Genomic DNA, 55516 nt, shown 5'->3' on the forward strand with positions numbered 1-55516 from the left:
TGGGCGCCGCGCGGGGCGACCGGGGCCCTGCCGGGGGCCTCGAGCCGGCCCCGCACGCCCCGCCCGCCCCGCGAGGGCTACGCGGCCTGGACCTCGCGTTCCTGCTGCTTGGGCACGGACGTCATGTGGGTGTGCGTGCAGGTGCGCGCCGGCTTGGGCCGGCGACGGCTGGCGAAGAGCCGGGGCAGGGCCACCGTGACGAAGCCCTCTGCCTGCATCACCGCGAAGCCGATGCGGGGCAGGTCCCGGGTGGTGCGGTAGACCATGAAGCGCGGCTCCCAGCGGGGGCGGAACTTCTCGTTGAACTTGTAGAGCGACTCGATCTGGAACCAGCGGGAGAGGAAGACCAGCAGGCCGCGCCACATCCGCAGGACCGGGCCGGCGCCGATCTTCTCGCCGCGGGCCAGGGCCGCGCGGAACATCGCGAAGTTCAGCGAGACCTTCTCGATCTTCAGGTCGGGGGCGGCCTGGAGGGAGGCGACGATCAGCAGCTCGTTCATGCCGGGGTCGGCGGCGCGGTCGCGGCGCATCAGCTCCAGCGACATGCCGTCCTTGCCCCACGGGACGAAGTGCAGGACGGCCTTCAGGTCGCCGAAGGGGCTGGTGTCGCCCTCCTCCACGCGGTGCGCGGTGGCGATGAAGCAGTCGCCGTCGCCCTCCTCGCCGACCCGGCCCAGGGCCATCGAGAAGCCGCGCTCGGTGTCGGTGCCGCGCCAGGCCTCGGCCGCGCCGCGGACCCGCTCCAGTTCCTCCTCGGTCAGCTCGCTGACCCGGCGGACCTGGGTGGTGTAGCCGTTGCGTTCGATGCGCTTCACCATCTGGCGGACATTGCGCATGGGACGGCCCGCGAGGGAGAAGTCTTTGACATCGACAATCGCCTCGTCACCCAGCTCCAGGGCGTCCAGACCGGTCTCGCGGGTCCAGACCTCGCCACCGGTCTCGCTGCAGCCCACGACGGCCGGGGTCCAGGAGTGGGCCTTGGCCTCCTCCATGAAGCGCTCGATCGCGCCGGGCCAGGCCTCGACGTCGCCGATGGGGTCGCCGGAGGCGAGCATCACGCCGGAGACGACGCGGTAGGTGACGGCGGCCTTGCCGCTGGGGGAGAAGACGACGGCCTTGTCGCGGCGCAGCGCGAAGTGGCCGAGCGAGTCGCGGCCGCCGTGCTTGGCGAGCAGCTCGCGCAGCTTGCCCTCGTCGTCGGCGGTGAGCCGGGCGGCCGGGTGCTCGGGGCGGAAGGCCAGGTAGATGGTGGTGAGGGCGGTCAGCATGCCGAGGGCGCCGAGGGAGTACCCGACGGTCCAGGACACCTGGCCCGCGTAGTCGACGGGGCCCTCGAAGCCGAAGAGGCCGTAGACGACGTGCGTGATCTGCTCGTACAGGCCCGGGTTGCCGACGACCCTGTTCGGGTGGACGTTGACGATGAGCAGGCCGAGTCCGATGGAGCCGGCGCTCATCACCACGAAGTTGGCGAGGGCCTTCCAGCGGCTGCGGGGGTCGGGCAGCGCCTTGAACTCACCCTGGTGGCGCAGCAGCAGCGCGAAGAGCACGGCCGCGATGATCACGCCGGGGATCGAGTGCCGGTAGAGGAACTGCGCCACGGCACCGGCCGGCAGCAGTACCACCGCCGCCCGCCAGGCCCGGCGCTTGCGGCGCTTGAGGCCGTGCGCGAGCAGCAGGAGCAGTACGCCCGCGCTGATGGCGAGGGCCGCTGCGAAGGGGCCGAACACCGGCAGCACCTCGGCGACCGCGTGGATCCGGCTGTGCCGGAAACGCGGGAACACCCCTGCCGCGATGTCCAGAAGGCCGACGATCATGACGGCCGTACCTACCAGGCCGGGCACCGACTCCGGCTGTGGACCTCGGAGGATTCGGCGGACCCTGCTCGGAACCTGTCCCGACTTATCGCCATCTATCCTGCTAGACATCGCTTCCCGTTGCTCCGCGAGAGATCATGTGGCCGAAGGCCGCGACAGCCTCCGGTGTGTGGTGCGTCCCTTAGGACGACATCGACGAGGAGCGGGTTCACTCTTTCGTCGGAAAAAAACAGTCCTGCCACCAGAAAGTCGACTTACTGCTCATGGGTCTCACCAGTAATACGGTTCTGGCGCTGGCCATCATCGCCGGTGTGCTGCTCTTCGCGGCCACGGTCTGGTTCTGGCCGAAGCTCTCGAACCGCACCTGGCGCGCGTTCGCCGGCCGTATCGGGCTGCTGCTGGCGACCCAGCTGGCGCTGTTCTCGGCTGTGGGGCTCGCGGCTAACAAGTCGTTCCTCTTCTACGGTTCCTGGGCCGACCTGCTCGGTCAGGAGACGTCCATGGGCAAGGTCGTCGACCACTCGATGAGCAGCAAGGACATCAAGGTCGTCGACAAGCAGAAGCTGGACGTACCCGGTGGCGCCAAGCCCCAGGTCGGTGGTCAGATCCTGAAGGTTGCCATAACCGGGCAGAAGTCGAAGATAACGAGCCCCGGCTACGTCTGGCTCCCGCCGGAGTACTTCCAGCCCCAGCACAAGGACCGCAACTTCCCCGCGTCCATCGTCCTGACGGGCTACCCGGGCACCGCCGAGAACCTGATCAAAGGGCTCGACTACCCGATGAAGGCCTTCAGCCTGTCCAAGTCGGGCAAGATGAAGCCGATGATCCTGGTCATGCTGCGCCCGACCGTGGCGCCGCCGCGGGACACCGAGTGCGTCGATATACCCGGCGGCCCGCAGACCGAGACCTTCTTCGGCGAGGACCTCCCGCAGGCCATCACGGACACCTTCCGGGTCGGCAAGAAGCCCCAGAACATGGGCTTCATCGGCAATTCCACGGGCGGTTACTGCGCTCTGAAGATCGCCGCGCACTACCCGCAGACCTTCGGCGCCGCCGCTGGTCTGTCCGCGTACTACGAGGCCCCGGACGACCCGACGACCGGTGACCTGTTCCACGGGGACGAGAAGTTGAAGAAGCGTGCGGACGTGCTGCACAGCATCGAGCGCAAGAAGCCGACCGGTACGTCCTTCCTCGTGACCAGCAGCGAGAAGGGCGAGCCGAACCTCGCCGACACCAAGAAGTTCATCAAGAAGGTGCAGGGCCCGGACCGGGTCTCCTCCATCATCCTCGACAGCGGTGGCCACAACTTCAACACGTGGCGACGTGAGATCCCGCCGATGCTGATGTGGATGAGCGGCCGCATCGAGGCCTGACCGCCCACGCCTACATCCGGCGCCGACGTACCCGTGACCGGCCCTACGGGGCCGGTCACAGTCGTTCCAGGGCCAAGGGGTGTCCTGCCCGATGCCGTCGCTGCGGCGGAGCCTGTTCGAACGGTTGCTCAGGGTCAGCGAGGCGTGAGGAGGCAGAACTCGTTGCCTTCCGGGTCGGCCAGAACCGTCCAGTGGATCGCGGACCGATCGAGATCAGGGTCGGTGGCGCCGAGGGCGCGCAGTCGGGCCGCCTCCGCGGCCAGGTCGTCACCGGGGTAGGGGCAGACGTCGAGGTGGACACGGTTCCACACGCTCTTGGTGTCGGGAGTGCGGAGGAACTCCAGGTAGGGCCCGACGCCTTTGGCGGAGCGCATGGTCGCCCGGTCGTCGGTGACCTCGTGCAGCGTCCAGTCCATCGCCTCGTCCCAGAACCGGACCATCCCTCGTGGGTCGGCGCAGTCGACCACCACCGCCGCGATCGGCCCGGTGTCCTGGTAGATCGGACGGGGCTCCAGGACGCAGAACTCGTTGCCTTCCGGGTCGGCCATGACCGTCCAGGGGACGTCGCCCTGCCCCACGTCGGCGAGCGTCGCGCCGAGATCCTTCAAGCGCGCGACCAACTCCGCTTGATGGGCGGTCGAGGTGGTGGCCAGATCGAGGTGCACGCGGTTCTTGACCGTTTTGGGTTCCGGGCGGGCGATGATGTCGATGCAAACGGCCACGGGGTCGGGGTAGGCGAAGTCCACGGGTTCGAGGTTGGTCACGCCGGGTCCCTCGCTGTCGATACCCCAACCGAGTGCCTCCGCCCAGAACCGGCCGAGCGCGGTGTCGTCATGGGCCTTCATGTTGATCTGCACGAGTCGTGTTGCCATGCCGAAGATCCTAGAAGTGTCGGGGCTCGCCTTCGCTGGTGCGGGTTCGAACAGGCTCCGCCGAAGCAACGGCATGGGGTGTCTTGCCCCTCAGGCCTCCTGCAGTTGGGCCCGGCGCAGCGCCCGGTGGACCCCCTCCGGGGTCAGTACGCCGACCAGCGCGCCGGACCGCGGGTCCGTGACCCCGATCCGCCCCGAGTCCTCCTGCAGCAGGGCGGCGAGGGCCTCGCGCAGCGTCGCGCCCAGCGCCACCGAGGCCGTCGGGGCCTTCCCGTCCGCCTCCGCCAGGTCGGCCGCCTCGACCGGGGTGACCGCGAGCCGCTTGAGCCCCCGGTCGGCGCCGACGAAGGAGGCCACGTACTCGGTGGCGGGCGCCCCGAGGACCGCCGCCGGGTGGGCGAACTGCTCGATGGTGCCCGTGCCGTAGACGGCGATGCGGTCACCGAGCCGGATCGCCTCCTCCAGGTCGTGGGTGACCAGCAGGATCGTCTTGCGCACCGTCTTCTGCAGGGCCAGGAACTCGTTCTGCAGCCGCTCGCGCACCACCGGGTCCACCGCGCCGAAGGGCTCGTCCATCAGCAGCACCGGCGGATCGGCGGCGAGCGCGCGGGCCACGCCGACGCGCTGGCGCTGCCCGCCGGACAGCTGCTCCGGGTACCGGCCCCCGTACACGGCCGGGTCCAGCCCGACCAGTTCGAGCAGTTCGGCCGCCCGGGCGCGGGCCTTCGCCTTGGGGGTGCCGATCAGCTGCGGCACGGTCGCCGTGTTCTCCAGCACCGTCTTGTGCGGGAACAGCCCGACCTGCTGGATGACGTACCCGATCCGGCGGCGCAGCTCGACCGGATCGGCGGCCGCTATGTCCTCGCCGTTCAGCAGGATCCGGCCGGAGGTCGGGTCTATCAGCCGGTTGACCATCTTCATCGTGGTCGTCTTGCCGCAGCCGGACGGTCCCACGAGCGTGACCAGCTCCCCTTCCGCCACCTCGAAGGACAGGTCCTCGACGGCTGTGGTCCCGTCGGGGTAGCGCTTGGTCACATGCTCGAATCGGATCACAAGCCCATCTTTCCGCACGTCGGCCGCTGATTTGTGAAGGGCGTGTTGCCCCGGTGCGAAGGATTCCGGCCATTGAGGGTGGTGGGGGTTAGGGTCGCTGTAACGGGTGAGCGTGAAGACGTACGTTCGAATGACGGGGGGTGAGGGGCGTGGCGGCACCGAACTGCCTGGTGGCGAACGACTGGATCTGCTGGGACTACGTCACCTCCCGCTCCCAGGAACTGACCGACGCCACCCTCGAACACATCTGGCTCACGGGCGTGTCGGTCCTGATCGGCATCGCCGTGTCCGTGCCGCTCGCCCTGCTGGCCCGCCGCGGTCGCCGCTGGGCGGCGCCCGTCCTGGGCCTGACCACCCTCCTCTACACGATCCCCTCGCTCGCCATGTTCTCCCTGCTGCTGCCCGTCTTCGGACTCTCGGCGGCCCTGGTGGTGACCGGGCTGGTGCTGTACTCGCTGACGATCCTGGTCCGCAACGTCCTGGCCGGCCTGGAGGCCGTCCCCGAGGACGTACGGGAGGCCGCGCGCGGCATGGGGTACGGCCCGGGGCGACTGCTGTGGCAGGTCGAACTGCCGCTCGCGCTGCCCGCGCTCCTCGCCGGCGTACGGATCGCCACCGTCTCGACGGTGGCGCTGACCACGGTCGGCTCCATCGTCGGCAAGGGCGGCCTCGGCAACCTCATCGCCCCGGCCGTGAACAGCTCCTTCAAGGCCCAGGTGCTCACCGCCTCGGTGCTGTGCGTGCTGCTCGCGCTCGTGGCCGACCTGCTGCTGCTCGGCGTACAGCGGCTGCTCACCCCGTGGACCCGGGCCGGTGCCGGGGGCCGGTCCGTGGCCCGGGAGACGACTTCCTCCCCGGCTCCGGAGTCGGGGTCGGCCTCGGAGCCGACTTCGGCCCCGGCTCCGGCGAAGGGGGCCTGAGACCGTGGGAGGCGTCATCGGAGGGGCCTGGGACTGGCTGGCGAACGGCGCCAACTGGTCGGGGGAGAGCGGTGTCTGGCACCGGCTCGGCGAGCACGTCTACGTCAGCGCGGTCGCGCTCGCGATCGCCTGCGCGGTGGCACTGCCGATCGGCCTGTTCCTCGGCCACCTCGGCAAGGGCGGCACCCTCGCGATCAACATCTCCAACATCGGCCGGGCCGTCCCCGTCTTCGCGGTGCTGGCCCTGTTCATGGTCTCCCCGCTGCGCAACGCCGGCTACCTGCCCACCATCGCCGCGCTCGTGCTCTTCGCCGTCCCGCCGCTGCTGACCAACGCCTACGTCGGCATGCGCGAGGTGGACCGCTCGGTCGTGGAGGCCGCCCGCGGCATGGGCATGTCCGGGATCCAGCTCTTCCTGCGCGTCGAACTTCCGCTCGCGCGCGCCATGGTGATGACCGGGCTGCGCTCGGGCGCCGTCCAGGTCATCGCCACGGCCACGATCGCCGCCATGGTCGGCCAGGGCGGCCTCGGCCGGATCATCACCGCCGGCTTCAACACGTACAACACCCCGCAGGTCGTCGCGGGCGCCCTGCTGGTGGCCGCGCTCGCCCTGCTGGTGGAGGGCGCGCTGGTGGCGGCGGACCGGCTGCTGCTGCCGCGGGCGGCGGCGTCCCGCTGATTCCTGTCCATCGCCTCGAACGGAGTACCTCCATGACCAAGACCACGCGCGTCCTCGGCGCGTCCCTGGGCACCCTGGCCCTGACGGTGTCGCTGGCCGCGTGCGGCGGCGACAGCCTGGAGAAGAGCAAGGACGGCGGCTCGGCCTCCGCCGACTCCTCCTCGGGCGCGGGCGGCGCCAAGGGCAGCCTGGTGATCGGCGCGGCCGGTTTCACCGAGTCGAACGTGCTGGCCGAGCTGTACGCGCAGATCCTCAAGGACGCGGGCTACAGCACCTCGGTCAAGACGGTCAACAATCGCGAGCTGTACGAGCCCTCGCTGGAGAAGGGCGAGATCGACGTCGTCCCGGAGTACGCGGCCACGCTCGCGGAGTTCCTCAACGCCAAGGTCAACGGCCCGAAGGCGCCCGAGGAGAAGCCGGTCGCCTCCAGCGACGTGGCGGCGACGGTGGCGGGCCTGGAGAAGCTCGCGGCCCCGCTCGGCCTGAAGGCGCTCGTCGCCGGTGAGGCGGTCGACCAGAACGCATTCGCCGTGACCAAGGAATTCGCCCAGAAGAACAACCTGAAGACGCTTTCCGATCTTGGTAAGTCCGGACTCGAGGTGAAGATCGCGGCGGGCGACGAATGCAACGTCCGGCCCTTCTGCGCACCGGGGTTGACAAAGACGTACGGAATTCAAGTTTCCGGTATCGACCCGAAGGGCGTCGGCACCCCGCAGGCCAAGCAGGCGGTCAAGGACGGCGCCGACCAGCTCGTGCTCACCACGACCACGGACGCCACCCTCGACAGCTTCGGCCTGGTCCTGCTGGAGGACGACAAGAAGCTCCAGAACGCCGACAACGTGCTGCCGGTGGTCAACGCCAAGGACGCCGGAACCCCGGAGGCCGCGGCCGCGCTCGACAAGCTGACCAAGGCGCTCACGACGGCCGATCTGGTCGATCTGAACCGCAAGGTGGACGCCGAGCGCGCCAAGCCTGCCGACGTCGCGAAGGCCTACCTGGAGTCCAAGGGCCTGCTGAAGAAGTAGCGCGCACGGGGTTGATGGAGAAAAGTGGCATAACTGCCCGGGAAGAGTTTGCCGGGCGGGTATCCCACTCGACCCCCATGCACTGTAAATTTCGGGCCATGCCCCGTGGACGCCACCGCAATCCCGAACCCCTGCACCGGCTGCTCACGCCGACGACCGTGGCCGGTGTATCCGTCGTCGGCGCCGGCGCGGCCTGGCTCCTGGCGGAACCGATGGCGCTGCGGCTCCTCGTGGCCGTCACGGCGGCCGCCGGGGTCGCCGGCGCCGTCGTCATGCGCGCCTGGGACCGCTCGGCGGGCCGCCGCGTCGCCGAACTCGCGCGCGAGCGGGTCAAGGACGAGTGGAAGACCGACGAGCGGATAGCCGAGCTCGAATCCGACCTCGAAGAGGCCCGGATGCTGCGGGCCCGGCTCGACGCCAAGCTGCGCGCCAAGCGGGTCGAGCTGGCGGGCCTGCGCGGCGAGCACGCGGCGCTGCTGCGGCGGTACGCGACCGCCGAGACCGAGCGCGCCAGCGCCCTGGAGGGCCGCCGACTGCTGGCCATCGAGGCCTCCGCGGCGCCGACCTCCGCGCAGAAGCAACTTCCGGCCGTCACCGAGGAGCGCACCTCGGCGGGCGCGCCCACCGCGGTCGGCTACGCCCGGGCCCAGTCGGCCCTGGAGGCGCTGGCCCGCAGGCGGCAGGAGGCCCGGGCGCTGCCCGCGGGGTCGTCGACCCCGGAGCCCGATCCCGGTTCCGGCCCCGGTCGTGGCCACGCCGCCGCCTCGCTCCCCGCGCGCCGCCCGGCGGCCGCGGTGGCCCCGTACGCGGCCCAGCGGCGTACGGCCTCGCGCGTCGAGGGCGGCTTCGACTTCTTCGGCACCAAGAACGCGGCGCAGGCCCGCGCGGTGATCGAGGCGGTGCAGAACGAGGACCTGGCCGACGTGGTCGGCGCGGAGGCCCTCGCGGTGCACAAGGCCGAGTCGGCCCAGGCCGTGGTCGAGCCGGAGTTCAAGCCGGCGACCGACGAGACCCGCGCGGTGGGCCAGGTCATCGACCTGACGGCCCACGACGAGACCGAGCCGATCGACGTGGCCCGGCTCCGCACCGCGATCTCCTAGCGGCGGCTCGGCGGAGGTGTGCCGGGCGCTGCCCGGACCCGCGCCTCAATCGCCGGCGAGGCTGGATGTGCGGGCCTGTCGGCGGTGGTCGGTGCGTGGTGCCGAGCCGAGGAGACCCTCGTGCGGGGCACCGACCCCCCCGCCGCCCGCAGGGCACCCCGCGCGGAGCTGTAAACCGGCGAGCACCCCGCAGGGGCACCGTCAGAACAGCGGGAGCTGCCCGGGGTGTTCGGACAGTACGAACCCGTCCAGGGTCGGCGCGGAGGCGCCGAGCACCACCCGGGCCCGGGATCCGGGGCAGGACACCAGGTCGCCGCGCCCCCGCCCGGTGGGCGGATCGTGGCGGGCGATCCGTCCGGCGGTGACGGCGCAGTCGCGGCCGCAGGAGGGGCAGGCCCGGCGGGGAGAGTGGGACATGCCGCCCAGTGTGCCCTGCCGCACCGACATCAGCTCTGCTGAGAGGCGAGCCAGGCCTCGTGCGCCCGCTGCACCCGGTCCCACAGCGCGGCCCGGTCCGCGGGCGTCAGGTCGTCGAGCTCCCGCCCGAAGACCGTGGCCATGACCTCGAAGAGCTCTTCCGCGGAGGCCAGTTCCCGCTTGTCGCGCCCGCCCCGCGGGTCGAGGGTCAGCAGGATCCTGCCGTGCAGGCGGTTCATGACCCCGGCGTTGCGTCGCAGCATGAAGAAGGACTGCAGGAAGGGGGAGTCCTCGGCGGTGGACAGCCGCAGGTGCTCGTCCTCGAAGTCGGCCATGGTCGCGGGGGCCGAGCGGAAGTTCATCGCCGGGAAGGGCGAGTCCTCGTTGAGGAAGGTCCAACCCGTGTCGGGCCCGTCCGCGCTCCCGAGCGGCCGCAGGCCGTACGGGAAGCCGCGCTCGTAGCGGCCCTCGCGCAGGGGCAGCGGCTCGGGCGGGCCGTCGCCCAGGCCGACGTCCACGAAGTAGGCCTCCCCGTCGATCCGTACGGTCAGGGTGAGGTGGTCGCCGCTCACGTCCTGGGAGTCCGTGTCCGCGCTCATGCCCCCGACGTGGCGGGCCACGTCGTACCCGAGGTGCTCCAGCAGCGCCGCGAAGGCGCCGTTGAGGTGGAAGCAGTAGCCGCCGCGCCCGGCGCCGATGCGGCGCACGGACAGCTCGGGGTCGATGCCCGGCGGCCGGCCCAGCTGGATCTCGGTGTTCTCGAACGGGATCCGCTCCAGATGGGCCCGCGTGAGCGCGAACAGCCCTTCGACGGAGGGGGATCCGGGCTCGGTGATGCCGATCCGCCCCAGGTACGCGGCGTATATGCCAGAGATGATCATGAACCTACACTAGATCGGACATCTCCCGGTGAGGGGCTATTTGTCGATGTCGCCGACCACGAAGAAGAGCGAGCCCAGGATCGCCACCATGTCGGCGACCAACTGCCCCGGCAGCAGCACCGCCAGCGCCTGGATGTTGTTGTACGAGGCGCTGCGCAGCTTCAGCCGGTAGGGGGTCTTCTCGCCCTTGGAGACGAGGTAGTAGCCGTTGATGCCGAGCGGGTTCTCGGTCCAGGCGTACGTGTGCCCCTCGGGCGCCTTCAGGACCTTGGGCAGGCGCTGGTTGATCGGCCCCGGCGGGAGGTCGTCCATCCGGTCCAGGCAGGCCACGGCGAGGTCGAGCGCGTTGTGGGTCTGGTCCAGCAGGACCTCGAAGCGGGCCAGGCAGTCGCCCTCGGTGCGGGTGACCACCTTCAGGACGTCCTGGAGCTCGCCGTAGGCCAGGTACGGCTCGTCGCGCCGCAGGTCGAAGTCGACGCCGGAGGCGCGGGCGATCGGGCCGGAGACCCCGTACGCGTGCACCGCCTCGGCGGACAGGACGCCGACCCCGCGCGTACGGGCGCGGAAGATCTCGTTCCCGTGGACCAGCTTGTCGTAGACGTCCATCCGGGTCCGGACGTCGGCGATCGCCGCACGGGCCCGGCCGAGCCAGCCGGCCGGGAGGTCCTCCTTGAGGCCGCCGACCCGGTTGAACATGTAGTGCATCCGGCCGCCGGAGATCTCCTCCATCACGGCCTGGAGCTCCTCGCGCTCGCGGAACGCGTGGAAGATCGGGGTGATTCCACCCAGTTCGAGGGGGTACGAGCCGAGGAACATCAGGTGGTTCAGCACCCGGTTCAGCTCGGCCAGCAGGGTCCGCATCCACACGGCCCGCTCGGGGACCTCCATGCCGAGCATCCGCTCGACGGCCATGACCACGCCCAGCTCGTTCGAGAACGCGGACAGCCAGTCGTGGCGGTTCGCGAGCATCACGATCTGCCGGTAGTCGCGGGCCTCGAAGAGTTTTTCCGCACCGCGGTGCATGTAGCCGACCACCGGTTCGGCACTGACGATCCGCTCGCCGTCCAGGACGAGGCGCAGGCGCAGCACGCCGTGCGTGGAAGGGTGCTGGGGGCCGATGTTGAGCACCATGTCGGTGCTCTCCGCCGCTCCGCCGATACCGACCGTGGTCTCCGTCATGCGGGCATTGTCTCAGCCCTAGGGTGGGCGCATGGAAACGGGGACAATGGGTGAGACGGACGGCCCCGCGTGGGTCGGGCTGCCCGGCGGGCTGCTCACACTGCGGCGGACGCTGCTGCTGATATGGACGGTGCTGCTCGCCGTCGTGACCGCCGTCGTACCGGGGCTGACGCTCGGCCCGGCATGGGCGGCCCTCGGGGCGATCTGGCTCGTGGTCCTGGCCTGGGGCTGGGTGCTCCTCGGCCGGAACTGGCGGTCCTGGCGCTACGCCGAACGCGCGGACGACCTGCTGATCAGCCGGGGCGTGCTGTGGCGGGAGGAGACCGTGGTGCCGTACGGGCGGATGCAACTGGTCGAGGTCACCTCCGGCCCGCTGGAGCGCCGCTTCGGCCTGGCCTCCGTACAACTGCACACGGCCGCGGCGGCCAGCGACGCCAAGATCCCCGGGCTGGCGCCGGCCGAGGCGGAGCGGCTGCGCGACCGGCTCACCGCCCTCGGCGAGGCAAGGTCGGCGGGCCTGTGAGCCCCGCTCCGGCCGACGGCGCCGACGAACCCGTCGTCGAACCCGCCGCCGAACCCGCGGCGGGCGATCCCACCCCGGGCGATCCCACCGTGAGCCGGCCCGCCGTGGAGCGCCGGCTGCACCCCTTCACCCCGCTGCGCCGCGCCTGGGTGCCGATCGCCGCGACCGTCGGCGTGCTCGCCCAGCAGGGCGACCAGGCCACGAGATGGGTGGCCGACCTGCCCGCTCTCCTGCGGGTGGCCTCGGTGGCCGGCCTGATCATGGTCTTCGGCGCCTACGGATTCCTCAGCTGGTGGTTCACCCACTACGCCATCACCGACACCGAACTGCGCATCCGCAGCGGGCTCTTCTTCCGGCGCACCGCGCACATCCGCCTCGACCGGCTCCAGGCCGTGGACGTCACCCGCCCCCTCCTGGCCCGGCTGACCGGCGTCGCGAGCCTGCGGCTCGACGTCATCGGCACCGAGGACAAGGACCAGCTGGCCTTCCTCGGCGAGAAGGAGGCCGTCGCCCTGCGCGCCGAGCTCCTGGCCCGCGCGGCCGGCTTCGCCCCCGAGGAAGCGGTGAGCCTGGGCGAGGCTCCCGAACGCGAACTGCTGCGCGTGACCCCGCGCGAGATCGTCGTGTCGCTGCTGCTCAACCTCGGCGTCTGGGCCCTGCTGGTCCCCGGGCTGACCGTGCCGGCCGTCGTGTGGTGGCTCAGCTCCAGCCCCTGGGCCGCCCTCGTCGCCGTGCTCCCGATGCTCGGCGCCGTCTGGGCGGGCACCGCGGGCCGTTTCCTCACCGAGTACGACTGGCGGGTCGCCGAGTCCCCCGACGGGCTGCGCCTGGACCACGGACTGCTGGACCGGGCCCACGAGACCGTGCCGCCGGGCCGTGTGCAGTGCGTACGGATCGTGGAGCCGCTGCTGTGGCGCCGGCGCGGCCTGGTCCGGGTGGAGCTGAAGGTGGCGGGCTCGAACAACACGGTGCTGATCCCCGTGGCCGCGAAGGACGCCGCCTTCGCCATGATCGCCCGGGTGCTGCCCGGCGTGGACCTGGCGGCCCTGTCCTTCTCGGGCTCCCCGCGGACCGGATCCCGCTGGGTGGTCCCGGTGTGGTGGAAGGGCTACGCGCTGGCGCTCTCCCCGGAGGTGTTCGCCGCCCGGCACGGCCGCCTGTGCCTGCGTACGGACGTCGTCCCGCACGCCAAGGTGCAGAGCGTCCGCTTCACGCAGGGCCCGTGGGCCCGCGCCCGCGGGGTCGCCGACGTCCACGTGGACACCGGCGCGAACTGCACGGTCACGGCCCGGCTCCGTCCGGAGCCGGAGGCCGCGACCCTGCTGCACGCCCAGGCCGCCCGCTCCCGCACCTCCCGGGCCTCGGCCCGACCGGACCGCTGGATGACGGCACCGGACCCGGCGGCGGAGCCAGGGACGTAGCGGGTGGAGGGGGCGGGGCCGAGCGGCGGGCGGGGGCGGAGACGGCCTAGCCGGCTCCGCCGCCCGCGCGGACCAGGCCCGTCTCGTACGCCAGGACCACGACCTGGACCCGGTCGCGCAGCCCCAGCTTGGTCAGGATCCGGCCCACATGGGTCTTCACCGTCGCCTCCGACAGGACCAGCCGGGCCGCGATCTCACCGTTCGACAGACCCTGCGCGACCAGCAGCATGACCTCGCGCTCGCGCTCCGTGAGCCGCTCGATCTCCTTGTTCCGCGGCTCCTGCGTGGTCGTCGGCAGCATCGGCGCGAAGCGGTCCAGCAGGCGCCGCGTCGTGGACGGGGCCACCACCGCGTCCCCGCTGTGCACCGAGCGGATGGCCGCGAGCAGCTCGCCCGGCGGGACGTCCTTCAGCATGAACCCGCTCGCGCCCGCCTTCAGGCCCGAGAAGGCGTACTCGTCCAGGTCGAAGGTGGTCAGGATGATCACCTTCGGGTGCTCCTCCGGCTCGCAGATCCGCCGCGTCGCCTCCACCCCGTCCAGCCTGGGCATGCGGACGTCCATCAGCACCACGTCCACCTTCGTGGCCCGCAGCACCTCCAGCGCCTCCAGGCCGTCGCCCGCTTCGGCGACGACCTCCATGTCCGGCTGGGCGGCGAGCACCATACGGAAACCGGTGCGCAGCAGCACCTGGTCGTCGACCAGCATCACGCGGATGGACATCAGTTACCTCGTCCTCGTCATCTCTTCTTCAGGGGAAGCAGTGCGCTGATCCGGAATCCGCCACCGGGCCGAGGCCCCGCGTCCAGGGTTCCGCCGACCATACCGATCCGCTCGCGCATGCCGATCAGCCCGTGCCCGGCGCCGTCCGCGCCGCCGTCCTCGTACAGCTCGTGGGCCGCGCCCCGGCCGTCGTCCTCGACCAGCAGGCCGAGCCCGTCGTCGAAGTAGACCAGCCGGACGCCGGCTTTGGCGTCGGGGCCGCCGTGCTTGCGGGTGTTGGTCAGCGCTTCCTGCACGATCCGGTACGCCGTCAGCTCGACCCCGCTGGGCAGCGGGCGCGGCGTGCCCTCCACCTCGAATTCCACCGCGAGCCCTGCCGCCCGTACCTGCTCGACCAGGACCTCGATCTGCTCGACGTCCGGCTGCGGCACGTAGTCCTCGGACTCCTGGGGTTCGCCGGTGCGCAGGACGCCCAGCAGCCGCCGCATCTCGGCCAGCGCCTGGCGCCCGGTGCCGGAGATGGTCTGGAGGGCTTCCTTGGCCTGCTCGGGAGCCGCGTCCATGACGTACGCGGCGCCGTCCGCCTGGACCACCATCACCGAGACGTTGTGCGCGACGACGTCGTGCAGCTCGCGGGCGATCCGGGCGCGCTCGGCGGCCACGGCCACCTTGGCCTGGGCCTCGCGCTGGTTCTCCAGGCGCTGGTTCCGCTCGACGAGCTGGGCGTAGTAGGCCCGGCGGGTGCGCAGGGAGTCGCCCAGCACCCAGGCGAGGACGAACGGGACGATGGCGAAGAGCATGAAGAGGATGTCGTCGCGGAAGTCGCCCTTGTCCACCTGGAAGCGCAGGGCGTACAGGGGGGAGGCGAGGAATCCGATGGCGAGCGCGGTACGGGAGAGCCGGCGCGAGACCTCGGCCGAGGCGGCGACCGTGTACAGGATGATCAGCATCGCGAGGTCGGCGTTGTTCACCTCGGTATGGGTGATCAGTTTGTAGACGCCCGTGCCGACGGCGAGCCAGAACATCGCCTGCGTCCACTTGCGGCGCAGGGCCACCACGAGGCTCATCGCGACCACCGCGGGGACGGCGAGCATCCGTGCGGTGACGCTGCTGAAACTGTCGTCGGCGACCTGCAGCATCCCGATCCCGAAGAGGAAGACAGCCCAGAAGCTGTCGACGCCCGTCGGGTGTCTGCGGAGGAAGTCGTAGAGGCGCTGCACGTAACCCAGAGTAGGGAACGCAGATAGGTGCTGGAGTCAACCAGAGGTGCGAACCTGACGCCTGGCGCGTACTCCCCTAGGTGGACGGATGCATAACCTTTGTCCGGTGAGCTCTCAGGGTGAAGGCGTGACCGCGGTCCGGTGGCGCGATGCGATGGAGGCCGCGCTGTACGGGCCCGACGGCTTCTACGTGCGCCCCGGCGGGCCGGGACCCGCCGGACACTTCCGTACCTCCGTGCACGCCTCCGCGCTGTACGCCGCGGCCGTGGCCCGGCTGCTGCGGTGGGTGGACGCCGAGCTCGGGCACCCGGCGGCGCTGGACCTGGTCGACGTCGGGGCCGGGCGGGGGGAGCTGCTGGCCGGGGTGCTCGCCGCGCTGGAACCGGGGACGGCCGCGCGGGTGCGTCCGTACGCCGTGGAACGGGCGGAGCGGCCGGCCGGGCTCGACCGGCGGATCCACTGGGTCGCGGCTCCGCCCGAAGGGACGACCGGGCTGCTGTTCGCCAATGAATGGCTGGACAACGTGCCGCTGGAGATCGCCGAGGACGGGCACTACGTACTGGTCGCCCCGGACGGTACGGAGAGCCTGGGCGACCCCCTGGACGGCGCGGACCGGGCCTGGCTGGAGCGGTGGTGGCCGGGCGGTGGCCGCGCCGAGATCGGCCGGGCCCGCGACGAGGCCTGGGCGGCCGCCGCCGGGACCCTGGAACGGGGCCTGGCGGTGGCGGTGGACTACGCCCACACCCGGGGCGCGCGGCCCCCGTACGGCACCCTGACGGGGTTCCGCGGCGGCCGGGAGGTCCCGCCGGTCCCGGACGGCTCCTGCGATGTCACCGCCCACGTGGCCCTGGACTCCTGCGCGGGGCCGGGGTCGCTCCTGCTGACCCAGCGCGAGGCCCTGGCGGCGCTCGGCGTCTCGGGCGCCCGGCCCCCACTGGCCCTGGCCGGGTCGGACCCGGTGGCCTACGTACGGGCCCTGTCGGCGGCCGGTGAGGCGGCGGAGCTCACGGACCGCGCCGGGCTGGGCGCCTTCGGCTGGCTGGTCCAGCCGCTCGGCGTCCCGGCCCCGGCCTGGCCGGGCGTCGCGGCGGCGTGACGTCAACCCGGCAGGCTGAGGCCGAGTTCGAACATCCCGCCGGGTCTAGAACTCCTCCGGGTGCAGTGGCGGGGCGATCCTGAAGCAGGCGGACTGCATGTCGTCGATGGTCACCACCGGCTCGGCGAAGAGTTCGAAGTTCCTGTGCCGGATGAATCGGTCCGGGAACTTCACGGACCGGAACGACGCCTGGTTCGGGTCGATTTCGGCCGCTTCGATGATGTAGGTCGATTCCTCGATGACCTCCGCCTTGACCTGGGGGTCGATGATCCCGGTGAAGAACTTGCTGTGGATGCGGAAGTCGTCGAACGTCGCGATGCGCAGACAGAACCCGGGCGGAGCAACTGCGCGTACCAGCATTCCTGTTCCGCCGAAGGTCACCAGACTGGGCCCGGTCCACTGGAACGTGGCGTCACGGCGGTCCTGTTCGGTTTCGATCTTGGCGATGTCGGCAAGGCCGCTGTGATCGATGATGAAAAAATCGGGCAAGTTGTTCGAGAACAGTGAAAGTTTGAGAACGGCCATGATGTCCGTCCTTCCGTGATGCGTGCATCTGGGCGAGTGTCCGAGTGATGAACCACTCGATGCGACATCAACCACCCCATGTGTGGGGACGGGCGTGGGAGCCGAGAAGGCCGTCACGCTACTGCGTCCATGCGGGTGAGAGCACTATGTCCATCATGCGCCGACGAGGGCGTGGATGCCAGCATTCACCACGGTTACGCGTTCAACCACACGACGGTGTCGGGGCACCGCACTTGATGCAGGTGAGGGGCGCCCGGCAGACGCGCGGAGGGCCGGGATCCAGTGGCGGATCCCGGCCATCCGCCTCACCTGCTCACCCTCTACCGGGTGACCTCGTCGTGGCCCTGGTGGAGGCCGCCGCCGCTGCCCGAGCCGCCCGTGGGCTGCGAGACGACCGGCTTCGACAGCGGGGCCAGGTCGTGCGCGTAGTGGCCGACCGCGTCCGCGATGACGTCGACGTTGATGTCGAGCGCCTTCTGGTCGATGTTGGTGATGTCGTCACCCTTGCCGTGGTAGTTCACGTCGTAGGCGACGCCCGCCTGGCCGCCGAACTTCGCTGCCTGCTCCGGGGACTTGATGCCCTCGGCACCGGTGAAGGTGCCGCCGGAGGGGATGCCGACCTCGATGAAGGGGCCGTAGTCCGAGCGGCCCGAGAAGTCGGTGCCCTCGTGCGGGATCTTCTTGGAGTCGAGGAAGTCGTTGATCCCCTTCTCCAGCTGGGCGGAGCCCGCCGGGCCGGGGCCCGCGCCGGTCGCGTCCGAGTCGTCGCCGTCGTAGACGAAGTAGGCGGCGTTCGGCGAGGCGATCATGTCGAAGTTCAGATAGAGCTTGATCTGCTTCTTCTGGGCGTCCGTCAGTCCGGCGACGTACGCCTCGGAGCCGAGCAGGCCGAACTCCTCCGCCGACCACCAGGCGAACTTGACCTTGTTCTTGACCTTCTTCTGTTCGCTCGCGAGCCGCTGGGCGACCTGGAGGATGCCCGCCGAGCCGGAGCCGTTGTCGTTGATGCCCGGGCCGGCCGCGACCGAGTCGAGGTGCGAGCCGAGGAAGACGGTGTTGTTCTCGTCGCCGCCCTTGGTCTCGGCGATGACGTTGAAGGTCTTGCGGTTCTCGCGCAGCTCACGGATGTCGAGGGTGAGCTCGACCGGACCGGCGGCGGCCTCGGCGGTCAGCTTCTCGCCGTCCTCCTGGGTGATGCCACCCGTCGGGATCTTGCCGAGGGTCGGGTCGCCGAGGGTGCCGTTCAGGCCGCCCGTGGTGTTGTTGAAGATGACCGCGCCGAGCGCCCCGGCGGCCGCCGCGTTCTGCTGCTTCACCGCGAAGGTGCAGCCGCCGCGCTTGATCAGGGCGATCTTTCCGGTGAAGGTGCCGGAGGCGAAGTCGCCCGGCTCGCAGCCGTTCGTCCCGTCCGCGTCGACCGGGGCCACGGCGACCTGGGCCGTCACACCGCCCTCCGGGGAGTTCGCCGTGTAGGTCATCAGGTGGATCGGGACGTCGCGCTCGTTCGTGCCGCCCACGGTCAGCTTCTCCTCGACCGTCTCGACGTAGACGAAGTCGAACTCGTTGCGGGTGACCTGGTACCCGGCCGCCTTCATGACCGCCTCGATGTACTTGGCCGACTGTTCGTGGCCCTTGGATCCGGCCGCGCGGTTGCCGTTGTTGTAGTCGGCGAGCGACTGGAGCACCTTGAGGTGGTTGTAGGCGCCCTTGCCGGTCGCGTCCTTGACCAGCTTCCGGGCGAGCGCGTCACCCCGGGCGGCGTCGCTCTGCGGGCTCCCGGTGGCTCCGGCCGGTCCGGCCAGCAGCAGCGGCGAGACGAGGGCTACGGCTGCCAGGGCGGCGGTTGCTGCGGCTATACGTCGTGAGGGCATGAAGGTCCTTCCACGGCAAAGGCGAGCAGGGCAGGGCGGAGCAGGGCACAGCAAGGTGGAGCGTGGCGGTGCGCGTGAGCAGATGTGGTGCGCGTTACGTGGGGGATCGGTGGACGCACGTTAGACAGCAAGTGGCCACCATGGCCAGAGTTTTCGCTGATTCCGGTTTATGAATTCCGTATATCGGTGAATCTGGGCCGCCCAAATCAAGCCAAAGGTGCGGTGGTTCGTCCTAGCGGAGGACGCCCTCGATGAAGTCCGATCCGATGCGCGCGACGGCCGGCAGATCCAACTGGTGCTGGGCGTACCGACCCTGACGCCGCGTGTGCATCAGACCGGCCTTCTTCAGGACGGCCAGATGCCGCGACACCTCCGGCGCGGTGATCCCGTACACGGTCGCCAGCTCGCTCGTCGTGAACGGGGCCCGCGCCAGACTCCGGCACAGCATCATCCGCATCGGATGCGCCAGCGCCTCCATCCGCCGCTGGAGCAGCTCCACCGAGCCGGGCTCGGAGGTCAGTTCGGGGGAGCCGAGCGGATAGTGGACCACCGGCCGCCAGCCCGGCGCGTGCAGCACCAGCAGGTGCGGCCAGCCGAAGTTGGTCGGTACGAAGACCAGGCCGGCGCCTATTCGGGGATCGGTCGCGGTCGTCGATCCGTGGACCATCTTGTCGGCGGTGATGGTCGTGCCGCCCGCGTCGACGCTCAGCGCCGCCGAGACCTCCTTGAGCACGGTCGGCAACCCCTTGCGGCGCAGCACCTCCGTCTTGTGCCGGGCGTCGGCGCTCTGCCCGGGCTCGACGCGCTTCCACGTCTCGGCGAAGAAGGCCTCGTCGCAGTCCTCCAGGAGACGCCGCATCCACACCCGGACGGAGGCCGTGTCGTCGAGCAGCCGGATGGAGAAGTCCAACTGGCGCGGGCCACGGGCGGCGGCCGTCTCCAGCGCCTTGGCCCGCGCCGCCGGGTTCGCCAGCGGCGAGGAGGACGGGCCGCCCTCGTTGTAGAGCGCCAGCCAGCACTGTTCCAGAGCAGCCCGCACGAACCGCTCGTCGTCCAGCCGGTCCAGCACGTCCAGCGCCTCGGCCAGCGTCGCGGCGGGCTGCCCGGTCCCGCCGGGCAGCCCGGCGAACGGCATGAAGATGTCGGAGAAGGAGCTCCGCCACATGAAGTCGGCCTCCAGCAGCCGGTCCGCGAGGCACGGATCGAGCGAGGCGGCGGTGGCGGTGGTCCAGGAGCTCAGCCCGGGGTGGTGCGCGGGCTGGGAGAGCGCGTGCAGGGCCATGCAGAGCTCGGCGAGCGGGGAGGGCGCGAACGTGATCCGCTCGGTGGGCAGGCCTGCGATGTCGATGGTGACGCTCATCAGGCCATTCTGTCGTTCCGCGCACCACGGGGACGCCGAGGTGGGTCTGTCGGCCCCGCCGTACGGGTGGCCGCGGCCGGTCCGGCGCGGCGGCCGGACGAGTGATCATCCGCGGCGCGAAGGCCTGGTCGGGCCGTCGATTGACGGGGAACGTCAACTGTCGTGCGGGATGCCGCCGACGGGGTGAGGCTTGACTCATGACCGCCATCGAGCAGTACATGATCGACACCTACCGGGCCTCCCAGCAGGGCGCCCCGATGCCCCCGCCGCCCGGCCGCGACGACGTCGCCGTGATCCGCTCGCTCCGCACGTACGAGCAGGCCAGAGCCGTCATGGAAGGCAGACCGGCCCGCCACCCCTGGCGTGCCGCCCTGCGCCGGATACTGGTCCGCCCGCGGGCGTGCTGATCCGGCGGGGGCCCCTGCTAGGCCGTCTCTTCCGGATCTTGCCGGGCCCGGCCCGCCCGGCACGGCACCTCGCCGCGTTGTCGGGGCACCCGAGTACGTCCGGTACACGGGCGCCCCTCCGCCTTGCGAGGCACCGCACCGGACGACCCGGGCCCACCCGACAAGATCCGAAAGAGACGGCCTAGTCGAAACTGGGCGCGTTGCGCTGGTACACCAGCCGCAGCCCGATGAGCGTCAGCCACGGCTCGTGGTCGTCGATCACCGAGGACTCGCCCAGCACCATCGGAGCCAGCCCGCCCGTCGCGATGACCCGCACGTCGTCCGGGTTCCCGTGCGGCCCGGCCAGCTCCTTCGCCATCCGGGTCACGACCCCGTCGACCTGCCCCGCGAAGCCGTAGACCACGCCCGACTGCATCGCCTCGACCGTGGACTTCCCGATCACGTTGCGCGGCCGCGCCAGCTCGATCTTCCGCAGCTGGGCACCCCGTACGCCGAGCGCGTCCATCGAGATCTCGATGCCCGGGGAGATCACCCCGCCCACGTACTCGCCCTTCGCGGACACCGCGTCGAAGGTGGTCGCCGTACCGAGGTCGACCACGATCGCCGGGCCCCCGTAGAGCTCGACCACCGCGACCGCGTTCACGATGCGGTCCGCGCCGACCTCCTTGGGGTTGTCCATGAGGATCGGCACGCCCGTCTTGGTGCCCGGCTCCACGATCACCGCGGGCACGTCGCCGTAGTAGCGGCGGGTCACCTCGCGGAGCTCGTGCAGGACCGACGGCACCGCCGAGCAGATCGCGATGCCGTGGATCCCGTCGCCGAGCTCGCTGCCGAGCATCGGGTGCATGCCCATCAGCCCCTGCAGGAGCACGGCCATCTCGTCGGCCGTGCGCTGCGGGTCGGTCGAGATGCGCCAATGCTCGACGATCTCGTCACCGTCGAACAGGCCCAGGACCGTATGGGTGTTGCCTACGTCGATGGTGAGGAGCACGGGTTACACCGCCTCGCGCAGATCGAGCCCGATGTCCAGGATCGGCGAGGAGTGGGTCAGCGCGCCGACCGCCAGGTAGTCCACGCCCGTCTCCGCGTACGAACGGGCGGTGTCCAGGGTGAGCCGGCCCGAGGACTCCAGCACCGCACGGCCGGCCACCAGGGCCACGGCCTCCGCGGTCTGCTCGACCGTGAAGTTGTCCAGCAGGATCAGGTCGGCGCCGGCCTCCAGGACCTCGCCGATCTGCTCCAGCGTGTCGACCTCGACCTCGATGGGGACCTCCGGGAAGGCCTCGCGCACGGCCTTGAAGGCCTGCGCGACACCGCCCGCCGCCACCACGTGGTTGTCCTTGACCAGCGCCGCGTCCGAGAGCGACATCCGGTGGTTGACGCCGCCACCGCAGCGCACCGCGTACTTCTCCAGCGAACGCAGGCCCGGCGTGGTCTTGCGGGTGTCACGGACCTTCGCCGAGGTGCCCTCCAGCACGTCGGCCCAGCGGCGGGTGGCCGTCGCGATGCCCGACAGTCGGCACATGATGTTCAGCGCGCTGCGCTCCGCCGTGAGCAGGTCACGGGTGCGCGAGCGCACGGAGAGCAGCAGCTGACCGGCGGTGACGGTGTCGCCGTCCTCCGCGTGCCGCTCGACCTCGAAGGCCTCCGTGCAGACCACGGAGAACACGGCCTCGGCGATCCGCAGACCGGCCACGACACCGTCCTCGCGCGCGACGAAGTCGGCGACGGCCTCGGCCTCCTCCGGCACGGTCGCGACGGTCGTCACGTCCACACCGCCGTCCAGGTCCTCCGACAGCGCCATGTGCGCGATGTCCTCGACCTCGATCGGGTCCAGGCCGGCGTCGGCCAGCAACTGCGCCAGCGCCGGGTCCAGGCCGCTCTCCTCGCCGTCACCGCAGGCGCAGTCGTCGCCGCAGCCGCCGTCGTTCTGGTCGATCAGGGGAAGTTCGGGGGTGCTCACGGTCACTGCTCCAGGCTCGGGTTGCTCAGGGGGTGCACGGACGGGAAGTCCGCGGAGTCGGTGGGTACGACGACCAGGGCGCGCTTCTCGGTCGCCGAGAGCCGGACGACGAGATGGCGGCGCCACTGGGCATCGTCCCGCTCGGGGTGGTCCTCACGCCAGTGGCAGCCACGGGTCTCCACCCGCCGCTGCGCCGCGGCGACCAGGACCCGCGCCACGCACAGCAGGTTCGTGGCTTCCCAGGTGTCCACGCCCGGCTCGGCGGTCTTGCCGTGCGCCTCGAGGTCGTTCAGGGCGGTGGCGTACAGCGCTTCGAGGGCGTCGGCCGCGGCATCGAGCGAAGCGGCGGAGCGGAGCACGCCCGCGCCCTCCGTCATGATCCGCTGGACCTCGTACCGGGCACCGCCGGGCTGCAGCGGACCGGTCGCCGGGACCGGTATCCCCGGGCCGCTGCCGGCGGCCCGCTCCGCGACGATGTCCTCGGCGATCCGCTCGGCGAAGACCAGCCCCTCCAGCAGGGAGTTGGAAGCCAGCCGGTTCGCGCCGTGCACACCGGTGCAGGCGACCTCGCCGCAGGCGTACAGGCCGGGGACCGTGGTCCGCCCGTGCAGGTCGGTCCGGACGCCGCCGGACGCGTAGTGCGCGGCGGGCGCCACCGGGATGGGCTCGGTCACCGGGTCGATGCCGTGGGAGCGGCAGGCGGCCAGGATGGTCGGGAAGCGCTGCTCCCACATCCGCGCGCCGAAGTGCCGGGCGTCGAGGTACATGTGCTGCGCGCCCTGCTCCTGCATGCGGCGCATGATGCCCTTGGCGACGATGTCGCGGGGCGCCAGCTCGGCCAGCTCGTGCTGCCCCTGCATGAAGCGCACGCCGTCCGCGTCCACGAGGTACGCGCCCTCGCCCCGGACCGCCTCCGACACCAGCGGCTGCTGGCCCTCGGCATCCGGGCCGAGGAAGAGCACCGTCGGGTGGAACTGCACGAATTCGAGGTCGGAGACCTCGGCGCCGGCCCGCAGCGCGAGCGCCACGCCGTCACCGGTGGACACCGACGGGTTGGTGGTCGCGGAGAAGACCTGGCCCATGCCGCCGGTCGCGAGGATCACGGCGGGCGCGTGCACGGCGCCGACCCCGTCGTGCTGGCCCTCGCCCATGACGTGCAGGGTGACACCGGCCGTACGGCCCTGCGCGTCCTGCAGCAGGTCCAGTACGAGGGCGTTCTCCACGGTCTCGATGCCCGCGGCATGGACCGCCTCGACGAGCGCCCGGGAGATCTCGGCGCCGGTGGCGTCGCCGCCCGCGTGCGCGATCCTGCGGCGGTGGTGCCCGCCCTCGCGGGTCAGTTCTATCTCGCCGGTCTCCGTGGAGGTGTCGAAGACCGCGCCGGTGGCCATCAGCCGCCGTACCGCGTCGGGACCCTCGGTGACGAGCAGCCGGACGGCCTCCTCGTCGCACAGGCCCGCACCGGCGACCAGGGTGTCGTCGAGGTGCTGCTCGGGGGTGTCGCCCTCGCCGAGGGCCGCGGCGATACCGCCCTGGGCCCAGCGGGTGGAGCCGTCGTCGAGCCGGGCCTTGGTGACCACGACGGTACGGCGGCCCCCGGCGGCGCAGCGCAGCGCGGCGGTCAGGCCCGCCACGCCGGAACCGACGACCACGACGTCGGCGTCGAGGGACCAGCCGGGGGCCGGTGCGTGCAGCCGTATGCCGGTGCCTGCGCCTGCCCCGCCCGACGGGATGCCTCTGCCTGGGGTGCTCACGAGTGTGCTCCGAATTCCAATGGGATGTTGTCGATCAGCCGGGTCGCGCCCACCTTCGCGGCGACGGCCAGCACGGCCTGCCCGGTGAAGTCCTGACCGGTCTCGGTGAAGTCCAGCGGGTCGACCAGCGCCAGGTAGTCCAGCACGAGCGGCGGCTCGTGGCGGCCCGCCTCGTCCAGGACGTGCAGCGCGGCGGCCCGTACGGCGTCCGGCAGCCCGGAGCCGGCCGCGGAGACGGCCGCCGAGACGGCGTGCGCGTCGGCGGAGGCGCGGATCTCGCCGAGGCGGGCCAGGGCGGTGGCCCGCTCGTCGCTGGCCGGTGAGGCCTCGGCGCGGGCGCGCAGCGCGGCCTGCGCGGCGAGCCGGTCGCGGCCGGCGAACAGGGCGCGCGACAGGGCCAGGGCGGTGCCCCGCTCGGCGGCCGAGAGGTAGCGGTTGCGGGACGACAGCGCGAGCCCGTCCGCCTCACGGACGGTCGGTACGCCGACCACCTCGACGGGGAAGTTCAGGTCGGTCACCATCCGCCGGATCAGCGCCAGTTGCTGCGCGTCCTTCTGGCCGAAGAGCGCCAGGTCGGGGCGGGTGAGGTGGAGCAGCTTGGCGACGACGGTCAGCATCCCGTCGAAGTGCCCGGGGCGGGTGGCCCCTTCGAGGCGCTCGCCCATCGGGCCGGCGGTGATCCGCACCTGCGGGTCGCCGCCCGGGTAGACCTCGTCGACCGCGGGGGCGAACACCGCGTCTGCGCCCGCCTCTTCGGCGATCCCCAGGTCCGCTTCGAGAGTGCGCGGGTACCGGTCGAGGTCCTCGCCCGCCCCGAACTGCAACGGGTTGACGAAGACGGTGACGACGACCTGCCCCTCGGGTCCGGCCAGTTCGCGGGCCGTGCGGATCAAGGTGGCATGGCCCTCGTGGAGGGCCCCCATGGTCATCACCACGGCCCGGCGGCCGGTGCGCGACAGCTTGTGCAGCTCCTCGGCGGTGTGCAGCAGCAGGTCGGTCACCGGTCGCCTCCGTCGGACTCCGTGTCGGCGAGCACACCGAGCAGGTCCTCGGCGAGTTCGGGCTTGAGCAGACCGTGGGCGAGGGCCCGGTCCGCGGTGGTGCGGGCCATCGCCAGGTACCCGGCGACCGCGCCGGGCGCGTGCCGGCGCAGCTCCGAGACGTGCGCGGCGACCGTCCCGGCGTCCCCGCGGGCCACCGGCCCGGTCAGGGCGGCGTCACCGGAGCGCAGGGCGTTGTCGAGGGCCGCGCCGAGCAGCGGGCCCAGCATCCGGTCGGGGTGCTCCACCCCGGCCTTGGCCAGCAGTTCCATCGACTGGGCGACCAGGGTGACCAGGTGGTTCGCGCCGAGGGCCAGGGCCGCGTGGTAGAGCGGACGGTTCTCCTCCGCGATCCACTCGGGCTCCCCGCCCATCTCGATGACCAGGGCCTCCGCGGCCAGGCGCAGCTCCTCGGGGGCGGTGACGCCGAAGGAGCAGCCGGCGAGCCGCTGCACGTCGACCTCGGTGCCCGTGAAGGTCATCGCCGGGTGCAGGGCCAGCGGGAGGGCGCCCGCGCGGCGCGCGGGGTCGAGCACGGAGGTCCCGTACCGGCCGGAGGTGTGCACGAGGAGCTGTCCGGGCCGGATCGCGCCGGTCTCGGCGAGGCCCTCCACGAGCAACGGCAGCGCGTCGTCGGGGACGGTCAGGAGCACCAGGTCGGAAAGCTCCAGCACCTGCGCGGGCGGTACGAGCGGCACATCGGGCAGCATCCGGGCGGCCCGCCGCACGGACGTGTCGGACACTCCGGAGACGGCGACGGGCCGGTGCCCGGCCTGCTGGAGCGCACACGCCAGCGCGGGACCGACGCGGCCGGCTCCGACGACGCCGACGGCGAGCCGGGCAGGGCGTGGCTGCTGTGATGGATTCACGCGGGGAGGGCCCTTCCGTTCCAGTCCGCGGGGGGTACCGGACGATACGCCGCCATGCTAGCTCCTGGGGCAGTTGGCCGGTCGGCGGCGAGTGGAGCGAGGATCTTTGCCCATGAGTGACAACAGCGAGGACACCGAACGTACGAAGCGGCTGGTCGCGGCCTGGCGCGGGGCGGAGCGGAGGCTGTCGCGCAGCCTGCTGGAGCCCACCGTGGGGGAGCTGCTCGACTCGCTCGCCGAGGCCCCGTACGACATGGACGGGCCGGCCGACGTCTACGGCGACGGGGTCGTCACCGCACTGGAGAGCAAGGTCGCCGAGCTGCTGGGCACCGAGGACGCGGCGTTCTTCCCCAGCGGCACGATGGCCCAGCAGATCGCGCTGCGCTGCTGGGCGGGCCGGACCGGGAACCCGGTGGTGGCCCTGCACCCGATGAGCCATCCGGAGCGCTGGGAGGACGAAGCCCTGTCGACCGTCTCCGGACTGCGCGTGACGCACCCGACGACGGAGGCCCGCCAGCCGTCGGCGGAGGAGGTCGAGGCGCTGCGGGAGCCCTTCGGGACGCTGATGGTGGAGCTGCCGCTGCGGGAGGCGGGCTTCCTGCTGCCCACCTGGGAGGAGCTGGAGGCGCTCACCGAAGCGGCCCGGGAGCGGGACGCGGTCGTCCACTTCGACGGGGCCCGGCTGTGGGAGTCCACCGTCCACTTCGGGCGCACCCTGCCGGAGATCGCGGGCCTGGCGGACTCGGTGTACGTCTCGTTCTACAAGTCGCTCGGCGGCCTGAGCGGGGCGGCGCTGGCGGGGCCCCGGTCCTTCGTGGAGGAGACCAGGGTCTGGCGGCACCGCTACGGCGGCCAGATCTTCCGGCAGTTCCCGCAGGCCCTGTCGGCGCTGGCCGGACTGGAACGGGAACTGCCCCGGCTGCCGTCGTACGTGGCGCAGGCGCGGATGGTCGCGGGGGCGCTGCGCTCGGCCTTCGCGGATTCGGGGGTTCCGTGGGCCCGGATCCACCCGGAGGAGCCGCACACCCACCAGTTCCAGGTGTGGCTCCCGTACGAGCCGGACCGGCTGACGGAGGCGGGCCTGCGACAGGCCGAGGAGACGGGCACGGTCCTCTTCCGCCGCTGGTCCGCCGAGGGCCCGCCGGGCCTGGCGGTGACGGAACTGGAGATCACGCGGCCCGGCCTGTCCTGGACGGAGTCCGACGTCCACGAAGCGGTCTCGGCCTTCGTGGCCCGCATCTGACGGATCGGCCTCACCGGCGTTCGAGGCGCGGGTCGGGGACGGGCTCCGCGCAGCGGTACCCACCCCACCCCCGCCCTCGGGAGGGAAGCGGCGAAACACCGAATTCCCCGAAGTCGTCGGCGCGGACCGGCCACGGCGTTACCGTCATTGACGGCAATTACCGGCCACCGCGCCCGGATGGAGACACCATGACCACTCAGCCCGTGTGGCGGAAGTCCTCGTTCTGCAGTGAGGGCGACGCCTGCGTCTACGTCGCCACGGCCCCCGGGGCCCTCGTCAAGGTCGCCGACCGCGCCGACCCCGCCCACCTCGTCCTGGCCACCACCCAGGCCGCCTGGGCCGACTTCCTGCGCGCGGTCAAAGAGACCGGCTGAGGGACCCGCCGAGCGCGCCGCACCCGCGATCAGGGGATTTTGTCCGATTAGCGCGTATCTTCGGCCCATGCCCACGCCCTACGGATCCCGCGGCGGCATGGCGTTCGGCGCCGCTGAGCTGCACCTGCTCAGGCGCCTCCTCGCCCACGCCCTTCAGTCCTCCTCGGCCCCCCTGGCGGCCGAGGAGGTCCAGGACTGCCTGCGCCTCGCGCAATCGGTGGACGAAGCGGTCCAGGAGGCGGGCCGACTCAGAGCGTTCCTCCTCGCGGACCTCGCCCGCTACCGAGGCGCCCTGCCCGGCAGCCTCTCCGGCTACCTGGAGCTGCTGCAGGACGCCCTTGCCGCCGGGTACGAACCGGAGCCCGACGACCTCGCCGCCCTGCGCGCGCTCCGCGCCAATCCGGTAGCCGCCGCGCTGCTGGAACGGGTCCGCACGGTCGCGGAGCGCTCCGTACGCCGGCGGCTGTCGACCGCCCCCGCGCCCCGGACCCGGCTGCTGGCCCTGGCCGGCGGCAAGGAGAAGGACGACCAGCCGGCCCGCCCGGCACCGAACCCCAAGGAGCCGCCGCGTCCGGAGCGGCCGATTCCGACCCCCGGTGAGGTGTTCCCGCCACGCCGCAAGCCCACCCCGCCCCCGGAGGCCGGGCTGGCCGCCGGGTAGCTACGCTGTGGGGCATGGACTATGTCTCCGCGCTCGTGCCCCCCCTCGTGATGGCCACGTTCTTCATCGCTCTCGTCGTGACGATCGTGAAGAGCCAGGGCGGTTCCAACAAGGCCAAGGAAGACGCGGCCGTCGACGCCGTGCTCTCCCGGGCCGAAGCCACCCAGCAGCAGAAGTAACCCCGTCGGGCGTGCGGCTTCACCGGCCGCGCGCCCGATTTTTCTGCGCGTTGCCGAGCGAATAGTCGGGCAATTCCGCACAAGCCGCACTATCGTGCTGGTGTGCCTCGCCCCTTGGGAGATCTCGAAGACGCCGTCATGACACGGGTGTGGCAGTGGAACCGCCCGGTCACCGTGCGAGAAGTACTGGAAGACCTCCAGCAGGAACGGTCCATCGCGTACACCACGGTCATGACCGTTATGGACAATCTCCATCAGAAGGGCTGGGTCCGCCGGGAAGCCGAAGGCCGCGCCTATCGATATACGGCGGTCTCCACCCGCGCCGCCTACTCGGCCGCACTGATGAACGAAGCCTGGTCGACGAGCGACAACCCCGCGGCCGCCCTCGTGGCCTTCTTCGGCATGATGTCCGCGGAACAGCGGGAAGCCCTCCGGGACGCCGTGCGCGTCGTCCAGTACGACGACGGGTCGGGCGCGGACGCCGCCCCCGAACCCACCGCTCCGCCCGTGGCCGAAGGGGAGTCCGACGAGCGCCCGCAGGAGCCGGGGCGATAACGTCCGCAGCCATGGGAGAGTTTTCCACTGCACATGCAGAAACAGTGACGATCCGCCGTGCCCGGACGCGTGATGTTCCCGCGCTGCGCCGCCTCCTCGACCAGTACGTGCAGCAGCGGATCCTGCTCGACAAAGCTCCGGTCGTCCTTTACGAGGACATCCAGGAGTTCTGGGTCGCGGAACGAGAGTCCGACGGTCAGGTCGTCGGCTGCGGCGCTCTCCACGTGATGTGGGAAGACCTTGCCGAAGTACGCACTCTCGCCGTCGACCGGGGCTTGAAGGGTGCCGGCGTCGGGCATCAGGTGCTGGAGCAGTTGTTGCGTACCGCCCGCACCCTCGGGGTGAGCCGGGTTTTCTGCCTCACCTTCGAAGTCGAGTTCTTCGCGAAGCACGGCTTCGTCGAGATCGGCGAGACCCCGGTCAAGACCGATGTCTACATGGAGCTGCTCCGTTCCTATGACGAGGGTGTCGCCGAGTTCCTCGGTCTCGAACGAGTGAAGCCGAACACCTTGGGCAACAGTCGGATGCTTCTGCACCTCTGATCGATGGCCTCAGCTTTTCCGGCGCTCGTGTACCTGTGGCCTATGTCCGAATCGCGTACGTTTCCCGCCCTGTTGCGGTCTCGAACCTCTCCCCGGGGGTTTGTGTTTTCCAGGCAAAAGCGGTTTCCTTTCCGCGTACTGCTTTTCGATGAAAGGAAATCCCGGTGGCACAGAAGGTTCAGGTCCTTCTTGTCGACGACCTCGACGGCGGCGAGGCGGACGAGACGGTGACGTTCGCTCTGGATGGCAAGACCTACGAGATCGACCTCACCACCGCCAACGCTGAAAAGCTCCGCGGTCTGCTCGACCCGTACACCAAGGGCGGCCGCCGCACCGGTGGCCGCGCGTCCACCGGTCGCGCCAAGGGCCGTACGGCCGTGGCGTCCGGCAACCCGGACACCGCGGAGATCCGCGCCTGGGCGAAGTCCCAGGGCCTCAGCGTCAACGACCGCGGCCGCGTACCGCAGGACATCCGCGACGCCTACGAGAACCGGGGCTGACCCGTCAGGGACTGACCCGGCCGGCCCGCGAGGGAGGCCCGGCCACGGCGCTCCGCAAGGGCGTCCGGCGCCGGAGCCGCGCGCGGTGGCATTCCGTCGCCGCCGCGGAGACCAGGCGCACGAGATCGGGACCGGCGCCCACCCGCCCGGGACCGGCACCCTGTCCGGGACCGGACAGGGCAGGCAGAAGTGCCTCGCACCCCTGCTCGGGGGGCCGTAGCCACACGGCGGCCCCCCGGGGACTCCCGTCCCGTACGGCATGCCCCGGTGGCACCGGGGCGGTGATCCGGCCACCCGCACCCAGGGCGGTCAGATCAAGGGCGACCCCGCCCCATTCCAGCCAGTCCAGCAGCCCGTCCAGTTCCTCCGCGCCGCCCGCGGCCACCAGGAACCGCATCCGGCGCCCCATGAGGGCCACCGGGCCCGTGGCGACCGGCCTGCGCAGCAGCGCGGCCCCCGCGTCGGACGGCAGCTCCAGCACGTCGAACCGGACCCCGGTCACGAGCTGGGCCGGCGGCCCGCCCGTGACGGTCCAGCCGAGCACTCTCCCGTACCAGGAGGCGTACGCGTCCTCCTCGGGCGTCGGGCGGGGCAGCGGCACGAGCGGCTGGGCGAGCGGCAGGGTGACGGCCATGTCCGGAGCAACTTCCGAAACGCCTCGGGGTTACGCTCAATGTGACAGACCGCACTCATCACCATGCGGAACGTAAACCTCCGTGGACTCCCGAGTCCGCATTCGGGACGCAACTGTGTTCGCCCTTAGCGGAGGGAACCGGTGCCACCGGCATGGAGTGTCAGTCCTTACGGGTAAGACATTCCTAGTGGATCGGGGCGACACGCTGATTTGACGGGCCTCCGTTCGCCATCGGCGTACACGCATGACGGGTATCTGCCTGGCCTGCGGGAACATCGTCTCGCACCATCGAGTTGGAGCAGTTGTCGGCTCTTCAAGCCGGTTTTCCCGCTGATGCAGGGGTGAGCCGTGGACGGATGTCGGCAGTTGGAATGAGCTGTCCCGCCCCACGGGACTAGCATGCGGAAGGACAGGGCGGGGACCGACCCCGAACTGCCCGACCGCTCTGAGGAGCGATAAACGATGTTCGAGAGGTTCACCGACCGCGCGCGGCGGGTTGTCGTCCTGGCTCAGGAAGAAGCCCGGATGCTCAACCACAACTACATCGGCACCGAGCACATCCTCCTGGGCTTGATCCACGAGGGTGAGGGTGTCGCCGCTAAGGCCCTGGAGAGCCTCGGGATTTCGCTCGAGGCTGTTCGCCAGCAGGTTGAGGAGATCATCGGTCAGGGGCAGCAGGCCCCGTCCGGTCACATCCCCTTCACCCCGCGGGCGAAGAAGGTCCTGGAGCTTTCGCTCCGAGAGGCCCTCCAGCTCGGCCACAACTACATCGGCACCGAGCACATCCTGCTCGGCCTGATCCGCGAGGGCGAGGGCGTCGCCGCCCAGGTCCTCGTGAAGCTGGGCGCCGATCTCAACCGAGTCCGGCAGCAGGTCATCCAGCTGCTCTCCGGCTACACCGGTGGAGGCAAGGAGTCGGCCACGGCCGGCGGCCCGGCCGAGGGCACGCCCTCGACCTCGCTCGTCCTGGACCAGTTCGGCCGCAACCTCACCCAGGCGGCCCGCGAATCCAAGCTCGACCCGGTCATCGGGCGCGAGAAGGAGATCGAGCGGGTCATGCAGGTGCTGTCCCGCCGTACGAAGAACAACCCGGTCCTCATCGGCGAGCCCGGCGTCGGCAAGACCGCCGTCGTCGAGGGCCTGGCCCAGGCGATCGTCAAGGGCGAGGTTCCCGAGACGCTCAAGGACAAGCACCTCTACACGCTTGACCTCGGCGCCCTGGTCGCGGGTTCCCGCTACCGCGGTGACTTCGAGGAGCGCCTGAAGAAGGTGCTCAAGGAGATCCGCACCCGCGGCGACATCATCCTGTTCATCGACGAGCTCCACACCCTCGTGGGTGCGGGCGCCGCCGAGGGCGCGATCGACGCCGCCAGCATCCTCAAGCCCATGCTGGCCCGTGGTGAGCTCCAGACCATCGGTGCCACGACGCTCGACGAGTACCGCAAGCACCTCGAGAAGGACGCGGCCCTCGAGCGCCGCTTCCAGCCGATCCAGGTGGCGGAGCCTTCCCTCCCCCACACGATCGAGATCCTCAAGGGCCTGCGCGACCGCTACGAGGCCCACCACCGCGTCTCCATCACGGACGAGGCCCTCGTCCAGGCGGCGACGCTGGCGGACCGGTACATCTCGGACCGCTTCCTCCCGGACAAGGCGATCGACCTGATCGACGAGGCCGGCTCCCGGATGCGCATCCGCCGGATGACCGCGCCGCCGGACCTCCGCGAGTTCGACGAGAAGATCGCGGGCGTGCGCCGCGACAAGGAGTCGGCCATCGACTCCCAGGACTTCGAGAAGGCGGCGTCTCTCCGTGACAAGGAGAAGCAGCTGCTGGCGGCGAAGACCAAGCGCGAGAAGGAATGGAAGGCCGGCGACATGGACGTCGTCGCCGAGGTCGACGGCGAGCTCATCGCCGAAGTCCTCGCGACCGCGACCGGCATTCCCGTCTTCAAGCTCACCGAGGAGGAGTCCTCGCGACTGCTCCGCATGGAGGACGAGCTCCACCGTCGGGTCATCGGCCAGAAGGACGCCATCAAGGCGCTCTCCCAGGCGATCCGCCGTACCCGTGCCGGTCTGAAGGACCCGAAGCGCCCGGGTGGCTCGTTCATCTTCGCCGGCCCGTCCGGTGTCGGTAAGACCGAGCTCTCCAAGACGCTCGCCGAATTCCTCTTCGGCGACGAGGACGCGCTGATCTCCCTCGACATGTCGGAGTTCAGCGAGAAGCACACGGTTTCCCGTCTCTTCGGTTCGCCCCCCGGCTACGTGGGCTACGAAGAGGGCGGCCAGCTCACCGAGAAGGTGCGCCGGAAGCCGTTCTCCGTCGTCCTCTTCGACGAGGTCGAGAAGGCCCACCCGGATATCTTCAATTCCCTTCTCCAGATCCTGGAGGACGGTCGCCTGACCGACTCCCAGGGCCGGGTCGTGGACTTCAAGAACACGGTCATCATCATGACGACCAACCTGGGTACCCGGGACATCTCGAAGGGCTTCAACCTGGGCTTCGCGGCTCAGGGCGACACCAAGACCGGATACGACCGGATGAAGGCGAAGGTCAACGAAGAGCTCAAGCAGCACTTCCGGCCCGAGTTCCTCAACCGTGTCGACGACACGGTCGTCTTCCACCAGCTCACCGAGGAAGACATCATCCAGATCGTCGACCTCATGATCGCCAAGGTCGACGAGCGCCTCAAGGACCGCGACATGGGCATCGAGCTGAGCGGTGACGCGAAGCTCCTGCTCGCCAAGCGCGGCTACGACCCGATCATGGGCGCCCGCCCGCTGCGCCGGACCATCCAGCGCGAGATCGAGGACATGCTCTCGGAGAAGATCCTCTTCGGCGAGCTGCGCCCCGGTCAGATCGTGGTCGTCGGCAAGGAGGGTGAGGGCGAGGACGCCAAGTTCACCTTCCGCGGCGAGGAGAAGTCGGCTCTGCCCGACCTCCCCCCGATCGAGGCCACGGGCTCCGGCCCGGACCTGTCGAAGGGCGCGTAAGCGCGACCGAGCGGTAAGGGGCGGCCCCGGGACTGAGAAGTCCCGGGGCCGCCCCTTTTCCGTCATCGGATCACTGCTCGTACACCGTGTAGAAGGACTCGACCTCGGTCTCGGGGAAGCGCCGGGCCAGCCGCTCCTCCAGGCCGGGCGCCATCGGCTCTTCCCCGTACAGCCGCAGGGTCCGCAGCGACGGCAGCCGCAGGTGCTCGACCAGGCTCGCCAGGACTTCGTCCGACACGGCCAGCTCCTCCAGCCGGTCCAGCCGGGACAGCTCGGCCCAGTCCGCCGGGCCGGCGGGCCGCCATCCGTGGCCGAGGTTCAGGATGCGCAGCCCCGTATGCCGGCCCAGGCCCGGGATCTGCACCGAGGCGGTGCCCAGGATCAGGGATTCGAGCTCCGCTCCGGGCGCCAGGTCGCGGGCCGACCAGGGGTGCGGCGAGTACAACTCCAGTGACCGCAGGCGAGGCCAGCTCGCGATGGCCTCGTGCAGCCCCGGCACGGACATGCTCAGGCGGGCGACCCGCATCGGCAGGCCGTGGAGGGCCGTCACGTCGGTGAGCCCGTGGCACCGGTTGACCTCCAGCACTTCGAGAGCCTCCTGTCCCCGCAGGAAGTCCAGGTCGGTGAGCTCTTCGAGATCGTGGAGGCCCAGACTCACCACCTGCACGCGGGAGCACAGCGCGGACAGGGCGCGGACGGACACCGCACCGCGCACGATGAGCCCCGGCGGCCGCGTGAACGCGTGCAGGGCGTCCGCCTGGCCGTCGCGCAGGACCTGCAGGGCGTGCGGATCGTGGCGGAGGTGTTCGATCACTTCCCGGGCGTACTCCCGGGCGTCGAAGCGGCCCCACAGCGAGACCAGGGCGTGGTGGACCGCGGGCGACTGCGTGTCGCGGAAGCCCGCCAGGTAGGGGACGGCCAGGTCCGAGAGGGTCTCGCCGGCCGCGGCAACGGCCATCAGGGCCTCCTCCTCGCTCGCCTCGGCCGGGTCGGCCAGCAGCTCCAGCACGAGCGGCCCGGTCCGGCCCAGCTCCTGGGCCTGGTCGATGCTTCGGGGCGGCAGCAGGTGCCGTACGGCGGCCTCGGCCTCGGCGCGCAGCGCGGGGGTGAGTTCCGCCGCGTACTGGAGGGAGGCGTAGGCCAGGAGCACGGACCGGTCGGGGCCGCGGTCGAGCAGGGCCCGGATGATCTCGGTGCGCTCACGCGGTCGTCCCTGGGCCACCGCCATGCGGATGACGTCCTCCCACTGGTCGTCCTCCGCGTGACCGGTCAGCTCGCCGAGGCCGCCCTCGTCCAGGGCGGCCCGCGCCCCGAGGAAGTCCTGGAAGGTGCGGTGGACGAACTCGACGGTGTCCTCCGTCGGTGCCCGCAGCAGGCCGGTGCGCTCCAGGAAGTGCGCGAACACCTCCGGCGCGTCCCCGAGCACCCGGGCGGCCGGTACGGCGGGCAGCGCGTCCGCGATCAGTGCCTCGGCCCGGGAGCGGTCCATCTCCGTGCGGCCGTTGCGGATCAGCCAGTACGCGAGCCGCTGGAGCAGCTGGAGCTGGGGTTCCTCGGCCAGGTCCGGCAGCCGCAGGCCGCGCTCTCGGTCGCGGCGGTGCAGCAGCATGGACAGGGCGGCCGCGTACAGCTCCTTGCGGCCCGTGGGGAGGAAGCCGCGGCGTTCCCGGTGCAGGGCGCAGATCATCCCGCACAGCAGCGGATTGGTGGCCAGCCTGGCCAGGTCCGGCTTCCTGGCGACGGCGTCCAGCAACTGTTCCCCGTACTCCGGCGGGGCGTGGTCCGCGGCCGAGTGCCAGCGCTCGATGAAGGCCCGGACGTTCGCCCTGGTCATCGGGGCCAGGGTCACCTCGGTGAAGTCCTCGTCCCGGAGCCAGTCCGGGCGGACCGCCGAGGGTCGGGAGGTCACCAGCCAGCGGTTGCCGGGGTAGGCGGTGATCAGGGCGGCCAGCCAATCCCGGGCCCGGTCGCGTTCGGCTGCCGGGATCTCGTCGATGCCGTCGACCAGCAGCAGGGCGCGGCCGTCGCGCAGGACCCGGCCCTCCCAGCCTTCGGGGGCCTCCCCGGCCAGCGGGGAGCCGGCCAGGAACTCGCGGGGCGCGGGCAGCCGCTCCCCGTGCCGGGTCAGGGTGCGCAGCGGCAGGACGTAGGGGACGAGCCCGTCGCCGTGGTCCCGGGCGGCGGAGAGGGCGAGCCACTGGATCAGGGTGGTCTTGCCGGATCCGGCCTCGCCGCGCAGCAGGACGCGCGGGTGCTCGTCGAGGAGCCGGTCGGCGGGCAGGGAGTAGGGGGCGGCGGGGAGCGCCTCGGCCGGGGTTCCGGGGGCGGCGGTGACCTCCAGGCTCACGTAGGCCGCGTCCAGCGGCCAGCGGGAGGATCCCGGCTGCAGGTCCAGGCCGAAGATGGTGAGCGCGCTGTGGCGCCGGGCCAGGTAGTCGAGGTAGCGGGCCTCGAAGGCGCTGTCGCGGCCGTCCTGGCGGGGGACGCGGGTCAGCAGTTCGTCCACCTTGGCGATGGTCTCGGCGTGCAGCCGGCTCTGCTCGACCAGGGTCGACGCGACGAAGGTGGAGCGCTGGGTGAAGAAGTTCAGGATGTGCAGGCAGGCCAGGTCCACCAGGCGGGAGTGGAAGAGCTCGGCGTCGCGGGAGAGCCCGGGGTGCGGGGCGGCGGCCCGGAGCTGCCGGGCGAAGGCCCGCGGTCCGAGGCGGACGGCCTCCACGTCGGACAGGGTGAGGTCGCCCAGCGCGTGCAGCGTGGCGGCGAGGGCGGCCGCCACGCCCGCTTCCTCGCCGGGCGGCAGCGGCCGTTCCCCGGGGGCCCGTAAGGCCTCCTCGACCAGGCGGTCGGCGAGCCCCCGCAGGTCCGCCGCGTCGAGGCCGCGTTTCTCGCGCCACGCCACGTAGGAGGAGATCCGGTGCGGCCGGTCCACCAGGCCCGCGCCCGCCCCCTCCTGCCGGAAGAGCTTCCTGACGAGAGGGGTCACGACCCCCGAGGCCAGCCGGATCCCCACCACCGATACGTCCACGGGCGGGAGCCTAGTGACCTGGGTCGCAAACGGTCCTGGCTTCGGTGACAAGCCGCACAAGACAAAACGGACGTACTAGGCCGTTTCGTAGATCCAAAACCTCCTGCCGCAGGACCTTCGTCCCTGGGTGGGGGCCGTCAACGGGGCGCGTCACAGGGGTGCCGCTACGAGTTCCGCTAGTAATCGGGACATTTGGGGAAGTCCCGGGGCGCGGGTTACCAAAGATGAGCCAGCCCGGCACTCGCTCGATCGTGCCGGGTCACTTCATGCCTCTTACAGGTGTGAAACCCCCCTTGTCCCCGGCCCCGGAGGTCTGCACATGTTCGCGAAGCGCGTCTACACCCGTCGTACCCGTATCGCTGTCGGCACCACCGCTCTCGGTGCGGTGCTGGCCCTCGGGGCGGGCACGACCGCCGCGTTCGCAGACGCCCCGCAGGCCGCCGTCACCGCCAAGACCGCCGGCGCCGCCGGTGCCGCGGGCGCCTCGAAGACCGGTCTGTGGGACAAGCCGCTGGAGAAGTACACGCTGTCCGCCACCTTCGGCAAGGGCGGCACCATGTGGTCCCACAAGCACTCCGGCCAGGACTTCGCCGTCCCGGTCGGCACCCCGGTCAAGGCCGCGGCCGCCGGCACCGTCGTCAAGGCCGGCCCGAACGGCGGCGGCGACGGCCCCGCGTACGGCAACGCCATCGTGATCAAGCACGCGAACAACACGTACTCCCAGTACGCGCACCTCTCGAAGATCCAGATCAAGATCGGCCAGAAGGTCAAGGCCTCGCAGCGGATCGCCCTGTCCGGCAACACCGGCAACTCCAGCGGCCCGCACCTGCACTTCGAGATCCGCACCACCCCGAACTACGGCTCGGCCGTCAACCCGGTGGCCTTCCTGCGCACCAACGGCGTCACCGTCTGACCCGACCGACCCGTCCCGACCGCCGCCCGCGCCGCACCCGCGGCGCCCGCGGCACCCGTCGCACCGGCCGACCCGCCCTGCTCACCGATCAGGTGAGCAGCCAGGCATGGGTCGGCTTCGGCGATGGTTCGAGCTTCCCCTCCTTGTACGCGGCGGCCTGCTCCGCCGTGAAGGCCATGTCGTAGGTCTTGATGCTGTGCAGGGCGCCCTGCCACGGACCGGTCCATATGTTGTGGTGCTTGGACCGGCCGAGCTGGAGCGGACCGGGGGCCTGCCAGATGGGCGGCACCGGGGTCTCGCCGGCCTTCTTGCCGTCCACGTAGAGCGCGATGGCCTTCTTGTCCGCGTCGTACGTGGCCATCAGCAGCGTGGGCGTCTTGACCATGTTGAGCCCCTCGGCGGTGACCGTCCGCGTGGTGGCCGCGGCGCCCTTGTCGCCCGTCTGCACGCGGAAGATCCACGCCTGCTTGCCGTTCACCTCGTTCACGCCGAGCTCGAAGGAGAACGACTCCCCGTCGCCCTGGCTCATGATGATCCGCGAGCCCTTGGTGGCGGAGTTGTAGGCGCGGGCCGTGACGGTGAAGCTCTTGGTCACGTCCACGACCGGCTCGGCGGACTGCCCCCACGAGTTCCCGTTGCCCTTGCCGATGACCTGGAAGCGCTTGCCCAGCGCCCCGACCTTGAGGTCGGGGCCCAGCCGGATGCCCATGCCGCCGTAGCTGTCGCGCAGCAGGGTGTCGTCACCCGCGACGGTCGCGGTGTAGGCGGCAGGCCCCTTCGAGTCCTCCGGCTCCGGCGAGGCGGAGGCCGAGTTCGAGGGCTGGGCGTCCTGTCCGTCGTCGTCGCCCAGCAGGAAGAACGTTCCGCCGCCGGCCAGCAGCGCCAGTACGGTCACCGCGCCGCCCAGCATCCACAACCGCTTCTTGCGCCGCTCGGCCGCCGAGCGGTCGGCCATGGCCTCCCAGTCCGGCTGCTGCGACGAGCCCGGCAGGTCCGGACCGGCCAGCCTCGTGAAGCCCGGCTGGGCCGGGGCGGCCGGAGACCACTGACCGCCTCCCGGGTCCTGCTGGTAACCGGCTCCCGGGTCCTGCTGGTAACCGCCTCCCGGGTCCTGCTGGTACGGGTTCGGCTGTTGTCCCGACTGCGGGTAGCCGTAGCCGCCGGACGGGGTCGGGTAGCCGTAGCCGCCCTGCGCGGGCGGTCCCGGCGGGAACCCGTATCCGCCGCTCCCGGGGGCGGGCTCGGGCTGCGGGTGGCTCGGGGGATTCGTACCGTCGGTCATGCCACGGATGCTAAGTCACGGACCCGCGGGCGGATACCGCCCGGTACCCGTCCCGCCCCACCCGCCCCGGTTCAGCCCTGTGGCAGCTTGAGGACCGGGAAGCTGCCCGTCGCCGTCGGCGCGTGCTCCGGCAGCCACAGGACCGCCACCGCGCCGGCCGCCGAGCCCTCGCGCTCCGAGCCGCCCCGGGCGGCCACGTTACGGAAGGTCAGCCGGGCGCCCAGCACCCGCGCCTGGCCCTCGGCGATGGTCAGCCCCAGCCCGTGCCCCACGCCCGCGCGGTCCGTCGACCCGGTACGGAAGCGGCTCGGCCCCTCCCGCAGCAGTGCCTCCGGGAAACCCGGCCCGTGGTCCCGGACCCGTACGACCCGGCCCTCGACGTCGACCTGGATCGGCGACTGCCCGTACCGCGCGGCATTGGCCAGGAGGTTCCCCAGGATCCGCTCCAGGCGGCGCGGGTCGGTGCTGACGATCTCGTCCGCGACGACCCGTACGGTCGCCTCCGGCATCAGCGACGTCACCCGCCGGCTCACGAACTCGCCCAGCGCCACGTCCTGGAGCTCCGCCCGCTCCGAGGCGCTGTCCAGCCGGGCCACCTCCAAGACGTCCTCGACGAGTGCGCGCAGCGCCTGGGCCCGGTCCCGCACCAGCTCCGTCGGCCGCCCCGGGGGCAGCAGTTCCGCCGCCGTGAGCAGGCCCGTCACCGGCGTCCGCAACTCGTGCGCGATGTCCGCGGTCACCCGCCGCTCGGCCTCCAGGCGTTGCTGGAGGGCGTCGGCCATGGCGTCCACGGCCCGCGCGAGGTCGTCCGTCTCGTCCCGCACGACACCGCCGACCGCGTCCCGTACGCGCACGTCGGGATCGCCGTGCGCCACGCGCTGCGCCGCCGCCGCGGCCTTGCGCAGCCGGCGCGAGATCTGGCCGCCGATGAGCACGCCGAGCGCCGAGCCGCCGATCACGCCGGACAGGCCGCCGATGACCAGGGCCCGGTCCAGGTCGGCGATCAGATTCGCGGCGCCCTCCCGGAACGGCGTGTGCAGCGACAGCACCTGCCCGTTCCCGAGCGGCACGGCGGCCCACACCTCGGGCGCCCCGCGCGGCCGCTCCTGGATGTAGGTCCCGCGCCGCCCCGACTGCGCCTTGTGTCGCAGTTCGGCGGGCAGTTCGGGATCGTTGAGCTTGGCCCCCATGGGCGGCTTGCGGCCGGCGTCGGCGTTCCGGGAGATGAACTGCACGCGGTCCAGCTGCACTTCGCGGGCGCTCTCCAGCATCGACACGCGGGCAGCACTGTGCACGACCAGGCTCAGCGCGATCGTGACGAGGGCGCCCACGGAGGCGATGGCGACCGTGATCTTCCAGCGGATCCCCGTGCGGAGGGTGAACCGTCTCATGCTTTGAGCTTGTATCCGAAGCCCCGGACCGTTTCGATGCGGTCCTGGCCGATCTTGGTGCGCAGTCGCTGGACGTGGACGTCCACGACGCGGGTGTCGCCGCCCCAGTCGTAGTCCCAGACCCGCTCCAGCAGGCGGTCGCGCGACAGCACGGTGCCGGGGGCGGAGGAGAACTCCAGCAGCAGCCGCATCTCGGTCGGGGTCAGGGCCACGGCGGCGCCCGCCCGCCGGACCTCCATGCCCTCGGTGTCCACCTCCAGGTCGCCGAAGGAGAGCACCCCGCGCTCGGGGTCCGAGCCGTTGTCGGCCCCGTTCGGGCCGCCGTTCTGCGGGCCGCCGGAGTGGTCGAAACGGCGCAGCACCGCGCGGATCCGGGCCACCAGCACGGAGCCGTCGAAGGGCTTGGTGACGTAGTCGTCGGCGCCCGCCTCCAGGCCCAGCACCACGTCGATGCTGTCGGCGCGCGCCGACAGCATGATGACCGGGACGGTGGACTCGTCGCGGATGCGACGGCACAGGCTCACGCCGTCCATGCCGGGGACCATCACGTCCAGCAGGGCGATGTCCGGCCGGTTCGCGCGGAAGGACTCCAGTCCGGACAGGCCGTCGGGCATGGCCGTGACCACGAACCCGTCGCGTTCCAGCGCCAGGGTCGTGGCCTCACGGATGACGTCGTCGTCCTCCACGAACAGGACATGGGTCTCGGCCATGCGGGAGCCTCGCCTCGGTTCTTCTGTGCTCAGTTCTTCTGACTCGTGACCGGGGCGGGCGGGACTCCGCCGTCGACCACATTGCTGTACTCCGAGTGAACTCGGTCCTGCTCGGTGAACTTCTCCCCGTTCCAGCGGTACGTGATCACGTCCTCGCCCGACGGATAGGCGAGCGCGTCGCTCTTTCCGTAGACCTGCTTCGTGACCACCAGGTCGCCCCGGTCGATCTCCGCGTAGACGGGTGGCTGTTCGTCCGAGAAGACATTCTCGTACGTGGCTCCGTCCGACCGGTACACGTACGTTCCGCGGCCCAAGGCGTCGGCGCAGGACAGGACGTTCACCACGATGTCCACGACGGGTCCGCCGGTGAGCTTCCCGTAGCTCACGTCCACCGGATACTCCTTGCCGGAGCAGGGCTTGAGGTCCCGTTTGACCTCGGTGCTGACCTTGGGGTCCTTCATGAGCAACCCGACGGGGTCGACCTTCTTCAGCGGCCGGCCGGACGACGCCGAGACCGAGTCGTCGGGGGCGGGCTCCGAAGGTGTGGCCTTGGCCACGGCCTCGGTGTGGGCCGGGCCGCCGTCGCGCAGGCCGGTGCCGCCCGTGGCGCACCCGACCGCGAACACGGCTGTGCCGACGAGGACGACCGTCCCCGCCGACATCAGCACCAGAGAACTTCTGGACAAACCTTGGCCGTTCAGGCCGCGCACCGCTCACGCCCCTCGTACCGCATGGTGTGGTCACCGCGCTCCAGCGCACGCATGTCCAGATCCCGGCTCTCCAGCTCCTGCCGGAGGCGGGCCAGGGCGCGGTGCAGAGTGCTCTTCACGGTTCCCGCCGACATTCCGAGCGCCGCTGCCGTCTCCTCGGTGCTCATCTGCTCCCAGTGTCGCAGCACGACCACACTGCGCTGCTTGGGAGCGAGAACTTTGAGGATGTCCATGAGCAGGGCGCGGTCGGCACGCTGGTCGGAGCCGTCCTCGACGGAGGCGTCGGGGAGTTGCTCGGTGGGGACCTCTTCGAGCTTGCGGGCGCGCCACCACTCGGTGCGGGTGTTGATCATGACCCGGCGCAGGTAGGCGTCGGCCAGGGACTTGTCGGCGATGCCGTCCCAGCGGCCGTAGGTGCGCACGAGCGCGGTCTGCAGGAGGTCCTGGGCGTCGGTGGGGTCCGGGACCAGGCGCCGGGCACTGCGCAGCAGCGCGTCCTGCCTGGTGCGTACGTACTCTTCGAATCCGAGTACCTCGCCGTGCGCCATCTCAGACCGCCTCCACCCGTCCAACCGCTCATCCCCGTGTCCTACGGATTCGAAGGTACGGAGGGGTTGTCACGGGCCTGTGCGAGCCAGCCTTCGGTGGGCGCACGGACACCCATAGGTTGTGTAACAGCCCCCGTGAGCTGGGGTTTGCCGGCAGGAAGCGGAATCTCCGAGTCAGTTTCGGTCAGGCCTGGGGGAGGGCCTGCGGGGCGACCTGGGGGAGGCCCTGCGGAAGCCGGTAGCAGCCGCCGTCCAAGGGCTCCACCAGCCCGTCGGAGACCAGCCCGTCCAGCGCGCGGGCCCGCTGCACCGGCTCGTCCCAGACCGTGTCGAGCACGGCCTGCGGAACCGCGCCCACCGCGTCCCGGAGCACGGCGAGGAGCTTGCCCCGCACCTGCCGGTCGGTCCCGGCGTACGTCTGCCCGCGCCGCGGCGGACCCTCGTGCGCGGGCTTCCCGGCCAACCGCCACGCGCACAGCCCGGCCACCGGGCAGCGCGCGCAGTCGGGGTTCTTGGCGGTGCACACCAGCGCGCCGAGCTCCATCGAGGCCGCCGCCCAGCGGGCCGCCGTGCCCTCGTCCTCGGGCAGCAGGGCCCGGGCGAGGCGCCGCTCGGCGGCGGTCGTCGCGTTCGGCGGGTACTCGACCCCGGTCGCGGTGCGCGCGAAGACCCGGCGGACGTTCGTGTCGAGGACGGCGTGCCGCTGCCCGTACGCGAAGGAGGCCACGGCCGCCGCCGTGTACTCGCCGATCCCGGGCAGCGCCAGCAGCTGCGCGTGCTCCCGCGGTACGTCGCCCCCGTGCCGGTCCGTTATGGCGACGGCCGCGCCGTGCAGCCGCAGCGCGCGGCGCGGGTAGCCGAGCCGGCCCCAGGCCCGTACGGCCTCGCCGGGGGCCTCGGCGGCCAGGTCCGCGGGGCGGGGCCACCGGGCCAGCCACTGCTCGTAGACCGGCAGGACCCGGTTGACGGGCGTCTGCTGGAGCATGAACTCGCTGACCATCACTCCCCAGGGGCCGGCCTCGGGGCGGCGCCAGGGCAGGTCGCGGGCGTGCTCGTCGAACCACGCGATGACGGGGGAGTGCAGCGCGTGGGAGGAGTCGGGGGATACGGCCGTGGAGGAAGCGGGAGATGCAGTCATGGCAGACGGCATCCTGGCACGTTTCGCCTCCCTCGGCGCGCCGGACCCGGGCCGGTGAACCACACGACGGCCGGGGATCCGCCCGCCCGCGCGGCGGTGACGACCGCCCGCGGGACCGGCGAGCGCGAGGACGGCGAGCGCGGCGGCCGAACCGCCGAGCGCCACCGGACGCGCGGCGCCACGACCGCGCGAGCGCCACCGGACGGCCACGAAGAGCACCCCGAAGAGGAGGAGTCCGTACGCCGTCCAGATCTCGAAGGCCGACTGCACCCAAGAGGGTGTCCGGTGGGTGAGGTCGGTGATGGCGCGGTAGAGGCCGGAGCTGTCCATGCTCACCCCACGTACGCACAGCGGATCGATCTCCGCATCAACCGTTTGGCCGGATCTCGGCCCCTCGATTGCGCCCGCAGGATGATCATCGGCAAATCAAAACCTCTGCGCGGCATGTGGGGCACTGATCGGGCCGCGAACTCTCGTAAAGTTCCGTCCGTGGGATCTCTGCGCAATCCGGTCGGGCCGCTCCCCTCCTCCATCTACTGGCGACGGAGGGCTGTGCTGGCTTCCGTTGTCGCGCTCCTCGCGCTCCTCGCCGTATGGACCGTCAGTTCCGGTGGGGGGAGGACGAGCACGAACGGAAAGGGCCAGGACGGCCCCGACCCCGTCACCTCGATCACCCCGGGCCCGGCCGGCACCGGCCCCGCGATCAGCGCGGCCCCCGGCGGACGCCCCGAGTCCGGCAGCGGCGGGAGCACCGGCTCCCAGGGCGGCTCCACGGGCGGCGCGGGCAAGAACGGCGAACCGGGCGGCGGTTCCGGCTCGAACGGCGGCTCGGGCTCCGGCTCCGGCGGCGCCGCGAGCGGCCCGGCTCCGGTCCCCGCGGACTCCGCACTCCCCACGTGCGCGACGGGCTCGCTGCAGTGGGAGGTCAAGAGCGTGAAGAACGAGTACGAGGCGAACGAGAAGCCGCGCCTCGAACTGGTCGCCCGCAACACCTCCGGAACCACCTGCAAGATCGACCTCGGCCCGAAGCAGGCCGTCCTGACCATCCTTCAGGCGAGCAGCAGCAAGGCCGTCTGGTCCTCGGCGGACTGCCCGGCCGGCGCGGGCAACGCCTTCTTCCGCCTCCCGGCGCAGGGCGAGACCAAGCAGTCGCTGGACTGGGACCGCAGGTTCAGCGCGGCCGACCAGTGCCAGACGCCTCCGGCGGGATCCGCGGCTCCCGACACCTACGTGGTCGAGGTCAAGGCCCCGGGCATGCCGGTGGCCCGCACCTCGTTCGTCCTCAAGCAGGACTGAGGAACCGGCCCGGCCTGAGCGGGGACCCGCAACCCGGGCAGGCCGGGCCCGGCACGATCCGTAAGAGACGGCCTAGACGTACCGCTCCAGGATGGACGACTCCGCCAGGCGGGACAGGCCCTCGCGGACGCTCCGGGCGCGGGCCTCGCCCACCCCGTCCACGGCCTGGAGGTCGTCCACGGAAGCCGCCAGCAGCTTCTGCAGCCCGCCGAAGTGCTCCACGAGCCGCTCGATGATCGCGCCCGGCAGCCGCGGCACCTTCGCCAGCAGCCGGTACCCGCGCGGCGACACCGCCGAGTCCAGCGTCTCCGGCGAGCCCGTGTACCCCAGTGCCCGCGCCACGATCGCCAGCTCCAGCAGCTCCGGATGCGTCAGCGCGTCCAGTTCCGCCAGCGCCTCGTCCACCGTGCGGGAACGCTTCGCCGTCGGCTCCGGCACGTAGTCCCGGATGACCAGCTCCCGCTCCTGCTCGATCCCGACCGTCAGCTCGTCCAGCTGCAGCGACAGCAGTCGCCCGTCCGTACCCAGTTCGACCACATACTCGGCGATCTCGGTCGCGATCCGGCGGACCATTTCCAGCCGCTGCGCGACCGCCGTCACGTCGCGGACCGTGACCAGGTCCTCGATCTCCAGCGCCGACAGCGTGCCCGCGACCTCGTCCAGGCGCAGCTTGTACCGCTCCAGCGTGGCCAGCGCCTGGTTCGCCCGCGACAGGATCGCCCCGGACTCCTCCAGGACCCGCCGCTCCCCGTCCACGTACAGCGCGATCAGCCGCATCGACTGCGACACCGACACCACCGGGAAGCCGCACTGCTTGGAGACGCGGTCGGCCGTACGGTGCCGCGTACCGGTCTCCTCCGTCGGGATCGACGCGTCCGGCACCAGCTGCACACCGGCCCGCAGGATCTTGGTGATGTCCTTGTCGAGGATGAGCGCGCCGTCGAGCTTGCACAGCTCGCGCAGCCGGGTCGCGGTGAACTCCACGTCCAGGACGAAGCCGCCGGTGCACATCGCCTCGACGCTCTTGTCCATACCCAGGACGATGAGCCCGCCGGTGTTGCCGCGGACGATCCGTTCCAAGCCGTCACGCAGCGGCTGACCTGGTGCGACCGCGCTCAGCGAGGCGCGCATCATGGCCTCCTGCTTGGAGCTCGCGCCCGACTTCCCGGATGCTGCTGCCCCGTCCTTGGCTGCCACTGCACTCCTCCGGTCGCGGGTTGCGCCGCCCAGCGCCGCGGGCACGAGGACGTGCGTACGGCCGGGCGGACCAGCACAAAGTCTACCGGCGCGCGCCGCGGCCCCGCCGTGGCTTGGCCAGGTACGGCCTCGGCGGGCCCCTCCCGGCCCCCCTGGCGAACCCCCTGACCAGGGGATCGTCCCCCGGTCGGCTACTCCGCGGACCGCTCCTTGGCGGGCGTACGCGAGCGGCCGCGCGGCAACACCCGTAGCGCGTCGCCCATGTCGGCGACTTCGATGACCTTCATCCCGGCCGGCACCTTGCCCGGATCCGCCGGGACCAGCGCGTGCGTGAATCCCAGCCGGTGCGCCTCCGCGAGCCGCCGCTGCACGCCGGTCACCCGCCGCACCTCGCCGGCCAGACCGACCTCGCCGATCGCGACGAGGTTCTTCGGCAGCGGGACGTCACTGGCGGCGGAGGCCAGCGCGAGCGCGATCGCCAGGTCGGCGGCCGGCTCGGTGAGCTTCACCCCGCCCACGGTGGCGCTGTAGATGTCGCGCTTGCCGAGCGCCGTGATCCGGCCGCGCTGCTCCAGCACCGCCAGCATCATCGACACGCGCGAGGTCTCCAGGCCCGAGGTCGTGCGCCGGGGGGAGGGGATCTGCGAGTCCACGGTCAGCGCCTGCACCTCGGCGACCAGCGGGCGCTTCCCCTCCAGAGTCACCGTCAGGCAGGTGCCCGGAACGGCCTCGGCCCGCCGGGTCAGGAACAGCCCGCTCGGGTCGGCGAGCCCGGTGATCCCCTCGTCGTGCAGCTCGAAGCAGCCGACCTCGTCGGTGGCCCCGTACCGGTTCTTGATGCCGCGCACCAGCCGCAGCCGGGCGTGCCGGTCGCCCTCGAAGCTCAGCACCACGTCCACGAGGTGCTCCAGCAGTCGGGGACCGGCGATGGCCCCGTCCTTGGTCACGTGGCCGACGAGGAGGGTGGACATGCCACGCTCCTTGGAGGCCCGGATCAGCGCCCCGGCCACCTCCCGCACCTGGGCCATGCCGCCGGGCGCTCCGTCGATCTCGGGGGAGGCGACGGTCTGTACGGAGTCCAGGATCAGCAGGGAGGGCTTCACGGCGTCGAGGTGCCCGAGCACGGCGGACAGATCGGTCTCGGCGGCGAGGTAGAGGTGATCGTTGAGGGCGTTGATCCGGTCGGCCCGAAGCCGCACCTGGCTCGCCGACTCCTCGCCCGTCACGTACAGCGTGCGGTGCTCGTCACTGGCCGCCTTCGCCGCGACGTCCAGCAGCAGGGTCGACTTGCCGACGCCGGGCTCGCCGGCGAGCAGGACGACGGCGCCGGGCACGAGCCCGCCGCCCAGGACGCGGTCCAGCTCGTCCACGCCGGTGCTGCGGGCGGTCGCGGTCCGGCCGTCGACCTGCCCGATCGGCAGGGCGGCGGTGGAGACCCGGCCGGCGGCGGTGGTCCGCACGGCGGGCGCGCCCATCTCCTCGACGGTGCCCCAGGCCTGGCATTCGGGACAGCGACCGAGCCACTTCGCGGTCGTCCAACCGCAGTCGGTGCAGCGGTAGGACGGCCGGTCCTTGGCGGATGAACGAGCGGTGCGGGCAGCCATGCCGTTCACGGTAGCCGCCCGCACCGACAAGCCGGACCGGGGTACCGGTGGCGGGGCCCGGCCGATGTGGTGCGAGGGTGCCCCCATGGACCTGTCCGACGAGGGATCCCCCTTCGACGCCGACGTGATCGGCATGCCCGTCGCGGATGTGGCGGGGCTCTTCCCCGGCCGCCGCTCCGCCGCAGACCTCGCCGCGTTCTTCGTCCGTGCGGGCTGGAGCTCGCGCTCCTCCTCCTGGGAGGGGTACGAGGTGGAGAGCCCGCCGGCCAGGCTGGAGATCGAACCGGTCGACGCCGGCGTCCTCCTCCACGGCGAGGCGGACGCCGGCCGCCTCGACGCGCTCATCGCCGTGCTCTCCGCACGCGGCCTCCCCTTCTCCGTGGAGTTCTACGGAGAGGACGGCGCTCTGCTGCGTGAGGTGCGTGAGGTGCGCGTGGGTCCCGCCGGCCTCGCGGGACCCACGGGCCCAGGGCAGTAGGACCTGCCGGTCCGACCGCGTCAGGGCCTGCGTCAGCGCCTCACCGATCTGTTCACCCGTAAGGGCTAAATGTGGCGAAGGCTTCCAGGGCGTCACCGGCACGCCGCCTACGGTCGCCAGGTGAACAGCAGCAACCAGGCACACTCCTCAGCGCACACCGGCGCACACCGGGCGCACGGGCGCACGCCCCACGAGGCCGAGCAGCCGCCGCCGTTCCGGCACGAGCCCTACCTGGACGGCCTGTTCACGTACTGCCTGTCGGTCCTGTGCGACCACGACACCGCGACCGACGTGCTCGGGGACGTCCTCGCCGTGGCCGAGCGGCATCCCGGCCGCTGCCCCGACGAGGGGGACCGGCGCGCCTGGCTCTACGCCCTCGCCCGCTGGGGCTGCCTGCACCGACTGGCCGAGCAACGGCGCGCGCGGCAGGGAGCGCATTCCGCCCGGCGCGCGCCGGAGCACGCCCAGCGCGACCGTGCGCCGGGTGGCGACATCGCACCCGACCGCGGTCAGGACGCCCACCGGCCGCTTGACGTGAGCGCCTACCGCCGTACCGAGCTGGCCCGGCTCGCCTGGCCCGAAGCCGCCGGCACCACACCCGAGCAGCGCGAGGCCCTCGAACTCGCCGTCCGCCACCGCCTCGGCGTCCCCGAACTCGCCGCCGTCCTCGGCACCCCCGCGGCCACCGCCCGCGAGCTGCTCTCCGGCGCCGCCTGCGAGGTGGAGCGCACCCGCGCAGCCCTCGCCGTCGTCGAGACCGGCAACTGCCCCAGCGTCTCCCGGCTCACCGGCGACGAAGGCGACGGTAACGTCCTGCTGTCCAGCACCCTGCGCGCCGAGCTCGTCCGCCACGTCGACGACTGCCCCCGCTGCCGCCGCGTCGCCGAACGCGTGGGCGCCGCCGGCCCCTGGCCCGGCTCCGGCGGCATCAACTCCGCCGCGCTCCCCCTCGTACCGGCCCCCCGCACCGCCGTCCACGCCGCGATGCTCCGATCCGGCCGGGGCCGCGGCCGCGGACCCGCCCCGCGCTTCGACCGCACCGGCTTCCCCATGGACCCCAAGGACCGCGTGGCCCGCCGCGACCGGCTGCGCGCCCGCGTGGTGACCACCACCGTCGTCGCCACCGTCGTCGCCGCCCCGGTCCTGGCCCTGTGGGCGGCGTACCGCGGCGGACCCGACACCGGCGAGCCCGCCGTCGGCGACCCCACCCGTATCTCCTCCAGCGAGTCCGAGCTCCCGACCGCACGGACCGACGGCCGCCCGCTGACCGCCTACGAGAACGCCGGCAACGCCGCCGCCACCACCAGCGGCTTCGGCTTCGCCCAGAGCGACACCACCTCCGACGTCTCCGTCGAGGTCATCAGCAGCGGCCCGCCCGCGACCCCCGACCAGGCCGGCGACCCGGGCCGCCTCACCGTGGCCGCATCCGCCCAGGGCGCCGTCACCCTGCTCACCCTCACCGCCAGCGGCGGCGCCCCCGTGGACTGGCGGCTCTGGTCCGACGCCCCCTGGCTGCGCGCGAGCCGGACCGCGGGCACGCTCGCCCCAGGAGAATCGGTCACCCTACGGATCGCCGTGGACCCCGAGGGCCAGCCCGTCGGCGCCTGGCGGGCCCGGGTCGGGGTCGACCCGAGCGGCGCGGTGGTCTCCATCCAGGGCCGCGCCCGCCCCGCGGCTACGCCCCCGCCCACCCCCGACCCGACGCAGCCCGCGACGCCGATGCCCTCGCCGGACCCGACACAGCCGGCCACCCCGACCCCGACGGAGCCGACGATCCCGCCGCCGTCCCCGACATCCACGCCGACCCCGACGGAGGGCTCAGGCGGAACGGTTTCCCCCGCCCCGGACCCGGCCCCGTCAGGGTCACCCGGACCCTGACAGGGCCTGCGCTCAGGCAGGATCCGCGGGGTGCGGGGCCATCGGCAGCAGCGAGGCCAGCCGCGCCTCGCACAGCTTCGCCAGCTCGTCGTAGGCCTCCTCGCCCATCAGCTCCGTCAGCTCGGGGCGGTACGACACGTACACCGGCTCGCCGGCCCCGTGCGCGGAGGTCGCCGACGTGCACCACCAGTGCAGGTCGTGGCCGCCCGGCCCCCAACCGCGGCGGTCGTACTCACCGATCGACACCTGCAGCACGCGCGTGTCGTCCGGCCGGTCGATCCACTCGTACGTCCGACGGATCGGCAGCTGCCAGCAGACGTCGGGCTTGGTCTCCAGCGGCTCCCGGCCCTCCTTCACCGCGAGGATGTGGAGCGAGCAACCGGCCCCGGCGGGGAACCCCGGCCGGTTCAGGAAGATGCACGCGCCGTCCCAGCGGCGGGTCTGCTTCTCCCCGTCGTCGTCGTGCTGCGTCCAGCCGCTCTCGCTGCCGACGTCGTGGAACTGCCACAGCTCCGGCGTCAGCCGGGCCACGTGCTGCGCGACGCGCTTCTCGTCGTCCTCGTCGGAGAAGTGCGCGCCGAGCGTGCAGCAGCCATCGTCGGCCCGACCCGCCTGGATGCCCTGGCAGCCGCTGCCGAAGATGCAGGTCCAGCGGGAGGTCAGCCAGGTCAGGTCACAGCGGAAGACCTGCTCGTCGTCGGCGGGATCGGGGAACTCCACCCAGGCCCGGGGGAAGTCGAGCCCCTTCTCGTCGGCCGCGACCACGGCTTTGTCCTTACCGCTCTTGGCGTCGGCCTTGGCCTTGCCCTTGCCGGTGTCCTTGCCCGTGTCCTTCTGCGACCGGGTCTTGTTGGCCTTCTTCGTATTTGGCACAAAGCCAAGCCTATGCGCCCCTTACTCAACCCCCGAGTCTTCCTCGCAGTAGCGTTTCCCCCTATGAGACTCGGTGTGCTGGATGTGGGTTCGAATACGGTCCATCTGCTGGTGGTGGACGCGCATCCCGGTGCGCGCCCGCAGCCGGCGCACTCGCACAAGGTGGAGATGAGGCTGGCGGAGCTGCTCGACGAGCGCGGCGCCGTCACCCCCGAGGGCGTCGAGCGTCTCGTCTCGGTGATCGGCGACGCGGTCCAGGCCGCCGAGGACAAGGGGTGCGAGGACGTCCTCCCCTTCGCGACCAGCGCCGTACGCGAGGCCACGAACGCGGACGAGGTCCTCGCGCGGGTCAAGACCGAGACCGGCGTCGACCTGCCGGTGCTGAGCGGCGAGGACGAGGCCCGCCTCACCTTCCTCGCGGCCCGCCGCTGGTTCGGTTGGTCCGCCGGGAAGCTGCTGGTCCTGGACATCGGCGGCGGCTCGCTGGAGATCGCGTACGGCATCGACGAGGACCCGGACGCGGCCGTCTCCCTCCCCCTGGGCGCGGGGCGCCTCACCTCGGGCTGGCTCCCGGGCGACCCGCCGGACGCGCTGGACATCCGGGCGCTACGGCGCCACGTGCGGGCGGAGATCGCCCGCACGGTCGGCGAGTTCAGGCGCTTCGGGGCGCCGGATCACGTGGTGGCGACCTCGAAGACCTTCAAGCAGCTGGCCCGCATCGCGGGCGCGGCCCGCTCGGCGGACGGCCTGTACGTACAGCGGGACCTGAGCCGCAAGTCCCTGGAGGAATGGGTCCCGCGCCTGGCGGCGATGACCACGGCCCAGCGCTCGGCGCTCCCGGGCGTCTCGGAGGGCCGCGCGAACCAGCTCCTGGCCGGAGCGCTGGTCGCGGAGGGCGCGCTGGACCTTTTCGGCGTGGAGGAACTGGAGATCTGCCCGTGGGCACTCCGCGAGGGCGTGATCCTGCGCAGGCTGGACCACATGCCGGCACCGGGGGCGTGAGGGGCGGGGGCTGCTGGGGCGGCGTCAGGTAGGTGGGGCGCGGCCCGAGCAGCTCCCGCTCCCGAAGCCACCGCCCTCCCCTTCCCGACCCCGCTCCACCCGCCCGCGCCCCACCGGCCCCCGCTCCCGAAGCCCCCCGCCCCCGCCCCCGCCCGCCCCGCGTGGCCGCCGTCACGGTCGCGGGGCGTCCTGGGCCCGTACCCTGTCTCCGTGGCAGAACCAGTCCGTGTCCCGACCGCGAAAGTCGCCCTTTCCACCGCCTCCGTCTATCCGGAGTCGACGGCGACCGCCTTCGAGATCGCCGCGCGCCTCGGTTACGACGGCGTCGAGGTGATGGTCTGGACGGATCCGGTCAGTCAGGACGTCGACGCCCTGCGCCGCCTGTCGGACCACCACGGGGTGCCGATCCTGGCCGTGCACGCGCCCTGTCTGCTGATCACCCAGCGGGTCTGGTCCACCGATCCGTGGACCAAGCTCCAGCGCGCCCAGGCCGCGGCCGAGCGGCTCGGGGCGAGCACCGTGGTCGTGCATCCGCCGTTCCGCTGGCAGCGCCAGTACGCGCGGGACTTCGTCACCGGCATCTGGCGGATGGCCGACGAGACCGACGTGCGGTTCGCCGTGGAGAACATGTACCCGTGGCGCTACCGCGACCGCGAGATGCTCGCGTACGCCCCCGAGTGGGACGTGACGAAGGACGACTACCGCCACTTCACCGTCGACCTGTCGCACACCGCGACCGCCCGTACCGACGCCACCGCGATGATCGACCGCATGGGCGACCGGCTCGCGCACATCCACCTCGCCGACGGGAACGGCTCTGCCAAGGACGAGCACCTGGTTCCGGGCCGCGGTACGCAGCCCTGCGCCGAGCTGCTGGAGAGCCTCGCGCGGACCTCGTTCGACGGGCACGTGGTGATCGAGGTCAACACCCGCCGGGCGATGTCCTCCGCCGAGCGCGAGGCCGATCTCGCCGAGGCGCTGGCCTTCACCCGCCTGCACCTCGCCACCAGCGCCGCCACCCCCACCACCCCCACCACCGAGCGTGACAAGGCCCGCCGCCAGTGAGCGACACCCCGGACGCACCCAGGCCGCGCCGTCGTGGCCCCGGCCGGCCCCGGCAGGACGAGGCCGACGACGGCCCCGGCACCCAGGAGCGCATCCGGCTCGCCGCCCGTGAGGTGTTCGCGGAGCGCGGGTACGACAAGACGTCCGTGCGCGGCATCGCGAAGGTCGCCGGTGTCGACCCGGCGCTCGTCCACCACTACTTCGGCAGCAAGGACGATCTCTTCGCCGCCGCCGTCGAGGTCAGCATCGAGCCCGCCCTGGTGGTCCCCGCGATCATCGGCGAGGGGCCGGACGGCATCGGCGAGCGCCTCGCCCGCTACTTCCTCGGTGTCTGGGAGAACCCGGTCACCCGGGTCCCGCTGCTCGCCGTGATCCGTTCCGCGCTGACGCACGAGGCAGCCGCCAAGGTGCTGCGCGAGCTGGTGCTGCGACGGCTGCTGGCGCGGGTCGCCGCCGATCTCGACGTCCCCGACCCGACCTTCCGGGCCGAGCTCGCCGCCTCCCACATGGTCGGCATCGCGATCCTGCGCTACGTGGTCCAGGTGGAGCCCCTGGCATCCGCCGACCCGGAGAAGATCGTGGCCCTGGTGGCGCCCACCCTCCAGCGGTACCTGACCGAGGAATGAGCCTTCCGTCCCGACATTCGGACATGCTGTCCGGATCGCGGGCGGTGGGCGTAGCCTCGTATCTGAGCCATATCCGCAGTCGCGGCTGACCGTACAGCCGCACTCATGGGGAGTGAAACCGCATGCCCGAGCTGAGGTCCCGCACCGTCACCCACGGCCGCAACATGGCAGGCGCGCGTGCGCTGATGCGCGCGTCGGGCGTAGCGAGCGCGGACATCGGCAAGCCGATCGTCGCGGTCGCCAACTCCTTCACGGAGTTCGTCCCCGGTCACACCCACCTGGCCCCGGTCGGTCGGATCGTCTCCGACGCCATCCGTGCCGCCGGTGCGATCCCGCGCGAGTTCAACACCATCGCGGTCGACGACGGCATCGCCATGGGTCACGGCGGCATGCTGTACTCCCTCCCCTCCCGCGACCTGATCGCGGACTCGGTCGAGTACATGGTCGAGGCGCACTGCGCCGACGCGCTGATCTGCATCTCCAACTGCGACAAGATCACCCCCGGCATGCTGATGGCCGCCATGCGCCTCAACATCCCGGTCGTCTTCGTCTCCGGCGGCCCGATGGAGGCCGGTCAGGCGACCCTCGTCGACGGCACCGTCCGCAAGCTCGACCTGATCGACGCCATGGTCGACGCCTCCAACGAGAACGTCTCCGACGAGGACGTGCTGCGCATCGAGGAGAACGCCTGTCCCACCTGCGGCTCCTGTAGCGGCATGTTCACCGCCAACTCGATGAACTGCCTCGCCGAGGCCATCGGCCTGGCCCTCCCGGGCAACGGTTCGGTCCTCGCCACGCACACCGCCCGCCGCGCCCTGTACGAGGACGCCGGCCGCACGGTCGTGGAGATCACCAAGCGCTACTACGAGGACGGCGACGAGTCCGTCCTGCCGCGCAACATCGCCACCCGCGAGGCCTTCGAGAACGCCATGGCCCTCGACATCGCGATGGGCGGCTCCACGAACACGATCCTGCACCTGCTGGCCGCGGCGCAGGAAGCGGGTCTGGACTACGACCTCACCGACATCGACGCCGTCTCGCGCCGGGTCCCGTGCCTGTCCAAGGTCGCGCCGAACGTGGCGCCCGGCGGCACGTACTACATGGAGGACATCCACCGCGCCGGTGGCATCCCCGCCATCCTGGGCGAGCTGCACCGCGGCGGTCTCCTCAACAAGGACATCACCACCGTCCACTCGGACGGCCTGGAGGACTGGCTGGCGAAGTGGGACGCCCGCTCCGGTACGGCCACCGACACGGCCATGGAGCTGTGGCACGCGGGCCCCGGCTGCGAGCGCTCCGCCACCGCCTTCTCCCAGTCCCGGCGCTGGGAGTCCCTCGACCTGGACGCCGAGGGCGGCTGCATCCGCTCGGTGCAGCACGCGTACTCCAAGGACGGTGGCCTCGCCGTCCTGCGCGGCAACATCGCCGAGGACGGCTGCGTCGTGAAGACCGCCGGTGTCGACGAGTCGATCTGGACCTTCGAGGGTCCGGCGGTCGTCTGCGAGTCGCAGGACGAGGCCGTCGACAAGATCCTCCGCAAGGAGATCAAGGCGGGCGACGTGGTCGTCATCCGCTACGAGGGCCCGCGCGGCGGACCCGGTATGCAGGAGATGCTCTACCCGACCTCCTTCCTCAAGGGCCGCGGCCTCGGCAAGGTCTGCGCGCTGGTGACGGACGGCCGCTTCTCCGGCGGCACCTCGGGCCTGTCCATCGGCCACGCTTCCCCGGAGGCGGCCTCGGGCGGCACCATCGCGGTCGTCGAGGACGGCGACCGGATCCGCATCGACATCCCGAACCGGTCCATCGAGGTCCTCGTCGACGAGGCCACCCTGGCGGCCCGCCACGAGGCCCTCGGCGGCGTCTACGCCCCGAAGAACCGCGAGCGCAAGGTCTCCGCGGCCCTGCGCGCCTACGCCGCGATGGCCACCAGCGCCGACAAGGGCGCGGTCCGCGACGTCTCCCTCCTGGGCTGACGACCGCCCCCGACGCTCCCGCCGACGCCCCCGCACCCTCCGGTGCGG

52 protein-coding genes are annotated in these 55516 nt (G+C 71.7%); 25 read left to right on the plus strand and 27 right to left on the minus strand.

Annotated features, from left to right (window positions below; genetic code table 11):
* Nucleotides 1-77: 77 nt before the first annotated feature.
* Nucleotides 78-1925 (minus strand): phosphatidylglycerol lysyltransferase domain-containing protein, encoded by a 1848-nt coding sequence (locus AB8A24_RS26245; RefSeq protein WP_328962245.1) that lies wholly within the window; start codon nt 1923-1925, stop codon nt 78-80.
* A 152-nt stretch (nt 1926-2077) separates the two neighbouring features.
* Here AB8A24_RS26245 and AB8A24_RS26250 point away from each other — a divergent pair, with 152 nt between their 5' ends.
* Nucleotides 2078-3187, plus strand: a complete 1110-nt coding sequence (locus AB8A24_RS26250) for an esterase family protein (protein ID WP_266382103.1) — start codon at nt 2078-2080, stop codon at nt 3185-3187.
* A gap of 134 nt (nt 3188-3321) precedes the next feature.
* Here the strand turns inward: AB8A24_RS26250 and AB8A24_RS26255 are convergent, their stop codons facing one another.
* Together AB8A24_RS26255 and AB8A24_RS26260 are read right to left on the minus strand one after the other, a co-directional pair.
* Entirely contained in the window at nt 3322-4059 is a 738-nt protein-coding gene (locus AB8A24_RS26255; protein WP_369477806.1) for a VOC family protein, read from the minus strand.
* 90 nt (nt 4060-4149) lie between these two features.
* Nucleotides 4150-5112 (minus strand): ABC transporter ATP-binding protein, encoded by a 963-nt coding sequence (locus AB8A24_RS26260; protein WP_369477807.1) that lies wholly within the window; start codon nt 5110-5112, stop codon nt 4150-4152.
* 149 nt (nt 5113-5261) lie between these two features.
* Between AB8A24_RS26260 and AB8A24_RS26265 the strand changes: the two genes are divergently transcribed.
* The 4 genes from AB8A24_RS26265 to AB8A24_RS26280 all read left to right on the plus strand — a co-directional run bounded on the left by AB8A24_RS26265 (nt 5262) and on the right by AB8A24_RS26280 (nt 8836).
* Nucleotides 5262-6032, plus strand: a complete 771-nt coding sequence (locus AB8A24_RS26265) for an ABC transporter permease (RefSeq protein WP_328962242.1) — start codon at nt 5262-5264, stop codon at nt 6030-6032.
* A 4-nt stretch (nt 6033-6036) separates the two neighbouring features.
* Nucleotides 6037-6711 (plus strand): ABC transporter permease, encoded by a 675-nt coding sequence (locus AB8A24_RS26270; RefSeq protein ID WP_030726988.1) that lies wholly within the window; start codon nt 6037-6039, stop codon nt 6709-6711.
* Nucleotides 6712-6743: 32 nt separating this feature from the next.
* The gene (locus tag AB8A24_RS26275; RefSeq protein ID WP_369477808.1) at nt 6744-7736 is read left to right on the plus strand and encodes an ABC transporter substrate-binding protein; all 993 of its coding nucleotides are present in this window, start codon (nt 6744-6746) and stop codon (nt 7734-7736) included.
* Nucleotides 7737-7834: 98 nt separating this feature from the next.
* Entirely contained in the window at nt 7835-8836 is a 1002-nt protein-coding gene (locus tag AB8A24_RS26280; RefSeq protein WP_328962240.1) for a hypothetical protein, read from the plus strand.
* Between the two features lie 201 nt (nt 8837-9037).
* Here the strand turns inward: AB8A24_RS26280 and AB8A24_RS26285 are convergent, their stop codons facing one another.
* From AB8A24_RS26285 to AB8A24_RS26295, 3 genes are read right to left on the minus strand one after another with little or no spacing between them, the layout of a single operon-like run.
* Nucleotides 9038-9253, minus strand: a complete 216-nt coding sequence (locus tag AB8A24_RS26285) for a hypothetical protein (protein WP_369477809.1) — start codon at nt 9251-9253, stop codon at nt 9038-9040.
* 29 nt (nt 9254-9282) lie between these two features.
* Nucleotides 9283-10134 (minus strand): arylamine N-acetyltransferase, encoded by an 852-nt coding sequence (locus tag AB8A24_RS26290; RefSeq protein WP_328962239.1) that lies wholly within the window; start codon nt 10132-10134, stop codon nt 9283-9285.
* Between the two features lie 36 nt (nt 10135-10170).
* Nucleotides 10171-11313 (minus strand): NADH-quinone oxidoreductase subunit D, encoded by a 1143-nt coding sequence (locus tag AB8A24_RS26295; protein WP_328962238.1) that lies wholly within the window; start codon nt 11311-11313, stop codon nt 10171-10173.
* A gap of 31 nt (nt 11314-11344) precedes the next feature.
* Between AB8A24_RS26295 and AB8A24_RS26300 the strand changes: the two genes are divergently transcribed.
* Both AB8A24_RS26300 and AB8A24_RS26305 read left to right on the plus strand, forming a co-directional pair.
* Nucleotides 11345-11836 carry a PH domain-containing protein gene (locus AB8A24_RS26300; RefSeq protein ID WP_266483249.1) on the plus strand — a complete coding sequence of 164 codons (492 nt, stop codon included), beginning with the start codon at nt 11345-11347 and terminating at the stop codon, nt 11834-11836.
* An 89-nt stretch (nt 11837-11925) separates the two neighbouring features.
* Nucleotides 11926-13257: a PH domain-containing protein gene (locus AB8A24_RS26305; protein ID WP_369477821.1), complete on the plus strand. Its 1332-nt coding sequence runs from the start codon at nt 11926-11928 to the stop codon at nt 13255-13257.
* 46 nt (nt 13258-13303) lie between these two features.
* On the opposite strand, the gene AB8A24_RS26310 is transcribed toward AB8A24_RS26305, so the two are convergent.
* Nucleotides 13304-13978 carry a response regulator transcription factor gene (locus AB8A24_RS26310; RefSeq protein ID WP_266382077.1) on the minus strand — a complete coding sequence of 225 codons (675 nt, stop codon included), beginning with the start codon at nt 13976-13978 and terminating at the stop codon, nt 13304-13306.
* A 17-nt stretch (nt 13979-13995) separates the two neighbouring features.
* A complete protein-coding gene (locus tag AB8A24_RS26315; protein ID WP_328962237.1) occupies nt 13996-15198 on the minus strand; it encodes a sensor histidine kinase in 1203 nt (400 codons plus the stop codon).
* A gap of 88 nt (nt 15199-15286) precedes the next feature.
* On the opposite strand from AB8A24_RS26315, the gene AB8A24_RS26320 reads away from it, so the two are divergent.
* Nucleotides 15287-16294: an SAM-dependent methyltransferase gene (locus AB8A24_RS26320; RefSeq protein ID WP_369477810.1), complete on the plus strand. Its 1008-nt coding sequence runs from the start codon at nt 15287-15289 to the stop codon at nt 16292-16294.
* A gap of 45 nt (nt 16295-16339) precedes the next feature.
* On the opposite strand, the gene AB8A24_RS26325 is transcribed toward AB8A24_RS26320, so the two are convergent.
* The 3 genes from AB8A24_RS26325 to AB8A24_RS26335 form a co-directional block, all read right to left on the minus strand.
* A complete protein-coding gene (locus AB8A24_RS26325; RefSeq protein WP_328962235.1) occupies nt 16340-16819 on the minus strand; it encodes an AbfB domain-containing protein in 480 nt (159 codons plus the stop codon).
* 320 nt (nt 16820-17139) lie between these two features.
* Nucleotides 17140-18690 carry a M28 family metallopeptidase gene (locus AB8A24_RS26330; protein ID WP_328962234.1) on the minus strand — a complete coding sequence of 517 codons (1551 nt, stop codon included), beginning with the start codon at nt 18688-18690 and terminating at the stop codon, nt 17140-17142.
* A 232-nt stretch (nt 18691-18922) separates the two neighbouring features.
* Nucleotides 18923-20050 (minus strand): DUF5937 family protein, encoded by a 1128-nt coding sequence (locus AB8A24_RS26335; protein ID WP_328962233.1) that lies wholly within the window; start codon nt 20048-20050, stop codon nt 18923-18925.
* Nucleotides 20051-20247: 197 nt separating this feature from the next.
* Here AB8A24_RS26335 and AB8A24_RS26340 point away from each other — a divergent pair, with 197 nt between their 5' ends.
* A complete protein-coding gene (locus AB8A24_RS26340; RefSeq protein ID WP_266382050.1) occupies nt 20248-20457 on the plus strand; it encodes a hypothetical protein in 210 nt (69 codons plus the stop codon).
* 181 nt (nt 20458-20638) lie between these two features.
* Here the strand turns inward: AB8A24_RS26340 and AB8A24_RS26345 are convergent, their stop codons facing one another.
* Genes AB8A24_RS26345 through AB8A24_RS26365 form a run of 5 tightly spaced genes read right to left on the minus strand, consistent with a single transcriptional unit; the run spans nt 20639 to nt 26083 of the window.
* Complete coding sequence (locus AB8A24_RS26345) at nt 20639-21448, minus strand: type III pantothenate kinase (RefSeq protein ID WP_030756228.1); 810 nt, start codon at nt 21446-21448, stop codon at nt 20639-20641.
* 3 nt (nt 21449-21451) lie between these two features.
* Complete coding sequence (gene nadC / locus AB8A24_RS26350; RefSeq protein ID WP_328962232.1) at nt 21452-22420, minus strand: carboxylating nicotinate-nucleotide diphosphorylase; 969 nt, start codon at nt 22418-22420, stop codon at nt 21452-21454.
* Between the two features lie 2 nt (nt 22421-22422).
* On the minus strand, nt 22423-24174 hold the full coding sequence (locus AB8A24_RS26355; protein WP_328962231.1) for an L-aspartate oxidase: 1752 nt from the start codon (nt 24172-24174) through the stop codon (nt 22423-22425).
* Nucleotides 24171-25175 (minus strand): pantoate--beta-alanine ligase, encoded by a 1005-nt coding sequence (gene panC / locus AB8A24_RS26360; RefSeq protein ID WP_328962230.1) that lies wholly within the window; start codon nt 25173-25175, stop codon nt 24171-24173. Before panC ends, AB8A24_RS26355 begins: the two co-directional genes overlap by 4 nt.
* Nucleotides 25172-26083 (minus strand): Rossmann-like and DUF2520 domain-containing protein, encoded by a 912-nt coding sequence (locus tag AB8A24_RS26365; RefSeq protein ID WP_369477811.1) that lies wholly within the window; start codon nt 26081-26083, stop codon nt 25172-25174. The genes panC and AB8A24_RS26365 overlap by 4 nt, the downstream gene beginning before the upstream one ends.
* A 112-nt stretch (nt 26084-26195) precedes the next feature.
* Here AB8A24_RS26365 and AB8A24_RS26370 point away from each other — a divergent pair, with 112 nt between their 5' ends.
* The 7 genes from AB8A24_RS26370 to AB8A24_RS26400 all read left to right on the plus strand — a co-directional run bounded on the left by AB8A24_RS26370 (nt 26196) and on the right by AB8A24_RS26400 (nt 30137).
* Nucleotides 26196-27326: a low specificity L-threonine aldolase gene (locus AB8A24_RS26370; protein ID WP_369477812.1), complete on the plus strand. Its 1131-nt coding sequence runs from the start codon at nt 26196-26198 to the stop codon at nt 27324-27326.
* 188 nt (nt 27327-27514) lie between these two features.
* Nucleotides 27515-27700 carry a DUF397 domain-containing protein gene (locus AB8A24_RS26375; protein WP_030727059.1) on the plus strand — a complete coding sequence of 62 codons (186 nt, stop codon included), beginning with the start codon at nt 27515-27517 and terminating at the stop codon, nt 27698-27700.
* Nucleotides 27701-27797: 97 nt separating this feature from the next.
* On the plus strand, nt 27798-28361 hold the full coding sequence (locus AB8A24_RS26380) for a hypothetical protein (RefSeq protein WP_328965901.1): 564 nt from the start codon (nt 27798-27800) through the stop codon (nt 28359-28361).
* Nucleotides 28362-28375: 14 nt separating this feature from the next.
* Nucleotides 28376-28540: a hypothetical protein gene (locus AB8A24_RS26385; RefSeq protein ID WP_328962227.1), complete on the plus strand. Its 165-nt coding sequence runs from the start codon at nt 28376-28378 to the stop codon at nt 28538-28540.
* A 102-nt stretch (nt 28541-28642) separates the two neighbouring features.
* Nucleotides 28643-29095, plus strand: coding sequence for a BlaI/MecI/CopY family transcriptional regulator (locus AB8A24_RS26390; RefSeq protein WP_266382035.1), 453 nt, complete (start codon nt 28643-28645; stop codon nt 29093-29095).
* 11 nt (nt 29096-29106) lie between these two features.
* Complete coding sequence (locus AB8A24_RS26395) at nt 29107-29637, plus strand: amino-acid N-acetyltransferase (RefSeq protein ID WP_030727070.1); 531 nt, start codon at nt 29107-29109, stop codon at nt 29635-29637.
* Nucleotides 29638-29801: 164 nt separating this feature from the next.
* Nucleotides 29802-30137 (plus strand): Lsr2 family protein, encoded by a 336-nt coding sequence (locus AB8A24_RS26400; RefSeq protein WP_030009902.1) that lies wholly within the window; start codon nt 29802-29804, stop codon nt 30135-30137.
* A 4-nt stretch (nt 30138-30141) separates the two neighbouring features.
* Here the strand turns inward: AB8A24_RS26400 and AB8A24_RS26405 are convergent, their stop codons facing one another.
* Nucleotides 30142-30771: an SCO3374 family protein gene (locus AB8A24_RS26405; protein WP_328962226.1), complete on the minus strand. Its 630-nt coding sequence runs from the start codon at nt 30769-30771 to the stop codon at nt 30142-30144.
* 462 nt (nt 30772-31233) lie between these two features.
* Here AB8A24_RS26405 and AB8A24_RS26410 point away from each other — a divergent pair, with 462 nt between their 5' ends.
* Complete coding sequence (locus AB8A24_RS26410; protein WP_030727078.1) at nt 31234-33759, plus strand: ATP-dependent Clp protease ATP-binding subunit; 2526 nt, start codon at nt 31234-31236, stop codon at nt 33757-33759.
* Between the two features lie 70 nt (nt 33760-33829).
* Here the strand turns inward: AB8A24_RS26410 and AB8A24_RS26415 are convergent, their stop codons facing one another.
* Nucleotides 33830-36784 (minus strand): NACHT domain-containing protein, encoded by a 2955-nt coding sequence (locus AB8A24_RS26415; protein ID WP_328962225.1) that lies wholly within the window; start codon nt 36782-36784, stop codon nt 33830-33832.
* Nucleotides 36785-37103: 319 nt separating this feature from the next.
* Between AB8A24_RS26415 and AB8A24_RS26420 the strand changes: the two genes are divergently transcribed.
* Complete coding sequence (locus tag AB8A24_RS26420) at nt 37104-37697, plus strand: M23 family metallopeptidase (protein WP_328962224.1); 594 nt, start codon at nt 37104-37106, stop codon at nt 37695-37697.
* 88 nt (nt 37698-37785) lie between these two features.
* Here AB8A24_RS26420 and AB8A24_RS26425 read toward each other — a convergent pair whose 3' ends face one another.
* From AB8A24_RS26425 to AB8A24_RS26450, 6 genes are all read right to left on the minus strand, one after another.
* On the minus strand, nt 37786-38979 hold the full coding sequence (locus AB8A24_RS26425) for a LamG-like jellyroll fold domain-containing protein (protein WP_369477813.1): 1194 nt from the start codon (nt 38977-38979) through the stop codon (nt 37786-37788).
* 71 nt (nt 38980-39050) lie between these two features.
* Nucleotides 39051-40370 (minus strand): two-component system sensor histidine kinase CseC, encoded by a 1320-nt coding sequence (cseC, locus tag AB8A24_RS26430; RefSeq protein ID WP_328962222.1) that lies wholly within the window; start codon nt 40368-40370, stop codon nt 39051-39053.
* Nucleotides 40367-41080, minus strand: a complete 714-nt coding sequence (cseB, locus tag AB8A24_RS26435) for a two-component system response regulator CseB (RefSeq protein ID WP_328962221.1) — start codon at nt 41078-41080, stop codon at nt 40367-40369. The genes cseC and cseB overlap by 4 nt, the downstream gene beginning before the upstream one ends.
* 29 nt (nt 41081-41109) lie before the next feature.
* Nucleotides 41110-41742 (minus strand): hypothetical protein, encoded by a 633-nt coding sequence (locus AB8A24_RS26440; protein WP_328965900.1) that lies wholly within the window; start codon nt 41740-41742, stop codon nt 41110-41112.
* Nucleotides 41743-41777: 35 nt separating this feature from the next.
* Entirely contained in the window at nt 41778-42338 is a 561-nt protein-coding gene (locus tag AB8A24_RS26445) for a SigE family RNA polymerase sigma factor (protein WP_030010715.1), read from the minus strand.
* Between the two features lie 184 nt (nt 42339-42522).
* Complete coding sequence (locus AB8A24_RS26450; RefSeq protein ID WP_328962220.1) at nt 42523-43476, minus strand: A/G-specific adenine glycosylase; 954 nt, start codon at nt 43474-43476, stop codon at nt 42523-42525.
* Nucleotides 43477-44028: 552 nt separating this feature from the next.
* On the opposite strand from AB8A24_RS26450, the gene AB8A24_RS26455 reads away from it, so the two are divergent.
* Complete coding sequence (locus tag AB8A24_RS26455) at nt 44029-44772, plus strand: hypothetical protein (RefSeq protein ID WP_369477814.1); 744 nt, start codon at nt 44029-44031, stop codon at nt 44770-44772.
* Nucleotides 44773-44844: 72 nt separating this feature from the next.
* Here the strand turns inward: AB8A24_RS26455 and disA are convergent, their stop codons facing one another.
* Nucleotides 44845-45969, minus strand: coding sequence for a DNA integrity scanning diadenylate cyclase DisA (disA, locus tag AB8A24_RS26460; RefSeq protein WP_030727101.1), 1125 nt, complete (start codon nt 45967-45969; stop codon nt 44845-44847).
* 191 nt (nt 45970-46160) lie between these two features.
* Nucleotides 46161-47573: a DNA repair protein RadA gene (radA, locus tag AB8A24_RS26465; RefSeq protein WP_328962217.1), complete on the minus strand. Its 1413-nt coding sequence runs from the start codon at nt 47571-47573 to the stop codon at nt 46161-46163.
* Here radA and AB8A24_RS26470 point away from each other — a divergent pair.
* Both AB8A24_RS26470 and AB8A24_RS26475 read left to right on the plus strand, forming a co-directional pair.
* Nucleotides 47572-48051 (plus strand): hypothetical protein, encoded by a 480-nt coding sequence (locus AB8A24_RS26470; protein WP_369477815.1) that lies wholly within the window; start codon nt 47572-47574, stop codon nt 48049-48051. The genes radA and AB8A24_RS26470 overlap by 2 nt on opposite strands.
* A 69-nt stretch (nt 48052-48120) precedes the next feature.
* Entirely contained in the window at nt 48121-49929 is a 1809-nt protein-coding gene (locus AB8A24_RS26475) for a hypothetical protein (protein ID WP_369477816.1), read from the plus strand.
* Between the two features lie 12 nt (nt 49930-49941).
* Here AB8A24_RS26475 and AB8A24_RS26480 read toward each other — a convergent pair whose 3' ends face one another.
* A complete protein-coding gene (locus tag AB8A24_RS26480; RefSeq protein WP_369477822.1) occupies nt 49942-50694 on the minus strand; it encodes a hypothetical protein in 753 nt (250 codons plus the stop codon).
* A gap of 171 nt (nt 50695-50865) precedes the next feature.
* Between AB8A24_RS26480 and AB8A24_RS26485 the strand changes: the two genes are divergently transcribed.
* The 4 genes from AB8A24_RS26485 (at nt 50866) to ilvD (ending at nt 55468) form a co-directional block, all read left to right on the plus strand.
* On the plus strand, nt 50866-51804 hold the full coding sequence (locus tag AB8A24_RS26485; protein ID WP_328962214.1) for a Ppx/GppA phosphatase family protein: 939 nt from the start codon (nt 50866-50868) through the stop codon (nt 51802-51804).
* A 210-nt stretch (nt 51805-52014) separates the two neighbouring features.
* The gene (locus AB8A24_RS26490) at nt 52015-52869 is read left to right on the plus strand and encodes a sugar phosphate isomerase/epimerase family protein (protein ID WP_369477817.1); all 855 of its coding nucleotides are present in this window, start codon (nt 52015-52017) and stop codon (nt 52867-52869) included.
* Nucleotides 52866-53495 carry a TetR family transcriptional regulator gene (locus AB8A24_RS26495; protein ID WP_328962212.1) on the plus strand — a complete coding sequence of 210 codons (630 nt, stop codon included), beginning with the start codon at nt 52866-52868 and terminating at the stop codon, nt 53493-53495. The genes AB8A24_RS26490 and AB8A24_RS26495 overlap by 4 nt, the downstream gene beginning before the upstream one ends.
* 122 nt (nt 53496-53617) lie before the next feature.
* The gene (ilvD, locus tag AB8A24_RS26500; RefSeq protein WP_266483215.1) at nt 53618-55468 is read left to right on the plus strand and encodes a dihydroxy-acid dehydratase; all 1851 of its coding nucleotides are present in this window, start codon (nt 53618-53620) and stop codon (nt 55466-55468) included.
* Nucleotides 55469-55516: the final 48 nt, after the last annotated feature.

The sequence above is a fragment of the Streptomyces sp. BF23-19 genome (assembly GCF_041106355.1).
GTDB classification, from domain to species: Bacteria; Actinomycetota; Actinomycetes; order Streptomycetales; family Streptomycetaceae; genus Streptomyces; species Streptomyces virginiae_A.

What these genes read in the sequence shown, in the direction of transcription:
- AB8A24_RS26250 (WP_266382103.1), top strand. Translation starts at nt 2,078, where the DNA reads ATGGGTCTCACCAGTAATACGGTTCTGGCGCTGGCCATCATCGCCGGT.
- AB8A24_RS26410 (WP_030727078.1), top strand. Translation starts at nt 31,234, where the DNA reads ATGTTCGAGAGGTTCACCGACCGCGCGCGGCGGGTTGTCGTCCTGGCT.
- AB8A24_RS26255 (WP_369477806.1), bottom strand. Translation starts at nt 4,059, where the DNA reads ATGGCAACACGACTCGTGCAGATCAACATGAAGGCCCATGACGACACC.
- AB8A24_RS26445 (WP_030010715.1), bottom strand. Translation starts at nt 42,338, where the DNA reads ATGGCGCACGGCGAGGTACTCGGATTCGAAGAGTACGTACGCACCAGG.
- cseC (WP_328962222.1), bottom strand. Translation starts at nt 40,370, where the DNA reads ATGAGACGGTTCACCCTCCGCACGGGGATCCGCTGGAAGATCACGGTC.
- AB8A24_RS26310 (WP_266382077.1), bottom strand. Translation starts at nt 13,978, where the DNA reads ATGTCCATCCGCGTGATGCTGGTCGACGACCAGGTGCTGCTGCGCACC.
- AB8A24_RS26370 (WP_369477812.1), top strand. Translation starts at nt 26,196, where the DNA reads ATGAGTGACAACAGCGAGGACACCGAACGTACGAAGCGGCTGGTCGCG.
- AB8A24_RS26405 (WP_328962226.1), bottom strand. Translation starts at nt 30,771, where the DNA reads ATGGCCGTCACCCTGCCGCTCGCCCAGCCGCTCGTGCCGCTGCCCCGC.
- AB8A24_RS26245 (WP_328962245.1), bottom strand. Translation starts at nt 1,925, where the DNA reads ATGTCTAGCAGGATAGATGGCGATAAGTCGGGACAGGTTCCGAGCAGG.
- AB8A24_RS26290 (WP_328962239.1), bottom strand. Translation starts at nt 10,134, where the DNA reads ATGATCATCTCTGGCATATACGCCGCGTACCTGGGGCGGATCGGCATC.
- ilvD (WP_266483215.1), top strand. Translation starts at nt 53,618, where the DNA reads ATGCCCGAGCTGAGGTCCCGCACCGTCACCCACGGCCGCAACATGGCA.
- AB8A24_RS26295 (WP_328962238.1), bottom strand. Translation starts at nt 11,313, where the DNA reads ATGACGGAGACCACGGTCGGTATCGGCGGAGCGGCGGAGAGCACCGAC.
- AB8A24_RS26475 (WP_369477816.1), top strand. Translation starts at nt 48,121, where the DNA reads ATGTGGCGAAGGCTTCCAGGGCGTCACCGGCACGCCGCCTACGGTCGC.
- AB8A24_RS26470 (WP_369477815.1), top strand. Translation starts at nt 47,572, where the DNA reads ATGCCGTTCACGGTAGCCGCCCGCACCGACAAGCCGGACCGGGGTACC.
- AB8A24_RS26330 (WP_328962234.1), bottom strand. Translation starts at nt 18,690, where the DNA reads ATGCCCTCACGACGTATAGCCGCAGCAACCGCCGCCCTGGCAGCCGTA.
- AB8A24_RS26420 (WP_328962224.1), top strand. Translation starts at nt 37,104, where the DNA reads ATGTTCGCGAAGCGCGTCTACACCCGTCGTACCCGTATCGCTGTCGGC.
- AB8A24_RS26280 (WP_328962240.1), top strand. Translation starts at nt 7,835, where the DNA reads ATGCCCCGTGGACGCCACCGCAATCCCGAACCCCTGCACCGGCTGCTC.
- AB8A24_RS26485 (WP_328962214.1), top strand. Translation starts at nt 50,866, where the DNA reads ATGAGACTCGGTGTGCTGGATGTGGGTTCGAATACGGTCCATCTGCTG.
- AB8A24_RS26285 (WP_369477809.1), bottom strand. Translation starts at nt 9,253, where the DNA reads ATGTCCCACTCTCCCCGCCGGGCCTGCCCCTCCTGCGGCCGCGACTGC.
- AB8A24_RS26340 (WP_266382050.1), top strand. Translation starts at nt 20,248, where the DNA reads ATGACCGCCATCGAGCAGTACATGATCGACACCTACCGGGCCTCCCAG.
- AB8A24_RS26380 (WP_328965901.1), top strand. Translation starts at nt 27,798, where the DNA reads ATGGCGTTCGGCGCCGCTGAGCTGCACCTGCTCAGGCGCCTCCTCGCC.
- cseB (WP_328962221.1), bottom strand. Translation starts at nt 41,080, where the DNA reads ATGGCCGAGACCCATGTCCTGTTCGTGGAGGACGACGACGTCATCCGT.
- radA (WP_328962217.1), bottom strand. Translation starts at nt 47,573, where the DNA reads ATGGCTGCCCGCACCGCTCGTTCATCCGCCAAGGACCGGCCGTCCTAC.
- AB8A24_RS26275 (WP_369477808.1), top strand. Translation starts at nt 6,744, where the DNA reads ATGACCAAGACCACGCGCGTCCTCGGCGCGTCCCTGGGCACCCTGGCC.
- AB8A24_RS26385 (WP_328962227.1), top strand. Translation starts at nt 28,376, where the DNA reads ATGGACTATGTCTCCGCGCTCGTGCCCCCCCTCGTGATGGCCACGTTC.
- AB8A24_RS26300 (WP_266483249.1), top strand. Translation starts at nt 11,345, where the DNA reads ATGGAAACGGGGACAATGGGTGAGACGGACGGCCCCGCGTGGGTCGGG.
- AB8A24_RS26395 (WP_030727070.1), top strand. Translation starts at nt 29,107, where the DNA reads ATGGGAGAGTTTTCCACTGCACATGCAGAAACAGTGACGATCCGCCGT.
- AB8A24_RS26450 (WP_328962220.1), bottom strand. Translation starts at nt 43,476, where the DNA reads ATGACTGCATCTCCCGCTTCCTCCACGGCCGTATCCCCCGACTCCTCC.
- AB8A24_RS26425 (WP_369477813.1), bottom strand. Translation starts at nt 38,979, where the DNA reads ATGACCGACGGTACGAATCCCCCGAGCCACCCGCAGCCCGAGCCCGCC.
- AB8A24_RS26320 (WP_369477810.1), top strand. Translation starts at nt 15,287, where the DNA reads ATGCATAACCTTTGTCCGGTGAGCTCTCAGGGTGAAGGCGTGACCGCG.
- AB8A24_RS26335 (WP_328962233.1), bottom strand. Translation starts at nt 20,050, where the DNA reads ATGAGCGTCACCATCGACATCGCAGGCCTGCCCACCGAGCGGATCACG.
- AB8A24_RS26325 (WP_328962235.1), bottom strand. Translation starts at nt 16,819, where the DNA reads ATGGCCGTTCTCAAACTTTCACTGTTCTCGAACAACTTGCCCGATTTT.
- AB8A24_RS26440 (WP_328965900.1), bottom strand. Translation starts at nt 41,742, where the DNA reads ATGTCGGCGGGGACGGTCGTCCTCGTCGGCACAGCCGTGTTCGCGGTC.
- AB8A24_RS26375 (WP_030727059.1), top strand. Translation starts at nt 27,515, where the DNA reads ATGACCACTCAGCCCGTGTGGCGGAAGTCCTCGTTCTGCAGTGAGGGC.